The following is a 57671-nucleotide window of genomic DNA, read 5'->3' on the forward strand; positions in this document are numbered from 1 at the left end:
TCGATTACAGGCGCTTCCTCTACTACCGGTACTTCCTCTACTGCTGGAGCTTCCTCTACTGCAGGTATCTCCTCAGGCATTGCAATTTCTTCTACCGCAGGGGCTGCTTCTGCAGCCGCCTGATTTTCTTCGATAATAATTGTACTGTCTGCAACCGAAAGAATCTCTTCAACACTCGGGATATCTTCTGCAGCAGGTGCTGTCTCCTCCGGTATTGTAACCTCTTCGACCGCAGGAGTATCTTCCATCACAGGCGTCTCTTCTGCTACTGGCGCTTCCTCTATTACCGGTGTTGCCTCTTCTGCTACCGGCGCCTCCTCTATCACAGGCGTTGCTTCTTCTGCTACCGGCGCTTCTTCCACAGCCGGTACTTCCTCTACTGCTGGAGCTTCCTCTATCACAGGCGCTGTTTCCTCAGCTACAGGAATTTCCTCTACTACTGGTGCTTCTTCTACCGCAGGCGTTGCCTCTGCAGCCGCAGCCATTTCTTCTAATTTTTTATCAACATCCCCGGCACTTTCAGCCGAAGCCATTGCTGCTATCATATCATCTGTCGAAACAGCTGCCTTTTCTGTTTTACCTGCTTTCGCTGCAGCCGATTTCGTTGTCCTTGTTCTAGTAGTCTTCTTTACTACTTCCTGCTCACTTGATTTTTCCATGCTATATCTCCTCATTTTGAGACAAACTGATAAAATCCTACATATATATTATCTTTTATAAGCAGGACAAATCACAGTAAACTTTCTATAAAAAAGACTAAATTTAGTGTTAACTTTCTACTATTTTCCGCACTAAACAAAATGCCTCTTCTTACTAATCCTGATACAGCACTTATTTGAGACACCTTTTTATGGCAAACACCCCAAGTTGCCTTGAAATCACGGGTACTTGGGGCTTTTGATGAGTTCGGAGATACGATGACTGGACGAATTCTTCTTGTAACAAGAGCTAAAAGCCCCAAGTATATAGGAAATTAGACAGACTTGTTGCTTTTGCTCTTTTGGCCACAGCGTCTCGGAGCGCGAAAAGCCACAAGTTGCCTTGAAATCATGGGTACTTGTTGCTTTTGAGGAATTCGGAGATGCGGTGACAGGACGAATTCTTCTTCTGACAAGGGCGAAATACCCCAAGACCATATGAAAACAGCGGGACTTGTTGCTTTTACTCTTTCTGCGCTAACGTCCTGGAACGAGAAAAGCCACAAGTTGCCTTGAAATCACGGGTACTTGGGGCTTTTGAGGAATTCGAAGATGCGATGACTGAACGAATTCTTCCTGTGACAAGAGCGAAATACCCCAAGATCCTATGAAAACAGCAGGACTTGTTGCTTTTGCTCTTTTGGCTCTAGAGTCGCGAAGTGACAAAAGCCACAAGTTGCCTTGAAATCATGGAACTTGTTGCTTTTGAAGAATTCGGAGATGCGATGACTGGACGAATTCTTCCTGTGACAAGAGTGAAATACCCCAAGACCATATGAAAACAGCAGAACTTGTTGCTTTTTCACTTTTTGCTCTAGCGTCACGGAGCAGCAAAAAACCCAAGTTGCCTTGAAAACAACGGAACTTGGGGCTTTTGCTCTTTTGGCGCAACTCTTAGTCCTCTGCTTTCTTATTTCTTGCCTTGTAATAGATAACACATCTTATAGCAATGATAAGTCCCACAACAATTAAGATGAACGGAAGAATCATCATAAAAAGTGGGACTATAACATACGGGATTAAAAGCTGAAAAAATTTGATTCTTGTTTGCTCATGCTATCATCCACCGCCAAAATCATAGTGTTTGTTCGATTTCCTTTAGACCATTTCCCATCTCTTTATCGTTGTGATCCATTACATTATCGTAGAATTCATGAAAAGGCATTATTTTAACATCATTTACCTCATAATGATCAAATAAAAATCCGCCTTCAGGGACTTCTACACGTATCATGAATACTGATACCAGTAGACCGGTTCCATCATCCCAGTCTTTTATGTAGTCAAAAGCGAGTTTCAGATCCTTTGGATTGACAACAATCCCCAATTCTTCAGAAAGTTCTCTCACTGCAGCTTCATCCGGTGCTTCCCCTGAGCGAACCCCGCCACCGGTCATGTCCCATTTTCCGGCGTAATATCTGGCTTTAAGTGAGCGCTGCTGTACTACATACATACCTTCACCTTCTCCGGGTGTAGGAGAATCTGCAGTTTTCATTATAATAAGTACATGCCTGTAATACTCTCCGGGATACTTATTTTCATGTTTTTCTTTAATTTTTCCTGTAGGGATCCCATCCCTTGTGTATACATCTATATATTCCATAATATGATCACAGCCCCAGTTCCTTGCAGAGATTGTCATATCTCCTCTGCTCTTTTTCTTTTACTGGCTTCGATGAGTCTTTAAAACAGTGGTCGATTATATCTGCATCCTTTAATAGCTCATCCATAGGAGAATCTGTCACAAGTTTGTCATCGTGAAGCATTCATGAAGCATTCCTGTCATGACAGCTAATTCCTCATTTGTGCCTCCGAATGTTATAATTATAAAAATTACAAACTAAGTAGTAGCTTGTACTGTTAACTCTTTTCTATCCATTATAAATCATATGGGGAGTTTGGCGCTATGAAACTTCCAGCTAACGGCCTGTTTTCTTCCACTGACAAAGTTCCTGTATATTCCGTCCTGCTCCATCAGCTCATCATGCTTGCCCTGTTGAACAATTTTCCCTTTATCAATAACAACTATCTGGTCTGCATGTCTGACTGTCTTAAGCCTGTGAGCTATCATGATAATGGTCTTTTCCTTAGTCAGGTTCTCTATGGCCTGCGTAAGCTCTTTTTCATTCTCAGGATCAACATTGTTAATGGTCTGTTTATTGACTCATTTTAGTTTTTTAATACCCAGCACTGCCCACCTGAAAAACGGAATGTGTGAAATAATGGCATATAGCCCGTATCCGAAAATAAATCCAGCCACCAGGCTTAACATGTAGCACGCAGGCGCAGGTAGGAGTCCCGGCTTTGCAAAGATCAGAGCAACGGAAGATATTCCAAGATAATGAAATACATATAGTCCAAAGCTATGAGATGACATCCATTTGGATATAGAACCTGAAACATCCCCGAAACGTGCCATTCCCGAAAGCATGGCAAGTGATCCCACATACGCATCAAGCGAGTATAAAAAGCCCCTGTTGATAGGCTTGTCTGCATAGTTATCGCCGAAATATAAGACAGCGAAAATCACACATATAACAGCAGCTACCGCTATCAAAGGTACTGCTATCTTCTTCAGCCTTTCGATTACCTCATCATTTGAGAACACGAAATAGCCAAGCATGAAAAACACGAAATAAAATGCGATTCTGTAAACTGAAATTATAGGTGTATTAAGAATCTGCGCTGCGCCCCAGATTGGAAAAACAAATAAAGCAACCAGCCACAGAGGAGTCCCCGCTCCGGCTGCCAATACCTTTCCCTTTTCAATCTTTCTGATCAGCACAAGCACCACGCAGTAAACCCACAGAAGATGCATATACCAAAGTACTCCGCTTCCGGATGCAACCATTATCAAATAGATAACCGGCTTCGGAACTCCCGCTGACGCAAGTCCTTCAAATCCTCCACCAAGTGACATGCTCACATACCCTTGAATAAACTGAAATGCAAAGAGACCTATAGTCGATGGTACCAGAAGTTTTAAAGTTCTGGACTTTATGAACTCATTATCCGAATGTGAATCCAGGGATAATCTGGCACTTATTCCGGAAACCACGAAAAGAACCGGCATAAACCAAGGATAGACCAGATACTGAAAAATATCGTAGTACTGAACCGACAAATCTGTGATTTTTCCAATACCGCCAAGAATGCCTTCCGCATTATACATATAAAACACATGATAAATAACAACGATGATAACTGTAATCCAGCGAATGTTGTCCAAATAGTGTTTTCTCATACTTATTCCACCTCGAATATTATGTATTGGCACGATTGCTCCGCAATCCTGCCCTATCGGTCGGAACCATTCCAAATCATGACTTCGTCATGATGGTTCCTCCCTCGCAATTTTTTAACATTATTTTATTGCACTAATCAGTATGAGTCCACCAATTGATGGTTTTAGTCAAAAACTGAATTTATTTCAAAAATCCTACCCGCGCTTTGTCTGTTTTTGTCATCGTTTTTCTCATACCAGAAATTTGTTGCGTAACAACTCAAGTTCTCTGTCATTACATCCGGTTGCTTCAAATATGAACGAGTCATTTGAAAAGTAATTATTTTCTATATAATATAATCCTGATCTAAGAACCTCCGGAACTACGCTTATACTTGTCTGAAGACCACGTTTCAGGTTTTCTTTGCCATTATCACGAACACCCAGATCAGCCTTTATACTCTCGGTTTTAGTAAATAAGGTTACAGCAGATGCATTGTAATCGTTGATAATGTATTTTTTATCGCACCCAAGAACTAAGAGAAGAAGTGCCGCAATGATACCGGTTCGATCCTTTCCGCTGGTACAATGAAAAAGAATTGTTCCGGGGGATTCTCTAAGAAGTTGAAAAATGCGATGAATCGAATCCAATGAACGTGCATCCATGGAAATGTTTCTGTACATTTTTATCACTTCGTCTATGCGGGCATATTGCTCAACATACCAAGCTCTATCAGTTTCAGACAGACTTTGCATATAACGCTGTGTAAGGTAATCCATCCTGCTTGTATCTATATTCTCAACCAAAGGAATGTTCTCATACCGCACTCCTGCAATGCTTTTATCCGGGGCTTGCGCTACTTCCATTGGCGTGCGAAGATCGATCACTAGAGAAAGACCAAGCGTATTCAAATAATCCGCTTCTTCATCTGTTAACTGATGAAGGTTTCCACTTCTAATTAGAAGTCCATCTTTAATCTTTCTTCCGGAATTAGTCGGTAAATCTTTTATCCACCTGGCATTTTCAACAGATTTCAGTTTTATTTGATTGCAGCGAATCAGTTCAAACGCTTCGTCAAACTCCTCATCGGAAAGTATGTCATTGTTCTCAGGAGATTGATCATATATCTGGTCTGTTTTGCAATAATCTTCAAGCAAATAGTCATATGCCTCAGAGGTGATATCACAAACATACTTTGGTATGCTATTGCTAACCTGATACTCAATTACAACTCGCAGCATTCTAAGGATTGACAGATTGATATCAGTTTTAGCGATTTCAATAAGAGTCCTTAGCATTGGTTGATTTGGTCTTTGGGGTTCGGCATGGTCAGAAAGGAATATAATTTTTTCAAGTAATGACATATCCGGACGCGCACAGACATGAAACCGAATTGCGTTCAAAGCATCTTTATCAGAAAGTCCGAATTCATGTTCTGCAATGAGCGCTCCAATTTCTGCATGCAGATTAGCTTCATATTGCAGGCTGATATCTTGTATCTGATGTCCATATTTTCCTGCAATATTGGCCATTTCATCCGGGGACATATCTTTTGCTATATCATGAAGCAGGGCAGTTTTCCGCACAAGGTCCTTGTCTACATCGTAAAATTCTGATAAATAGACGGCTACAGTGGTCACTCCCAGCGTATGTTCAAACCTGGAATCGCTCATATATGTTTTAATATGAGATATCCATTCATCTTCAAGCTTAATCTGTCCGAATTTTCTTATTTCTTCAAGCATCTCGTTATCCTTATCCTTCCATTGGTGAAACGGTTCTAGCTGCAAAAAGACCTGAGACAAGCGGATCCTCTGAATAGTACTCAAAATTTCTTCCGCAGAGAATGCTGCGATGAATGTTGAGTGCCGGGGCAATTCCTTTTTCCCTGTCTTTTGAAATAAAGTGCAGATGCCATCATAATCGGTGCTAAAACCAGTTTCTTTCTCATTTTTGCCCCCTTATATTCGCAAAAGCCTTTAAATTGTTCCTCATGGTTGTGTCATAAGTATCTTTATCAGTTCTGTGAAGTCTGCTATTTCCTGGACAGTTGTGTATTCTTCAGTTGTATGTATGTTATGCATGGGACCGTATATATTTAGTCCGTCCATTCCGTGTTTTATCAAAGAATTTATATCACTTCCTCCAAAGGATTTCTTTGCCACGGCTCTCCTTCCCTGTTTCTCTAATGCTCTCTTATATCTATTCAAAGCACTTCCTTCTGCGGCTTCGGGATCTATCCTGTAAACGGTGATTCTTTCTTTTTTATCTATGCAAAGCTCTGCACCTGCTCTATTCGCTTCTTCTGAAAAAATGCTTTCTACTAAGTCTATTGTCCGATGTGCATCTTCATGGACACCGCTTCTTATCTCACCTTTTATAAAACAGTTTTCCGGAACAGCGTTGGTAACACTTCCGCCTTCTATTATTCCGATATTCAGCGTGGTGTGATCATCAGCCCACCCCTGCTTTATTCTGCTGATTGCAGCAGCTGCTACTGCTATTGCATTTATTCCCTTTTCAGGCTCATAACCAGCGTGGGAAGCCTTACCCTTTATATGTACTTCGAATGAAATGAGTGTCGGCTCGCAGGATGAATAGACTCCATATTCTCCGCTGCAGTCGGGAGCAAAGGCTATCCTGGAGCGAATCCTTGAATAATCAAGAGCCGCGCTTCCAAGGCCGTAAACCTCTTCTGCCACCGTAAACAGAAACTCTATTGGCGGATGATCCAGATTTTTCTCGATTACTCTGGTGTACGCCTCGATAATTCCTGCTATGCCAACCCTGTCATCTGCTCCCAGGACAGTCGTATGATCGCTTGTGATTGTTCCGCCGTCATTTAATATGATCTTCTTATTGTTTCCCGGAGATACGGTGTCCATATGTGCACAGAACAGAATAGGCTCAGAGTCTGCATACTTTCCCCGCCCCTCTGCAAAGCCATACAGATTCCCACAGTTACCACCGATCTTACCGGCAATATCATCCTCGATAAGCTTTATTCCCAGCTTTTGGAACTCTGCTATAAGATAATCAGCGACAAGCCTCTCATTAAAGGATTCACCGTCTACCAGCGCAAGCTCTGTAAATCTGTCTACTACTCTCTTGTCATTTTCTCTCATAGATAATTGCTCCTGCTTCTTCACAGTCATCTATCAAAATAATAGCCTCAATTCTATAAGCATTTTCCCATATCCTACTGTGCATTTAGCTGCAAATTAAACATCTTTAGCCATATAAAGTAAAAGGTCATCATCGTTGAAACAGGGTGCATACTGTTCTAATTGTTTCCCTTTATACCAGACTCCGCTGCCATCAAAATTGTAACCTCTTTTTACATACATCCTCTGAGCCGGTCCATATCCTAAATGAACTCCAACTGCCAAGTAAACTTTATCGGAAACTTTTGACGCCTCTTTTTCAACAGCATCCAAAAGCCTATTTCCAATACCTTTATTATGAACATCAAAAAAAACTGTCAGATCTTCAATTTCAGGATAGCCTTGATTTCCCCAAGGACCTTCTGTAGGATTCAGAACCAGAGTACATTGCCCGGAGACTCTGCCATCATACTCTGCGATAAAAACAAATCTTTTAACATCCTCCTGTTCTTTAAAATACTTTTCGTATGTTGCTAAAGAAGGATGCCAACCATACGAAAAATATGTATCATAAAGGATTTTTGCATCTTCAGGAATCATGCTCCTAATTCTTATAGTTCCGTCATCATAATACGTAATCATCTACAACCACCCATCCGAAACGAAGTATTTTATTATCTCACTATCATACTTCGGCGAGTTTATTTATATATCCTCGCCTATTTCTGCTCCATGTTCTTTTTTCTATCAATTATGGCTCCGATTATCATACCTGCGGACATTCCGAGAGCTGTTCCAAGGCACATACCTGTTGATATTCTGCCAGATAACAGATAACTTGCGATACATCCAACTACAAGTCCTATGCCCATTCCCCAGCTCTGGCCGAGTACCAATCCAACAGGTGGCGCATCATCTGGCTCATTGATTTCTTCTGCAAAATACCCCATGTACATGTTCATCTGGCCAATATCATCATACTCAACATTGCTCATACTGTCCATTCTGTCCATTCACATTCCATTTTTTACAAAATAATACCGGAGACTATAAAGTCCCCGGCATTAGCATAAGTTATTTTATCTCTTGTATGTTTTCACATGAACTGCGCAAATTTAGACATGCTCTTTGTATCATCTGTCTTCAAAAGAAACTCGGATATTTTCTTCAGTGTCTTTCTTCCAAGAAAACAGGCAATTCCTGTTAATTCAGACACATCTCCTTTTTCTATAGCCTTATCTACAATGTTTTCAAGAGACTTTTTTGATAAGAACGGAGCAAGTGCTTTTATCCCATCGAAGCTGTCGCCTTCTATTCTTGAAACAACATCATCAAGTGCTTCCTCTGACATAAACGGAGCCAGGGCAACCAGATCTCTAACATTAGATGAGGTAATCTTCTTTGAGATATTGGTCAATGCTTCTTCTGATAAGAAAGGCGCAAGAGCTACAAGGTCTTTTAAATTTGCTTCATCAACCCTGGAGGCAATTTCATCAAGGTATTCATCATCCAGGAAAGGCGCGAGTTCTACAAGGGCTTTGATATTAAGCTGATCATTCTCAGATGTCTTCCTGACTTCCTCTGTAAGTTCCATTGGTGGAAGCATCGGAGCCACATCTGTTAGTTCTTCTGATGTAAGTGGCTCAGAGCTTTTTTCCAGAACTTTCTTTACTGCAGTTGATCCATTATCATTTCCAAGTAGTTCTGTCACATCAAGATCAAGAGCCTTTGCTATATCAGAAATCTTTCCGATATCGGGCATGGAATTTCCGCGCTCCCAATTTGATACTGCCTGATAACTTACTCCGACGATATCAGCAAGTTCAAGCTGTGTCATATTCTTCTTTGTCCGGGCATTCTTGATATTTTTAGCAACTTTATTCATATCTAACATTTTATCTCTCCTTAATCTGTATTGGATACTGGCCGGTACCTTTTGTCTGATACAAGAATACCTCTCTGAGCAAAAGCTGTACATCAATTTGTAATTGAGTCCGAATTTCTGCTTAAATACTGAGACTCAAGCAGCAGTTGAGAAGCATATATCAAAGCTTTATCTCATTAACCAATTAGTTAAATCTAGTACTTTTATTCCTTCAATGTCATAATCATCATGCTTTGTATTCGCTATCAAAATCTTAGGATATGCATCTTTTATCGCTCTTAGTGGAGACAACTCTCTTTCCAATGTATCTGAATCAGAAATATTATCTGACTTAAACTTCGCACATGAAAATGTGCTCTAGAACCTTGATAATTCAATAAAAACTGGCATTTAAAAAGACGTGAAGCCTCTATATTTGGTATAATTTAAGTACCACCAAAAAAAACACCATAAGGAGACTCACGCCTTGTCTACGATTATATCACAGAATGACTTCGATACTATGCAGAATGTGGATTCAATTAAAATCTTTTTGAAAGATTCCACATTTCCTCTATCCTCAAATCATCCAATGTCAGGAAAACAAAGGGCGTAGCTCCTGTTCATATCCTAATGTATGCTTTTGCACTTTCACTTTCTCAATGTCATTACTCTTAATTGCTTTTCGCATTTCTTTAATCAATTCTTTTTCCATAATAAGTAAGCTTTATTTCATATATATTCTCATTTGGTTACAAAAATAAAACTCAGGCCATTTTCTTTTACCCATGAATCTATCTTTTTCAGCCATAAGACGAATCCTTCGCTTGGCTGACATGGCATAATAAGCTTGATATTTACATTATCTTTTACAACTGTTGGAAATTCTTTTTTAAACTCTACTCCCCCAACATACCCCATGTAATTTTCTATCTTATCTAACAATATCTCTTGATCTTCCGGAGAATCATCAATCATTTTATCCATTACAATGACTAAATCTAATCCTCCATCTGATCTTTTCCCTATAATATCTATTGTATTAGCATCCACTGTATCTATATCCCTTTCAAAGCCAGAAAACTATTATAACTCTTTTAAATAATTAGCAATTTCTGTCTGGCCATACTGTCTTGCAAACTCATAAGCATCACAGGATTCCAGTTCTCCAATAGGATAAGCAGCAGTTATATCAATACCATTTTCAACAAGTAGTTTTACAACATCAAAATGTCCATTATAAATTGCAGCAAATAAAGGATTTTTTTCAGCAGTGCTTACATCCAATACAGCACCATTTTGAATCAATAACTTTACTATATCCAAATGTCCCTTAAACGCAGCATCCTTTATAGCGCCACCATCAGTTACTCCAGTACACTTATTCACATCTATTCCACGCTCAAGCAAATACTTAACTATATCTATTTTTCCCTGTGCAGATGCCATTTGTAACCATGTTCCAAAAGGTGTTTCTACATCAAGCATATCTGGATTTTCTTCTAGAATACTCTTAACTGCATCGATATTCCCTTGTTTTATCGCTTGTCTAATTTCCCTGATCAATTCTTTATCCATAATACATAAGCTTTATTCAATAGATATTGTCATTTGGTTGCAAAAACAAAGTTCATGCCATTATCCTTTACCCATGAATCTATCTTTTTCAGCCATAAGACAAATCCTTCACTTGGCTGACATGGCATAATAAGCTTGATATTTACATTGTCTTTTACAACTGATGGAAATTCCTTTTTAAACTCTGCTCCACCAACATATCCCATGTAATTTTCTATTTTATCTAACAAAATCTCTTGATCTTCCGGAGAATCGTCAATCATTTTATCCATTACAATGACTAAATCTAATCCTCCATCTGATCTTTTCCCTATAATATCTATTGTATTAGCATCCACTGTATCTATTCCAATTAAAAGCTTTCTTTTCATATATCGCTCTGCATTGTTTATTAAACATGCGCCAAAGTGTATAAAAATGCGATCACTACAGATGCAACAATATGCCACATCTTTCTATTGGCCATCGGCTTCTTTCCTTTTTCAACCATTGATAAAACTAAATGCACTAATAAAAGTGCAATCAAAAAACTCATAAAAAAGTATCCTGCAAAATAAGCCATTGTTAATTCCTCTTCTTTCTTTTTATTCTTCTATGCTTTTATTTTTTTGCATTTATCTGCTTTTCTTTAGCTTGCTTCAAAAGCACTTCTAGTTCTTCTTTATCAAAATACCCCTGATTTTCGGGCACAGTCAGCAAAAGCACTGGATGTTTTCTGATGAAGTTTTTTGTATTTTCTAGTTCCTCATCTTCACTCAATGGCCACTCTCCATTCTTACAGAAAAACAGTACATCATTTGCATCTTTCTCAGATTTTTTCAGTTTTTCAAAATTTTCCTCTGAAATATCATAATAAGCAATTTTTCCTGATAATCCTTCTGCCCAAGATACTTTCTTTTGACCATCTATTTCTAATACTGCAAATCCTTTACCTTGATACATAGTTTTCATATGCATGCTCACATCCTGTTCTAAACTATTTCCAACGGAAGCTCTTATCAGTTATAGAAAAACTTAATCTCACTAACCGTAGATCTGCTGTCAAAATTTGATACTATTTTTCCCCAATCAAACTCTTCTTTCTCACCAATCCCATATTCGGCTAAAATAGCATCGTGAAGCATTTTTCTTTCTTTTTCAGTTTCCCATGTGAATTCTTTTTCACAGTTCATAAGTGACAAACAATAAATCCTGCCTTCACTAAAGAAAAGATCTACCAAATACTGACGCCCATCGATTACCTGTGCACCATCCAAAGTGATAATTCTAATTCCATCCTGATCAGTATAAAACTCTGTATTTTTAAACTCATCAAAAGTGTATCCTGGACGTACAACTAATTTATCTGAAATATTCACATTTCCATTTTTCCAATTGCTCATAATTATTCTCCCTGCCTGCGAGCTTGCCTGAATAACTCCGATTTTCATAAAGCTCCTACATCGCATCTTATCGATTTCTAATCTTCTTAACATTGCGATTCATCAAATGTCTACCAAGATTCTTATAAGCAAATGCTTTTATGGCAGACATCTCCTGATGATGTTCCTTAAGCAAATCATCAGGGCAATCATACACGCCAAAGTCCTGATTGATGCCCTCACTCTGGATATATGTATTGTTCCTGTCAAAATCAATTACAGGGTTCTTGAAATCTTTTACCGCTACACCGTAGCCACAAAATGCTTCGGTGCATTCAGGATTCTGCTCCTGCAACTTGTTAAGATAAGCCTTGTCTAAAATAAATGCTTCAAGCTCATACCACTTCTCTTCAAAATAAACTTCTACCCAACTATGAAAAACATTCTGCGGAGCTCTTTTATAAACAAAACCTGTCATAGCTCCTTCTTGAAGCTTCTTATCAATTGTAAATCCATGAACCCTGCAGGGAATACCGCAGCTTCTGAGCAATGCCATAAAAAGAGTTCCTTTTGTGTTGCACTGACCATAGCCATCAGCCAGCACCTTTGATGCAGGAACACTATCATCTACATTGTAACCAAAGAGGATTTCATCTCTTACAAAATTATAAATAGCCTTGATACGCTCAAACTCATCCAGTTTTTTCCAACCTCGTTCTTCAACAAGATTCTGAATTGATGCATCGGAGAAATTAAGCATAGGCGTTTCATTTAGATATCTTTCCATTATGTCACCACCTCGTCTAGTATTATCATATGTGCCCCTACAAACTGCGATTTATCGATTGCATATGCAAATAATCATACTACAATCCTTGGTACAATCACAAACTGATATTTACAACTTATATCTTTATATCTTTAATAAATGCATAGTCAGAAAAAGGAAGCAACCAGTCTGATTGCTCCCTCATAAATCTAAATTATCATAGAATACCCATATTCCCTCTATTATTCTTTTTCATATCTTTTTTACCGTTCTTTCAGGAATCATCATCAATTCCTAGAAATATATGTATTCATTACACTTTTTATTCATTCCTCGCCCGTATATGTTCTAGTATAGTATGCCATGCTTACTATCTTGGCAATCCCCAGTATAAACAATGCTGCCATAATAGCAATTGCTGCTTCAAAACTGAAAAAGCTTACTACTATTGCAAATAATAATAGGAAAATAGCTGCAAACTTTACTGTAAACTTCCCAGATAGTGCTTCGATATGACACATACGCTCATCATGCATTTCGTTATAGATTTGTGTAAGTTTCTTATCATCCTTAAGAGCATTTGAATACTTTACAAGATGATAAATACTTATGATGTCCAATACGATTACCATTCCTATTACAAATCCCTGCATGAAATCAGCATAATTAGATGTTGCATACCTTGCAGTTATAGTTGGTCTCTGTGACACAAAATACAATGCTGCACTAAGTAGTATAATTCCAACATATGCAAAATTCTGTTTTTTAATTGATTCTCTCATCTGATTCATTTTTTTGTTATTCATTAGTCTTCTTCCTCCAAGCTCTCAAAATCAAATACTTCCTCGATGTTCATATTGAAGTGATGTGCAATCTTATACGCTAATATCAGAGACGCTGTATATTTTCCTACCTCTATAGAGGTAATTGTCTGACGCGTAGTTCCAACAATATCAGCAAGTTCAGATTGCGAAAGTTTATTCACTTTCCTTAACTCCTTTATTTTGTTTTTCATGACAGCCTCCAATTTTTTGCTAAGTTTGCTTTGCAAATTTAGTATAGTTTACTTTGCATATTATGTCAAGCTAACTTTGCATTATTTTTTATGCTTTTTTCATTTTTAATATAGAGTTAATTTGTTGCGTCCTCATTGGCTCATGCGTGATAATTATATAAATTCACGAAAAGAAAGGAATATCGCATGAAGGAATATGTATTTAAAAGTGACAGAGAAAACATACCTGAGGCGCTTGATTTTATAAAGAATTGTCTTGCAGAGGGAGGGATTACCAGGGGAAAAGCAGTAGAACCAATCCTCACTGCAGAAGAGATACTTGTTAAAATATGTGACGTCTCCGAAGATGGAAGCGACGTACATATCGAAGCTGGGGGACTTCTGAGCAGTTTTACCATTAAATACAGCGGCAAAGGCGGTGAATTTAGCATTGCTGATATCCAGAATAAATTCCTTTTTAATGGTGATAATTCCATGGGTGATGATGCTGATGAAGTCATGAAATCACTGATGGAAAAGCTCTTTGGCGATAACCTGAGCGTGAAATGTAACAAGGGAAAAATATATGTTAAGCAGGTTGTAGAAAAATCCCCCTATGCTCCTCTTATAATGACGGTGTCCTCACTAATTCTGGGTATAATTGCAGGTACTATCCTTCATTTGTTCATTCCGGAGAGTGTTTCCGGCATGATTATAGGCAATATTCTTGCGCCTTTGGAAAAGGTAATAATGAATGCGATAAAGCTCTTAGTTGGACCCCTCGTATTCTTCTCTATTGCAAGCAGCATAGCTGAATTTTCAGATTTTAAAGCCCTTGGAAAAATAGCGATGAGGATCATTGTGATGTATATGTTAACCTCTATAGCTGCTATATTTATAGGATTATTGACTTACCATATTTTCCCGATTGGACAGCCTGAACTTATGTTGGCTGTAGACTCTAATAATTCCATGCAGATTGTCAATCAGGCAGAGCTTGGCAATTTTTCAGTAATAGATACACTAGTTAGCATCGTACCGACAGATATCATCACCCCTTTTCAAAAGGCTGATATGCTTGAAATAATCTTCATGGCGGTCTGCCTGGGGATGGCCTCTGCAGAAATGTCAAAAACTGCACCAATTGTAAAAGAATTTATATCATCCATGAATGGCGTTTTCTCCAGGATTACAGGAGCTGTTATACGTTTTATGCCTATTATGATATTCTGCTCTATGGCTAAAATGATGGCAAATATGAATTTCTCATCTTTCATGGAAGTCTTTGCTATAATCCCTGAAATTTATCTGGGCGATGTGTTCATGATAGCATTATATATGGTATTACTTATGGTATTTGCAGGGCTTAACCCGCTTAAGTATATCAGCAAGTACTATCCTGCTATGCTAACAGCATTTACAACTTCTTCCAGCAATGCGACTCTGCCATCATCTATTCGCCAGTGTAAAAAGCTCGGCATATCAGAAAAAATCTATTCATTTTCGCTTCCGCTTGGTGCCAGTATAAATATGGATGGAAACTGTATCACTCTTATAATAAGCGCTCTGTTTTTTGCCAGAATTTATGGCATTCCCTTTTCAGGGTCTATGTTTATGCAGCTGTTCATATCAATTATTGTTTTGTCCATAGGAGCCCCCGGGATTCCAAATGGAAATCTGGTATGTCTTACGCTGCTCATCCCACAGATTGGCATCCCCCCGGAGGCAATAAGCCTTGTTGTAGGGCTATATCCTATAATATCCATGATGCAGACTCTTACCAACGTCACAGGAGACGCTGTGGTTACTACAATTGTGGCAAAGAGAGAAAACATGATGGATATTAAGACATACAATGAATAGGAGTCAAATGACCTTCTTGGTCTTCCATGTGTTTTTCGCAAATATAGCAAGAGCAGAAAAGGTAAAGGAAAACAATACCGAAGACTGATAATACTTCGGCACTTACAGGAGATTACCATGACATATTTGGCTGATTATGAGGTAAATCGTGGTAGGCAGCCCGAAATTGACTGTATGAAGGCATTAGTCATTATTATTATGATCTTTCTGCATGTCTTCGAGGGATGCACTACGAGAACTTCCGTTACCTACTACGTTCTCACTTATCTTGAATGTCTGACCGGAGCAGGAACCTTTATGTTATGCATGGGCATAGGAGCACGCTATTCCCGACATCAGATGCCCAAGGACTATCTGCGCCGTGGTTTCGAATTGTTGACTGTCGGGCAGGCATTAAACTTGGTAAGGGTTTCACTGCCCTACCTGATCATCTGGTGGATTAACGGTGACAGTGCTTATCTGTCCAATGCTTTATTAATCATACAGGCAGATATATTGAGCTTCGCAGGCTTTGCATTTATGTTGCTGGCGTTACTCAAACGGATGAGGTTCTCTGATGGTGCCATTGTGCTGACAGGTATCATCATGAACGCTTTTGCCTATGTGCTTTTCCGCTACTTCCACACCACCGGCAATTTTCTGGTGAATCAGTTGCTGGCTTATTTCATTGTCACTGATGCGGAGGCATATTTTCCTCTGTGCTCTTATTTCGTGTATGTTGCATTTGGTTATGCCCTCGGCAGGATATACCTGAGGATCAGGAATAAAGATGCCCTTTCCGTCCGGGTATTGCTCTTGTGCGGACCAATCGCCATCGGCTATTATCTGCTGCGAGCCTTCGTGCCTATTTCCGTGCTGCCGGAGTTTAACAGCATAGAGATGTATATTATGAAACCCGGGTCCGATGCTTTGGCAAATATATTGATGTCGGTGTTTCTGCTGGCAGTGTTCCACATACTGCTTCGTCACAAAGAATCACCGATGCTGGTTAATCACTTGTCCGGACACATCAATCAATACTATTGCCTTAGTTTTATTCTGATAGTACCGATGAGCATACTGCTCGTGGCTGTCCTGGGAGAACGTATGGAAGGTAATATTATGCCGATGCTCTATAGTCTGATAGTGTTAACAGCCTGCTATTTCATTATAAGCTGGGTGGATAAGCGGAAGTTGCCGAACAGCATCATTAAACTGAAGAGTCCGTGGTATGTGGTGGCAGTTACAACAGTATGGCTGCTGACTTTCGCTATCGTGGCCTACGTCTATCCCAGAATTACAGAGTATGCAACAATATGGAACAATTATTTGGATTATTGATTCGTCGAAGACTGTTTTTCTTTACATATCTGTCAGTATGTGTATAATCCCATCTTTGACAGTCTAAATGCGAGGAAGCCTGTAAATAGGGGAAATCCTCGCATGCCGGGTTATGTATGCCGGGGAAAATACAAGACAGCCATCCTTACGAATCAGATATGCAGGATAAAGGAAGATTCCTTTATACGTTTCCCCGGGACAGCTAAGACTTTAATACTTGGCAGGGACTTTCCCCGGGGAAAACTTAAGGAAGTGCGGATAAAACCACATGGTAAGGACTTTGTAATGGATGTGGTGATTGATGTCTTAACAGTGGGAATAGAGCCTTTGGATGACCGGGAAGTTCTTAAATTTCTTTCATCAAAAGATGACATTTCCGATATAAGGGTCATGTCGATAGATCCGGGTACGAATAATATAGTAGCTGTAGCGAACAACTTTGGGGCAGCCCCGTTTGTGGTAAAGGGCGGACTGATAAAGTCAGTAAACCAGTTCTACAATAAGGAAATGGGGCGGCTTTCTTCATGTGCCATGAAGTGCAATAACAGATACCGGACCAGGAAAATGAGTATACTCACTGAAAAGCGCAACAGGCGCATAAAGGATGAGTTCCATAAGATAAGCAGAAAGCTTGCAGACTATGCGAGGGATAACCATGTGGATGTCGTAGTGATGGGGCATAATGTATTCCAGAAGCAGGAAGCGGGTATGGGGCATATCAATAACCAGAATTTTGTGCAGATACCAATGCTGATATTTGCAGATATGCTAAGATATAAGCTTGCTGAATATGGGATAAGGTTTGCGCTTACGGAAGAGAACTATACATCCAAAGCGGATTTTCTTGCGATGGATGAGATCCCTGTGTATAAAAAGGGAAGTAAGGCTGAATATGTTTTTTCGGGAAAAAGGATAAAGCGCGGACTCTACAGGCACTACGATGGGACAATAACAAATGCAGACATAAACGGAGCTGCAAACATCTTAAGAAAAGTATTCCCAAAGGTAACCCAATGGGATAGGGGCATAGTGGACATGCCCTGTTCTTTGGGATGCACTAAGCATCCCAAAGGTTCATGCCGCTCTGCGGCATAACAGAAACATCTTCCGACGCAGAGTCGGTGGAGGTAGTTCATGGTTTTCAGCAAAAGACACAACTGCATCCGGCATTCCACCAACTACCAAATATTGTCAAAAATGCAACGAATTTTGAACTTATTTTGTCAAAAATACAACACATATTTAAGCGATTTTGTCAAAAATACAACATGTTACCTTTTTCGACCATGCTCAGTTGAACGATAGTCACATTTGTGCCCCCTGTATTTGACAACAAGATTATCTGCTTGCGCCGCCTCCGTCTGAATAACCACCACCGACGGAATCACTTGAATCAGAATAACTACTATTGTCATACACTTTTCCTCCATAAAAACAGCCACCTGTTTTACGGCAAAGGAAAATGCGCGTTGTCTGCAGGGATATGTTTGTGTACTTTGTAGGAGATACCATTTCTTTTAAGCTCATCAAGCAGACTCTGAATTATGATATCTTCCTCAAATCTTTGATGTACAGTTAGGAAAATCCTTCCTCCGACTGCGGCAACTTCAGTAAGCAAGGCATTGGCGCTTGGTACGTGAGTCCAGAATTCAGAGATATACTCTTCAACAGCTTTATACTTCCATTTTCCAACATAGCTTACCATATATGTGAAAAGCAAACGTCCTCCTGAGAGAGACCTTGCAAATACATCATATTTTTCAGCAAGAGTTGGAGCTGAATCAAGCATTAGACGGTTTCGGTTAGCAGAAAAAGTCATAGCTCCGGCTACCCGTTCAGAATCGCTCTGAATAAACGTCTTTCCACGGTAAACTGTGCATTGCCTGTCGAATGGCATGTTTCTTATTTTGTCGCTGTAATCAAGAAAAACCGTACTAACACAGTTGTGATGTGTGATTGAAGCTCCAAGCATAGGTCGTGCATTTATTATATATGAGCCCATGATTTTCTTATCCCGGTCAGGGTAAAGCGAATCTATCACTCTGGCATTTAAAAGAGCTATCATCGTTCCCGGGCTCGCATCGTTTGCGGATGTATACTTGAGAAAATCAGCTTCTGAGATCTCAATATCTATAAGGTTAAGATCTGCTGTATGAAACCCTGCATCTTTCTCCAGGGAGAATGCGGGCGTATATGAAGGTGTGGCAACATTTGACAGATCTATCTCGGGAAGGTAATCCAAAGGGTCTATTGCCTCTTCAGGACGCACTTCATCCTCAAGTGTGCGAACGCCCTTGTGATCCGTCACACCATACCTTCTTGAGCAATACTCATAAAGCAAGGTTGAAAGAACCATATACATACCAGTCCCGTCAAGAAGGCCGTGATATATGTCAAGATAGATAAAATCGTCCCTGTAGCATACAGCCCATACATGATAATTGGTCTCTTCGCTGTTCAAGCTGATTCTTTTATTGTCATTTATAAGTGCAATTTCATTGGGGTTATCCTCATAATATACCCGTTTTTCGTCCCTCTTCATCTGCACGGATAGATAAGGATAGCGCTTTGAAGTATTTCTCACCGCTTCTGAAAGCATCTCACCGTTTATCTCATCTTTCATTCGCACACACAGTCTTACAGTGTAATCCATATTTAGTCCAAAGCTTCCATATACATGCAATACATCGCCGCGCGTCAATTCTTTCAATCTTTTGTCCTCCTATTCTCGTATTTACAAACTGAAATATGCGTTGTTAGAAAGTACTATCCGGAAGTGTTTCAGCTACTTTATTGAATTTATCGATTTACAACATAGTCCTTAAGACTTATTATATCATGAGTGCTCTTTCATAATAGAAACAGATAGATTATGCAGAGATTAAGATAAATCAACAAAGGATATGTGATCTGATGGATAAAAATAAAATTAAAGGAATATTATTAACAACCATTGGTGCTGCCTGCTGGGGTCTTTCTGGCTCAGTTGGGCAGTATCTTTTTGACGTGCAAATGATGGACAGCAGATGGCTTGTGCCTATCAGGTTGGGACTTTCCGGAGTGCTAATTCTACTGTACTCACTTATCAAATATCCAGACTCTGTTTTTTTACCATGGAAAAGCAAAGAAAAGGCAGTAACTATGCTCATCTATGGACTGGCAGGTGTGTCAGCATGTCAGTTCCTGTACTTTCTCACAATAGAACTGTCCACTGCAGCTGTTGGAACAATCATGCAAGATTTGGCTCCAATATTCATCCTGGGATATACATGTATAACAACCAAGAGATTTCCCAAGTTTTTGGAAATATTGTCAATCATAATGGCTCTACTGGGTGTGTTCTTTCTTACAAGCCATGGCAATATCACCGCAATGACAGTACCGTCAGCGGCACTTTTTACAGGTGTCTTAAGCGCTGTTTGTGTTATGATTTATAACGTGCTTGCGCCAAAACTCACCAATGACATTCCGGTCATAGTTGCACAGGGGTGGTCGTTCCTGCTTGGAGGTATATGCATTGGTATCATTTTCAGAACCTGGACAATCCACTATATTCCGAATCTCTATGGAATAATAGGCATTTTATTCGTTATTGTAGTTGGCAACCTCTGCGCTTTCACTCTGTATATCAGTGGTGTGAAACTTATAGGACCATCTAAAGCAATTCTCTATAGTTTTGCTGAGCCTCTGACCGCAGCAGTCATTTCTACAGTTGTGCTCGGAAGTGCGTTTACGGCATTTGATGCACTGGGTTTTGCGATGATCTTTATCATGTTATGGCTGATTACACTTAGTAAGTAAAATGGTTATAAGTATATGAAGAAAGTATTTTTGTTTTGTTTCCCCAATATTTCTGTTTTATTAAAAAAACTATGATTCAAAAGAAACTATAGAAGTAGTTCCTTTTCCCAGAACACTTTTTACAGTAATTTCCGCACCGCAGATATCTATGACTCTTTTCACAAGGGCAAGACCAAGACCGTTGCCCTTTGTTACATGATAAGTAGTCTGGTGTATCCAACTCCGCGTATCCAATTTCATTCTATGGGTTATCTCATCCCTACAAATCCCTACAAATCTTCCTATTTGTCATTGACTATCGAATATATGTTTGATAAAATTTCTCTCGGTGTTACCAGTAATCACGGTAGGCGGTTAGTCCTTCAATCGGAGGACTGTGACCTCTGTTATCATAGAAATCTCTTTGAGAAATCTTTGTTGGAGGTATTTGCTTATGCTCACCATCAGTGACCTTATCGCAGTGCTTGCACTGTGTGCGACTTTTTTTAGTCTTGGTTACATGTTTGGCATGCATGATTCCAAGGCACAAAAATAACCGCCCTTTGTCCTGCCAGACTGAGCGGTTATTTCGATAACTAATCATAATTCAGGGCTAACCGTCTACCGGTAGCACCTTTAACTAATATAATAGTACCATCACCGCTCTTTATCGTCAAACACATATTCTTTTTTTCATAAATCTTTTCATAAATTTGGTGTACCCATGTTAATAATTAGTAATGGATAGTCCGAGGCTCTTCTCTTTGATTTTTCTATGGAGCTGCATTATAGTAAATATGAGACTATAAGGAGAAAAGATATGAAACTTTATGCAGTACTGTTTTCACTCTATATGCTGGAATTTCAGTTGTTCTTCTATCTCGAGGGGACGATTGATGGTGTTTTATCCCGTGACCACTATGCAATCTGAATTGTTGTGAGCGCGGGATTTCTTTTGTTTGGTGCATCGAGGGCGGCATTTAGCAGTTTGCGGATTCGTCAGTTCATTTTGATGTGTTCTAATATTGTCTATGCGTTATCCATGGTTTTCATTATGTTTTTTGGCACTGAGATGCCTTTTCTGTTCCTGCTTACCGCGGGGGTGTCATTAGGTTGCCTTGGCGGTGCAGTATATTATTTCATGGCTGTGGAATTCTACATGAAGAATAATGCGGGGCTTGTAATGGCTCTGGCAGCATCTGTTCCTTATATACTGCAACAGTTGCTGACTCCACTGATGGGAAATAAGTTAATTAATTTTGCGATTCTTGTTGTGCTGTTCTGTACAATCACTTTTTTTGCTATTGCTCATCCCAATGATTTTATACTGGACGATTCATTGCCCTTTGCCGAGGAGACTTCCGAATACAGGCGGAGTCTTGTCTCTGACAAACTCAGGGTCCTTATTATGTTCCCGGCAGCTCTGATCATTGCAATCTACATGGAGTACACATGGGGAGAGGCTCTTCGAGTTGAAGCGGTAAATATGTATGGATGGCAGAGATTTGCAGCTATACTGGGGTGTTTTTATATCGGCTGTCTTGCTGATTACAAGAAGCACAGATACATGGATGTTGCGCTGGTGGCAGCATTCCTCCTGTATACCTTTGGAACTTATATGTCAGGTGAAGCAGGTATGAGACTTGCTTTTTCCTATTTTCTTGCAGGTGTATACACAGGATACCTGAACATTGCCTTCTGGTTTCTTGCTCCCAAAACAAGGCATCCCGAATTATGGGCGTGTCTTGGAAGAGTCCTCTCTCTCTTCGAAGGATTTGCAGCTATGGTTATCGGAATAGTCGTGGGAGGGAGCATTGCTGTCCGGATTATAACAAACATTTCTCTTCTAACCATGGTTATGTGTCTGTATGCGTTAAAGGGTAGGGGTGTGACCGGAAAGATTACAACATCGTCAGACAAGACAAATGGTTCCGGATGGGTTGAGGGAACTTTAGATGTAAGTAAATTTAGCTTTGATACCAGTACCGGGACATTTTCTATGGGAGCAGATGTTGGTGCTGTTACTTTTAATGGAACTAAATTGGTAGTTATAGGCGAACGTACAGCAGGCTCTAGCAAAAATAATGGTGAACCTTCTATTAAATTCAATGGTTCAGGAAGTGCAACGATTATAATGAGCTCTGAAGCTAAACTGACACTTGTTGGTACAATTAGAATAAATGGAAATGATTATGCATCTTTCTCAGATGCGGAAAAAGCAGGGATGTTAACAGTAACTGGAGGAACAATAAATACCGATGGTAGCATAACATCCACCTCCACCCCCATCGAGGTCGGTTCTGTAGCCTACGAACAAAATAAAACACCTTCCACCAGCGCATCCTACAAAGTAACATCTACAGATGAAGGTAATCGCACGGTGACATATGACAAGCCTGCGGAGGGGGCAGAAGGAACAGAGCAGGTTAAGGCCACCGTTACCCTTACTGATGGCAATACATATACAGTAACAGCTATTTCTGAGAATGCATTTAATAACTTTGAAAACAAGAATAAGATAAAGAAGATTGAAATTGCAGATACAGTAAAAGAAATCGGCAATAACGCATGCAAAGACATGGCTGAACTCACTGATGTCACAGGTGGTAAAGGAGTGACATCCATTGGAAAAGGGGCATTTTCAAATTGCTCAAAGCTTAAGAACTTTTCAGGTTTTGATAACCTTGAGATAATCAATGAAGAAGCTTTCAACAAATGCAAGAAACTTACTAAAGTCACCATCGGTGTGAAAGTAAAAAAGATAGGTAAGAAGGCTTACTATAAATGCTCATCACTTAAAAATATAACAGTGAAATCCACCAAGCTTACCAAGAAATCCAAGGTTGGTGCAAAGGCATTCGGGAAGATTCACAAAAAAGCAAAGTTCAAAATGAAGATGAGTAAGAAGGATGCCAAGAAATATAAAACAAAAACAATCAAGGTATTTAAGAATAAATCAATCGGATATGTAAATACATGGAAAGTTAGCTGATATCTTTTCATAAAATATCGAAAAGGCGGGGAAATTGATATTTCCCCGCCTTCTCACATCACCGTGCGTACCGTTCGGTACACGACGGTTCAACCAACTTAACAAGTGACGCGCCTTTCGGCGTAGTAGTCAGCCATGGAGACTAATCCAAAACTGGTTCCTTAATTGCATCCGATCATAACCTCTGAAAAAGCCAGATGTTTTATCTTCTCATAATCTGCAGGACAGATGTGCTTTATCTCTTTATCCGGGACAAGCTTAAATCCATCATAAGTAAACTTCGGAGTAGTTGCACAGGACATAAAACAGAAACTACCCTTATCAAGGTTTTCTGCCGCAAAAATAGCTCCTTTAGGAATCACAGCCATTGCAAGCTGGTCTTCCCCAGAACCAATTACAACTTCAGACAAGATTCCATCTATTATCATGGTAATCTTCAGCCCACAGCCCTCATGGTGGTACCAAATCTCATCACAGTCGATCTGATGAAAATGCGAAATATCCTCTCCTTCAAGCAGAAAATAGATACTTCCCATAAGTGACCGGTCTGCATGTGAAAAAGGTGCTGTATAAACTTCTGCAAAACATCCACCTTCAGTATGCTGTTCTAAATGGTATTTTTGTCTTAAATACTCTGCTCTTGTCATGCCGGTACCTCTTATTTACATAATGTAAGTTATAGCCTGCAAAACTACTACATTTGTAATACTACTCATATCAGCCCTGCCCCAACTTAACAAAACCCTTCATCCTTAAGCTTTCTGTAAACAGCTTCCCCAAGGTACCTCTGATTCTTAACATCAAGATGCACCCCGTCTGCGCTGCTTACAGCACACACCTTTGCAGCATCAAGAAACATACAGCCATACATCTCAGCAAGCTGCTTGTACCAGGTAGATAATTCCGAAGAAACCTTAGAACACCTCTCAAAATCAAAGCAGTCAGAAAGCCATGAACCTTCACCGCAGGCACCTATTATCGGAGGAGAAATAAGTAAAACCTTCATAGAATCCCCCATCCTGAACCTGTTATGTGACTGTACCTTTTCAAGGAAAATCTGCATTTCCCCTGCTATATCCATACTTGTATACTGAAACTTCCTCTTTAAGTCATTAGCCCCAAGAAGGATGATCATAAGATCAAGAGGCGACTGACTCTCTATACAGGGAATGACATATTTTAAACCATTCTTTTCCCCTTCAGCAGGATCATCTGTCGCAATAGTCCTTCCGTTGTGGCCCTCTTCGATCACAACAAAGTCACTTCCAAGGTGCTTATGTAAAACACCGGTCCATCTGTCCTCATCTTCCATCCTCACCTTCTTATAGGGATCAAATCCCCAGGTAAGCGAATCCCCAAAACAAAGTACTCTCTTCTTTTCCATACAAAACTTCTCCCCTTGGATATTGAGATTTTATGATTTTAGCTTCCGAGGACTTCTCCATTTGTTGAAGAAATCCTGCCTCCTGAAAAGCTATCCGTTGACACTGGTCATTATAAGACTATTTCACATCGCTCCATGATAAGCCGCTTCAAGTCTTCCTTCATATCATAATCCGGTACATAGGACTGATCAACTTCAACAAGCATCTATATCACTCCTATCAATTGCTCCAACTAATACCTTATCTGAAAAGTACTCTCATCCTCCAGCGGTATCGTAGCTTTTGTCATATCCAGCACATCTATGTATCGTCCACTTTTTACCTTTTCTATGAACAGTTCGATTGTGTCACTGTCTCCTTGGGCCTCCACTGTTACTGAGCCATTCCACTCATTTTTAACCCAGCCTGTCAGCCCGTACATGGTTGCTGTATGATATGCAGTGTATCTAAATCCAACTCCCTGCACGTATCCTTTAAAATTTAAATGTACTCTGATGATTTCTTTCATATCCAATTGTAGTCTCCGCCTGTTACAGCCAGGGATAAAAGTGCATCAATTCGCTCAACCTCTTCTTTTCCCTCGACAACCTGAATTAGCTTGGCTGTTTCTTTTACTACGGGCATTTCCTCGTCGGGGCCTATTTCCATATCGGGCTGTTTACCGCAGTACGGGCATACTATACTCGGTCCTACTTTTGTGGACAAAAATCTGTTTGCACATTCACTGCATTCATAAAAGCCTGCAATTGTGGTTTCATCTGGTACGTAATACATACTATGTATCTCCTATTCAAATTATTCTACTCTTTTCAAGATAACACTCATGAAAATATGCTTCAAGCCGATTAATCACGCGCGACATCTGTATCGATAGTTTTGATTTAGTTTAATGCCTTAGATTCTTACCCTTTGAAGAAATTTCTCTTGCGCAAAATGCAATGCAATCCAGTTCATGTTCATCCATCTTTATTAGAAAATTTCCTCAGAAAATGATTTTTTTAGTTTTGATTTAGTTTAATGCCTTATCATCGAAATATCGAAACAAAAAGAATTTTATCCAGGAGGCATCAATGATCAAAAGGAAGATTATGTTAGCATTGGTTTTAGGCACTTCGATCGCTCTTACTGCATGTGGAAGCAAAGAAGCATCTGAATCATTAACAAGCACTGTGAGTGAATCAACAAGTGAATCAGCTAGTGCACAGGGCTCATCGACAAATACAGAAACTGAAGATGCAGAAGATGCAAATTCAGAGACAGAAGAAACATCAGAAATAACAACGAATCTGTCAAAGATTGATAATACAAAATGGCTGTATAACGAAGAGGACAATGTATATTATCAGCTCGGAATTCAGTATTGTGAGAACCCAGCAGATACTGAATATGAAGAACTTGCAGTAATAGTTCCCGCAGCTTATATGGATGCAACAGATAATGGTGACGGTACTTATACCTGTACACTTAACACAACTTCTGAAGTAAATGGTTATACTGCAGAGACAGCACCCATAGTATTCCCTGTAAATACACCCGGTTATGCGGCACAGTCTCCAATGACAGAATACAGCAGTGTTTCTGAATACACAGATGCCGGATTTATATATGTACATGCCGGCTGCAGAGGAAGAGATGCCGGAGCCCCTGCCGGAGTTACCGACTTAAAAGCGGCTATCAGATACATCAGATATAACGATGGAAATATTGCCGGAGATATGGATAGCATATTTACATTCGGAATGTCAGGTGGCGGTGCGCAGTCAGCTCTTTTAGGCGTAACAGGCGACTCTGAGCTGTATGATGATTATCTTGAGGCTATAGGTGCTGTGATGGGCGTCAGTGATGCTGTACTTGGCTCACAAGGTTGGTGCCCTATCACTTCGCTGGACTCTGCAGATGAAGCATATGAATGGATGATGGGAACAACGCGATCAGGGCTTACGGATGAGGAGCAGAGCATTTCAGATGGATTAACTGAAGCTTATGCCGAGTATATAAATAGTCTTGGCCTTACCGATGCAGAAGGTAATGCATTGACACTTGAAGAGAGCGAAGACGGAAGATATCAATCAAGCAGTTACTATGAATATATGATCAGCGTCATTGAAGAATCATTAAATAATTTCCTTGCTGACACGCAGTTCCCGTATGATGCAGATTCCTCAAGCCAAGGGCATCAGGCAGGCATGGGACCTGATGGCGGAAATGGTGGTTTTGCCGGAGGACCTGATGGTAATAAAAAGGAATTTGGCGATGAAAAACCGGAAGCATCTCCAAACGATACAGATATAGAGGCTTCTGATGAAAAAGAAACAGAAGACAAAGAACAGGTCGACTTCACAGCTATAGATGATATCTCAAGAACAGAGAACAGCTCAGGAATTTCTATTTCCGGAACTTTTGAAACTGCGCAGGATTATATCGATGCTTTAAATGCCAACGGTACTTGGGTGACTTATGATGAAACAACCAATACAGCTTCGATCACAAGCATTTCAGATTTTGCTGAAGCTGTGAAAACAGCATCTAAAGGAATTGCGGCTTTTGATCAGCTTGACGAATCACAGGGAGAAAACACTCTTTTTGGCTACGGAGATGGCCAGGGTGCTCACTTCGACTCGATGTTGGCTGAAGTTCTAAGTGAACTTGGATCGGATTATGCAGCAGATTATGAGGAAGATCTTAATACAGAGGATGCAGTCGGGCACACTGTTGATTACAGACTTAATATGTATTCTCCATTGTATTATCTCCTCTCAAGTTCAGAAGGTTATCAGACTTCAAATGTTGCAAAATATTTTAGAATTAACACCGGTATATGGCAGAGCGATACTGCAGTTAACACAGAGGCAAATCTGGTTCTTGCACTGCAAAACTATGGATCTGATGTTGATTACAGCTTTGTTTGGGGCCAGGAACATACAATGGCCGAAAGAGAAGGTGATTCTACAACAAACTTCATCGAATGGGTCAATGAATGTGTAGCGGCTGAGCAATAAGTACCCTGCTGATGTACCCGGCAGGAACTTTGCCAAAGGGTAACAAGGGCGAAAAGCCCAAACACATAGTAAAACGGATAGACTGGTTGCTTTTGATGAATTCGAAAAAATAAGAAATAGTCCACTAGAAGTCATAGAGTCTTGTTTTTCTGAGGAAAAACGGGACTCTATGACTTTTTAAATAATCTATACTGGTATATACTATTTAGCACAAAGGATTACTCTAAAGGAGAAGGCATGAAAATAAAATGTGATTATTGTGGAAATACATATGAGGATACCGCCAGTCAATGTCCCAACTGCGGCGCTCCGAATCCTTCACACCAAAACAGCAATAACCCAAAAACTATTGAAGAATTAAAAATATGGTATCGTGACAGGAACCTTCCTGCGCCGGAAGTAACAAGATTCTTTATTGGTGTTGATTACAAGGAACCAAAAGCATTTGGTATTTTCAAAGATGCTAATGGTGAATTTGTTGTATACAAAAATAAGGCAGATGGCACTCGTGCAATCCGATATAAAGGAAAAGATGAAGAATATGCAGTTAATGAACTGTTACAGCGACTTAAGGATGAAATAGTCCATCAGAAGAATTTAAATTCAAATAAGGAAAGCGCCTCAAAGAATCATCCTGTTGGATTATTTTTTTACAAGTTCCACAGATTTTTTTTCAAAAGCTTTTTTGTAATTGGAATACTTTCCGTAATTTTATCTTTTATTATAGCCCCGATACAAAATCGACATAACGGATATTATCTTTATAACGGAAGCTATTACTATGATTATCAGGATAATTGGTACGTTTTTGACGATGACTGGTACGAAGTTCCACTCAGTGATAATGCTCCATCTGTAATCAGTACAAATTACGATGATTATTACGTTTCCGATAGCTGGAACAGTTCTATCGCAACAACTGACTGGAATAACACATCCTATTATGAGAATTTTCAATCTTCAGATTCCGACTACGATTGGGACTCTAACGACAGTTGGGATTCCAATGGAACTGACTGGGACTCAGATTGGTAATCTTTTTTCTTAACTTACTATAAACTATTACCCTAAGATTCAAATGAAAGAGTTGTTATATCGGATTTATCAAATACCGGAATATTATCATTAAGCGCAACTGAAGATGCTCCGGTATATTCGGGTATATCGATTGTAGCTTTTTCTTTTGCTACTACCTTTACCAGTGTTCCTGCAGCAAATGTCAGGAACACCAGCAAAGGAAGCAGGACAGAATATATAACCCTTATTCTTTTGTTTTTGGTTTGTTTTCCTGTCTTAATCATTCATCTTCATCCCAATCGCCCATGGCCCAGTTCCAAGCTTCCCTGTCTGCACGGTCTTTTTCCAGTTCTTCCTGCCTGCGGAAAAACTCCTTCTTTTCTGATCTGGACATGTTCTTTGTAAGTTTTTCTATTTCACTATCTGTTAATCTTACATCGTGTTCATCGTCACTTGAAAATAATCCGAATATTCCCATATGCTACCTCCTAGTCAGATTCTGTTTTCTTGTTTTTGTTACCTTAATTTCTTTTCCAATCATGTTTAGCAGATGCTGTATAGCTTCTTCTAATAAAATAAGTAAGATCAAAATCCCCGCGAGGATTATAGTAATCAGCTTTAGAGCCATCTGTTTTATTTTTGCAAGAACTTTTATGTTATTTTTCTTAATGTATTGATATGCCATGACTATTATTGTGATAAGAAATATAATTATGCTCTCCATAACATCACACCCTTTCTAACATGATGTTATCCGTCTATATCTCCATAATATCCAGACATTGTATATCCATCTTCACCTTCAGGAAGTCCAATTACATGCAGTTCATCAGAGTCGTATACCCAACCTTTTCCCTGTCCTGAATAACCTGATGGATAATAACTGTCTACATCGCCGTAATATCCGGGCTTTGTGTATTCATTTGAACCTTCAGGAAGTCCTATAACATGCAGTTCATCAGAAGAATAAACCCAGCCTTTGCCTTGAACCATCCCGGATTCACTACTTTGACTTTCGTTATTAGAAGTACTCGATTTGTGATTTGGTTTTCTGGTACTGTTTGGACCGTCCAGTGCATCAATAGCATCCTGAGTAAGATTTCCGGCAGCTTCTAGCTCATCAAGAAGTTTTTGGTTGTATTCCTCACTTAGCCTCCTGCTCTTTTCCATCCAAGTCTCTGCATGGGCTGTAGTTCCAAATATAGAGATAATTATCCCAAATACAAAAATAGTTGAAAATGCAATCATAGTCTTCTTAATCATAGTTAATACCTACCTTTCTATGAATCATATTTGCATCCCCAACAATTCTTTTTTCATGCCCCATTTGGTATTTAGTTGTTTTTCTATGATTACACCTTACTCCTTTTTCTGTCCAATAATCACACCTACACTACAGAACATTAGTTCTTGCGCTTGTAACAAAAAAATTCACCTTTCTCAGTCAGTAAATTAAGCCTGGAAACCATTTCGTTATGCCCATAATATACAAATTCACCCATATAGAGATTACCAATTAGTCCCTTTACCATTAGAAATATGAATTTCATGTGCATATAAACATATGTTATTCATCCAATTTAGTCATATCTTTCAAGACATAGTAATCACTATCTATTTCATCAATAAAGCGTGATTTTTTACTTTTTGTACATGTTATGGTCAAGTTTAGCCTTGCCCTAGTTATAGCAACATACGTCCGATTCCTTTCTCTCTCTAAAAATTTTATTTTTTCCTCATCTAATTTAGGCTGATATCCATATGGAAAATTACCCTCGTTAAATTGAGGAATGATTACCCTCGAAAATTCCATGCCTTTAGCACTGTGTGTAGTAACTATTTTTACTCCTGGTGTTGTAATGTCAAAGTCTCCATCACGCCTGATTATTTCTTTAGGGATTCCTGCGTCAGTCATCCATGATGCATATATGTCCAACTGCGATGTCTTAGATGCAAGAATTCCAATTGTTATATTACTGCTTTCTGAAAGCCATGCCTTAACTTCTCTAATCACATATTCTTTTTCTTCTTTCGCAGAATTGAGCATAGCTATAACTGGTAAATCTACTTTATTACTATTAGAGCCTAAATTACTCATATCTTCTTTTTCAGCTATACAATCCTCATTTTTTTTTCTGAATGATTCAGCAAAAATTCCTATTTGTTTTGTCGTTCTCATAAGTGAGTGAAGTACTTTTATATCAGTTTTAATCCCAAGTTCATCTATAGACCACTGTTTTAGATACAACCGTTGATTGAAATCTGATGCGATAACTATATCTTTTTTATATATTTTCATAGATGCTAGCATCTGCGCTAAAGATAAATCTTGAGCTTCGTCAATCAACACATGATCAAATTTAAAAGAATCAGGTATTCGTTCTGGATTCCTCACTATAAACAATGGTAAATCTTCCCAGTCAACCATTTTTTGATTCCTTAATATGCTCATATATTTACAGAATATATAAAATGCTTCATGCTTTTCTTCTTCAGTAAATTCAATATCTGTACCCCTTCCAGGCCTTTTCAATTCTAAATATTTAACTTTATCATTTGTTGTAATATTAGATTCTTTCATCCATCTAATTTCTTTATCCCAAAAGTCAGCACTTAAGCTGTTTAATCTACTTATTCCAACTTCTTCAATACATTCGCATAGAGCATCTCTTACATAATTGAGTTTTGTCATTTCATCACATATTCTGTTTCTATCTAGGTTCAGAGCAAGACATATTTTTTCAAAAAAAGCATTTGGTGTAGTAACAGTGATATATCCTCTCTTATCTCCTTTCTCTAGCAATTTTTGCTTAGTGGCTTTCACAAGAGATTTATTATATGTAATGATAATCACTCTTTTATACTTATTATTTTCATTTTCCTTTATATAGTTTAATGCCCTATATAGTAAGACTATGCTTTTACCTGTACCTGCAACACCATTAACTATCATCACTTCATTATCATGATAATCAACACATTCTTCTTGTTCTTTGGTTATCTCTATTGGTCTGTCATTCATATCTATGTTTCCCTATAATTCTTCATCCATATTATTTAAAAAGAAAGCTTTTTCTTGCTCTTCTAGTAATTGCAGTTCTTTATCTATTTCATCAGATGTTTTTCCTGTTCCTAAATGGTCTTTTATTCGCTTACTAATACCATCGTCTTTTGACATCCAGGAATCATTGACTTTTTTCCAAAACTCAGGCTTTACCATAGATTTTCTCCTTATCCCTTGGATACAGTGAGTGTTTACACCATTCTATATTAGGACAATACGAACATGGATGACTTTTGCTCATTCTTCCTTCAGATATATAACTGGCCGATGGTTTTTTGAAAGAAATTTCTTTTTCTCCCTCTTTAGTACCTATTTTTCCATATTCCTGTATAGCATTTTTTAAAGATTTCCAATCAGGAAAATGAACCCTTAATCGTTCTTCAGTAAAATATAAATCCCCTTCAAAATCCATTCCTGTTATATCATTATCCTCAAATGGTTTTCGCTCTGTTAAGCTCTTATATATTTCCTTCTTATCTGATTCTCTCATTCCGGGAAAAAGTCCAGATACATTCCTATATATTTCATCCAGCCCTATCCCCTTAACTCCAGGGAGGTTTGAAATTGCTACTACTAATGAATATATAGAACGTTTTTGGACAAATTCACTTTGGAATACTGGTCTGTCATTCAACAAATATCCATACAAATATCTGAGTGGACAGACTGCAAAATCCATTTTAGCTTCTTTAGGAACCTCTTGCCTTAAATCTTCTGTTTTATATTTACTAACCGGTTGTGCTACATAAGCAGGTGAAACCACTGCATAATCCTTTACCTTAATTCGTTTCGGATTCCATTCAGTTACCCCATTAGCGCTCCTTATCAGTCCTATGTAGGGGGATGGACTAACCTCTTTTCCATTTGGGTCTGAATACCATGACAGAATGACTTCCTTACATTTAAGTGCAGAATACATAAAATACCTATTAGCCAAAGGAAGATTACGTTTTACATCCATCATATTCTTAAGTAGTCTGTTCCCTGTAGCTGTATATAATTTTTCAATTAACTTAATGTCTAATGGCCAAGGAAACCCAGCTTTCCCGCCTGGCATGCTATCATTATCGCACAAACAGACGTGAGCTTTCCCATACAAATAATCCGCTGTCATTGTATGGTACATTGGAAATACTACGTCACCAGCTTCATTTACTACTTCTCCATCATCAAATACAGCATCAAGATATAATTCCAAGGCTCTTGCAGCATCTTCAGGGAAACATCTGACTTGGGACCTGGTATCATTTTGTATCTTTATAAGTATCCTTGACGCAATTTCTCTTTCCTCATCATAAATATCTCCAGATAGTTCATTTATGGATATAATAGTTTTTAATCGATTAATATGCTCTACCAGTTCAATCTCACTATTCTCTGAAAATAGGAACGTAGCTATTGATAATAGATGTTTTATGAGATCAATAACAATCTTAACCCGATCTACAGGTACAGAAAACTGACTGTATGAACCAAGCGGGTTACCCATGAGTTTCTGCCATCGTTCAATAGTCTGATTTTCATTTGTAATATTAGGTATGCACTGTTCATGTATCTCTCTTAGAATTTCTATGCGCTCTTCCCAGCTAGCAGCGCTTTCACAATCAATGAAAAACGGAAGAACATTCACTAAGTCTTCCATATAATTCTTTCCGTTCTTTCCATTATGAGAAAGCCATCCAGATGAAAAACATTCCATCAAATTTTTTTCTGAAAGTACTATCTCATTGTGCTCCTCATCATACATATCATTAATGCACCATATAAATCTTCCGATAGGATATGCAAGTAATTTTCTTTTACCATATTCTTCAGGATAGAACGCCCTTATTATGTCATTGGCTCCTGCATTATTAGCAGAATATATACCTGAACCAACCCCTCTGCTTTTCCTTATTCCATTAACAAAATCAAAAAGCGTATTATACTCAATGATCTGTATATTATTATTTAGTTCAACTTTCCTTCCCTCAAACAGTTCTCCATTAACGTCAGTTTTACAGGTAGTCTCACATACCCATTCACTATAGGAAGGATATACACTTTCTGAATAAGTTTCTCTCCAAATTTCATGCGCAAATGGATATCTTGAATCATAGGGTAATAAAAATATTAGCTCTATACCACATTTTTCCATAATCATCATAATCCGTTCCTGAATAGGTGTAATATAGAAGAAACCATGATATACAACTTTGTCAATCTTAACTGTTTCGGGAATCGCAAATAGCGCAGAAAGTATTTTCTGCATATATTCGGCTCTAGAAAGAACTTCCATCTTTCTCTTAAATTTCAGGATAGTCTCGTCATTTTCTATAAGATAGTTCCATACATCCCTTAATAGTTCCAACTTGTCATCAAGACACATATCCAGATTCTCCGGAGTAAGGTCTGCTTCCTCAAGCGTCTCGATGGACTCTATCATTTCACCTATGTTTTTCCTACAGCCTAAAAGCCATTGCCTTCTTTCTTCATTTTCGCTTTCACTTACCAGCTGTTTTATATATTTTGATGCTAAAACATACATGGTATATCTATTTTCCGGATCATTCCAATCTGAAAGGATTATTTTCTTAAAATCGTCAAATGATGCGACGTTAAAACTCTTATTGTTCTTAAAAATGCCTTGCATTTTTCCTCTTTTATCTTTTCCCTTTAGGCATCTTTTCATATCATTTGACACAACAATCTGAGGAATAGTTTCCAATTCCTTCCAAAAACCACACTCATAAAGTTTTTCTCTGTTATCGTAAGTATAGATTTTTCTTGCCATAACAAAACCCTTAATATCCTATGCAGCTTGCCCACGTATCGTCTTTTGGTTTCATTGGAATAATAATAACAAGCCTATTTATAGCTCTGGTCATTGCAACATACAGTATTCTTGTCTCTTCCCTTTTCTCTTTTAAAACCTGTGCTTCATGGAGTTCTTCATAAAATTCATTGCAAAAATCTTTGCCTTCTCCGTTCCAGCCTACCCTATTGTCCGTTGGCTCTATGATTATTTCTTTGTCCTTTTTGGTTCTGAATCTTTTCGTCGTATAAGGAATAATAATCGTATCAAATTCAAGTCCCTTTGATTTATGCGCCGTCATACACAAAACACTTCTGTAATCATCCTGGGTCCTGATACTAGGCTCCTCTTCCTCTCTATTAGTCGCGATTTGTATTTTCAAAAAGCGGTATACATCATATAAACTTGTCTTTGTCATACCAAAATTATCAAATAGAATCCTTACAAGTTTATAGATATCTGCTTTATACTGGGTTGCTCTTATAGAAATTATTGCCTTCGACGTTTTCTCATCCCATCCTTCCTCTCTTGCAGTTCTTTTTAGAGTCTTTATATATGTGTATATATAATCCGTCTCCAACAAATTTTCCATTTTGAATTTTTTCTTTGTTTCCTCATTCTCCAAATTCTCCCTCAGGAAAGAAAAATCTGTATCCCCTTTTTTTATACGTTCCATCTGCATGGTTTTATCTTCCAAAATACACTTGATAACAGATATAACCGGTTTTAGCCTTAGGTCTTTGTGATATTTCTCCCACGGTGTGCCATCAAGATATTTTTTTAGGCAACCAAAGATCTTACTTTTATCTCCATTTTGTTTTTCCAACTCTTTAAGATCTATTGTCCCTAAAAATCCTGAAAATGGGGTCATAAGATAATTGAAAACATACTTAGGTTCACTCTCAAAAACATATGAACATATAAGAGAAAAGAAATCTCTGACTGCTTCGCTTGTATAAAATGAACCTTCCCTCTTTACCATACAAGGTATTTTATTCTTCCTAAGAAGCATAGACAGTTCATCAAGCTGACTGTTAGTTCTTGTAAGAAGGACTACCCTGTCTTTTTCATCAGGCTTTTTTTCAGCTTCTTCTACTCTCTTAATCAAATCCTCTAATGATTTTTTTGTAACACTTGCTATTTCTTCTCCGGATGGCTGAGATTGATCATCATTGTTTGATTTACCCTTCATTGATTCAATTACCTGGGTATCCTCTTCGTTTTCTTCATAAATTATGCTGGATAAACTCTTTGGTTTTGAACATTTGTAAATAACAGTTTTTTCACCTAGGCCATCTTTAAGCGGAACAACAGGATTATCATATTTAAGAAGATCTGCTTTACCCCACTTTTTAAAATATTCATCCATAGAATCCATCAGCACTTTGGATGTTCTATAATTATTTTTTAAAGAAAAGTCTTTATGATCCTCATTATTGATCAATCGTAGCTTATCTGAAAAAATGTTAAATGCTTCATCATTTGCTCCTCTAAAAGCATATATACTCTGTTTTACATCTCCTACGACAAACAATCTTGCTCTTGTAAGCCGCACTAATAACATGGCAACATCAATCTGAGAAAGATCCGTATCCTGGAATTCATCTATGAAAAGATATTTCATATCCAGCCTAAGGTTATCAGTTGATTCTCCATCCAGTTCGGATTCAGTAACCTTTCTTACATAATCCTCCAAAACAACCTGCAGATCCCTGATAATATCATTTAACGATATTTCATCACGCTTCCTCTTTAGTTCAAAAAACTCATCATCAACTTCCGGTATAACTTCTTTGATAAAATCATTAAACTTCCTCGCCTCATCATTCCTAAAGTTTTCCCCCCATTGCATGTTATGAATATCTTTATGTGAAACGCCTATCTTTGCAAATGTATCCCAATATTTTTCGATTAGAGTCTTAGTCTGATAGAGTTTCTCGCCAACCACTTCGTCTATTGTAGCGGCTTCTGATGTTCTTCTATCAATAACATCAGAGATGATCTTATGTTTTTCATTGGCTAAACCTTTTATAGCAAGCTTTTCAGAAAAGCCCATATTAAAGCCATTTGTTCGCAACATTAAGTAACAGAAGCTATGTATTGTACTAATCTGCATCTGAGATTGTTCTTCTACCCATCGAAAATACTTTATATTACCAGTGAGATGATATCTGGTTAGAAGTGTCTTCTGAAGCCTACGGTTCATTTCTTCCGTTGCATCATTTGTAAATGTAATCATATATATGTCATACATATGAATGCCAGGCACCGTATGCATAAGAAACATGATTCTATCAATCATGACAGTAGTTTTACCAGTACCTGCACTAGCCTGAACAACTACATGTTCATCTGCCTTGCAATGCTCAACTCTATACTGCGCCGCATTAAAAAATGGGCATGCTGATTCAAGCTTGTCTACCAAGCCCGAATCATCACACCCATCAACAGCAATTCCACGTATATTTGGATCGCATTCATGTATTTGCAGCAGATATTCATCTGCATATACTCCGAATTTGCTCTTCAGTTGTTTACAAGATTCAGCATCGCCAAACCATAAGACCTTTATTCCATATTCAAGCCAACGCTGAATCCTATCGGCAAATTCAACAAGTCTCTTGCCGCATATAAGAACTGAATATTTTGCGCCTAGTTCGTGTACAATACCATCATCATATTTGATTGTTCCACCAATTGGGAGAATATCCGTCTTTCTATCCACATCACTATTTTGGAGCTGTTCCAAAACCTCAGTATCTTTCTTTTCCAAATTCCACGCCTTTCATGTTTTTCACACAAATAAATATCATGAAATATTGTTAAATAGAGTGCATAAAAAATAAAAGGGAGACATCGTCTCCCCACTTAATTATACTTCACTTTCTACTATGTATATCTGAAAATACTAGAACATAGATAAAATAATTCTAAACTTTACTTTTCTAGTTCTTCGATACAAATTGTATATAATTGCAGAAATTTCTTTGGTCATTTGATAGAACAATCCAAAAATTCAAGTTTCTCATCATTCTCCTGCTTTTTTGAGGCATGGCTTCTGATGCTCTCCTTGATCTTATTCTTTAAACGTTTTTTCGTCTTCTTTTTAATGATATGGATAATTATTCCTATGATAAAAGGTGCCAAAACTATGGCACCGATTTCTATACCAAGCTTTATCTTAAGCCACATGAGTTCTTTCTTTTTCTTTTCGATAGCTTTGCTGATTCTTCCCATATTTACCCCCCTCTATGCCAAAGATTTTGATTTTTTCTTTACCATCATATGAAACAAGAGTTATCTCAATCAAATGTAAATCTATCAAAAGTGAATTCTCTTTCTGTGTCTTCAGAAACAAATTCAAAATATATTGCATGCTTTCCTATTACACCGCATGTGAGCTCAGATGTCTTTTCATTTTCAGAGCCGTCAAAAACTACAGTAGAAATCACACGTCCATTATATGAATCCAATCGGACATTTATCTTTACAGGCTTTGCTTCTTCCAGGATTATGGTTACCTTTTTGGCTGATGTATTTCCAAACTGAAGGTATCTGAATCCCACAGTAGTTCCTGAGGTAATGTTTACAACAGGTGCAGAAATATCGTCTTTTTCCTCATAGACAGGTCTTATGTATGCATTTTTGCTGCTTCCAAAGATATGGCAGGCATAGCCGGCAGATATCCACTTGTATGCATCAAGGCCGTTTATATGCGGTCCCTGAGAAGTCATTTCCACAGGTTTTGATGATACAGGCTCTCCTGCGATATACTTTATGTCTCCAATATAAAGCTTTCCGTCTTTACCAAGAGCAACATCAACCGGTTCCATCATGGCCTGACGCGAGTATTCGTCAGTACCTGTCTGCCTATGGTAAAAGACATACCACTGTCCTTCTATTTCCATGATCGAGCCATGATTATTACCCCATTTGTAGGTCATGGTTCCGAGTCCCTGGCTGTCATGAAGTATTTCTCCACCATTAAAACTGAAATCACCGCCATCATGAAAAGGTCCAAACGGAGTGTCACTTATACGATATGAGAGGAATCCATTACAGGGTTCAAATACACCGAGTTCTGGAACGGGAACTTCATATCGCTTGGAATAGATATATACATACTTCCCAAGAACTTTTCTGGGACTTGAAGCCTCAAAAAAGCCATCTGTGAGAGATATATGACCATCATCTTTTGGATCCCATGGGCAGGTGGAATGTCCCAAAGGGTTTTCAACAAGAGTTCCTTCTTTAATGGTCGCCATATCATCTTCAAGTTCTGCAATATAGCATGGAGCAGCACATCCTCCCCAGTATGCATAGACTTTGCCATCATCATCGACAAGTACTCCCGGGTCAAAACCAACTTTGGTTTCTACAGGATTTTCAAAAGGACCCCAGGGGGTCTTGGATGAAGCAACCACAACGAGACTTCCGCATCTTTCAGCAGCATAGAGATAGTAAGTATCTCCTTTTTTTACTACATCAGGGGCATACAGCACCGAATCATAATGTGTCTCATATGACACTCCGTGATATGTCCAATCTGTCAGGTCATTAACAGGTGCAGACCATACAACGTAGTTCCTTCCGCAGTATTTATCTCTTTCAATGTCATGCGAGCCATAAACGTATACCCGCTTTTCTCCATTATATTCAAAAACCCTGGGTTCGCCATCCGGTACATGCTCCCACAATGGAAGATACGGATTTGCGCCCTTTATAAGCTCTTTCATACTATGAATTCCTCCTAACAGCTTATTTTTCCCTAATACTGTACTCTTCTCCCATGCTTTGAAGCATAATCTGCCCATTTTTTCGCTTTAATATGGTTCTCATCACCATATTTGCCTGTAAAATATGCCTCTGCCAGTTCAGCAGCTGCATCAATATCACCTCTAGCTGCTCTGTCTATCAGCTTAAGCATTGAGAGCTTATCAAGTCTTTTTCCTAGCCTTTCCTTCAAAACAAGATATCGCTGATGCTTCTCTTCTTTTTCAAAATGAATTTCGCGTAACTGAATGGGATTGTTCTCGTAATCAAGTTCTTCGTCGCCAAACTGTTCACTGGTAAGGTCAAATGTCCTTCCATCTATGACGTTATAGCAGTGGTAGTTTCCGCCTTCACGCTCAATTCCGTAAACTCCGCCTCCGAAAATATCCTGAATAAGAAAAGCTGTTATAGAGCACTGTCCTAGTGTCATATTCGTTGGCGTCCAATCATCCTGCATCCTGGGAGCACAGGTTTCTTTTGACCATATCTCTGTAAGCAGATCATACATATCCCTCATATCACGAATATTCTCAAATCCGGGTGTCACCGGAGATACTTTGTCCGCATCTTCCCATCCATAAAATCTATATACGCGCTTAAACTCTTTTTCCATCACATTCTCCTAAATTATAATCTAACTGCATTTCATTTCGCATAACAAGTCACTTTATCATCTCAACCAGACTGTTCATTGCCTTATTCTGATGCTTGTCTTTATGGATTAGCACCTGCGAATAGATAGGAAAATCAGGCCCTTTCCATGTGAGGCGTTTGAGTTTGCTGCTCTTTGTTTCTGCTTCCGCAGTCATATCCGGGATGAAGGCTACTCCCAGTCCGTTTATTGCAAATTGTTTTAGAATTTCTTTACTGTCTGTTTCCAAAACAATCTTTGGCGAGATTCCAGCCGACTCAAGATGAGAAATCAGCATATGCCTAAAATTGCAGCCATGTCCGGTCAATAAAAGAGGCAACTCTTTTAGATCTTCCGCACAAATGGACTTTTTGGCAACAGGAAAATCGGGAGATGCATAGAAGCCAAGCTTTTCCCGTTTCTTGTGCAGGATCTTAATCCTCTCATCCTTGAAAAGCGGGTTCAGAGTATAAACAAGGTCGAGTTCTCCCTTCTGCAAAAGATCAGGGATGATCTCATGGGTAACAAACTGTATTCTAATCTCAGTCCTGGGATTATTCATATTATATTCCATCAAGATCCGCGGAAGGCGGTTTATGCAAAGAGACTCAGAAACACCCAAATTCAATACTCCTGCCGGGTTTTCTTCATCTGTCACATCAAGACGGATATCTCGCTCCAACTGAAGCATTTTCTCTGCAAAGGGTATGAGCCGCTCTCCCGATGCGGTTAGTGAAATTGTTTTCCCCAGGCGCTCAAACAATACGCATCCCAGCTCATCTTCCAACTGTTTGATCTGAGTTGTTACTGTAGACTGCGCATAGCCAAGACTATTGGCAGCTGAAGAAAAGCTTCTCATTTCCACAATCTTCAAGAAGGTACTTAATTGTGTGATTGTCATAACCGCTCTCCTTTTTCAGTAATACTGTTTAAACCATGACTTCTTGAACGCAAAGATGAAAAAGCGTTCAAAAATCCTGGCTTTTGCCGGAGATATTATTCAAAAAAATTGAATGATATACTCATATATTTCAATTATACCGATACTATACTTGATGGTATTATACAATTGTATTCCATCAAAAACAAGGAGGGAGTGCTTTCCATGAACGAGCTGCAGACCAGGATTGTTGAAGTCTTTGAAGATTCGCCGGACATGATTTTTGGATTTACAGATATATCCTATAGTGATTTTGGAGAAGAATTCAAATCCGGCCTTGTGTTTGCAGTGCCATATACACAGCAGTTATCACTGAATAATTACAATGAGAAGGCCTTTCATGAAGGTATACTCGGCGCAAAAGACAGACTGGAAGTTAAGGTTGGAGAAATAGAGAATGTCTTGAAAAAAGATGGTATCCGCTATTATGTTCCGGAAGTTGCTCAGAAGGACGATGGTCGTTTCAGGGCAGAGTTTTCATTTAAGGATGCGGCAGCATCTGCCGGCGTTGGGTGGTTTGGGAAAAATGATGTCATAATCACGGAAAAATATGGTCCAAGGGTAAGATTATCCGCAATTCTTATAGATCATGATTTTGAATATGGACAGGCATATGAAAAATGCATGTGTCCGTCTGACTGTGATAAATGTGTTGAAGTCTGCCCTGCCCATGCGCTATTAAATGTCCGTTGGAAATTAGGAATGGGCAGGGACGATATTATCGACATATCCCGCTGCAATAAGATCAGGAGTGCCTTTATGGACAAGCTTGGACGATGGGGAGCATGTGCATTATGCCTTGCCAACTGTCCGTACGGGAAAGGGTAACATAATACAGGCCTATGGAAAAATCAATAAGATAATCAGTATTTTCCATAGTTTGCGGCATTTTATTTTCCATAATGGGTAGTATCTATCAATGAAGAATAATGTATTCTTCGTTGCGCTATTTAAGGAGCCTGACCTACGAAGGTTATTACGTTTGTCGTCAAGCGACTTATGACAGAGCCTCGTTTGAGCTTTTTAAAGGTCTTACATTTATAAATACTTTGGATAACTATACAATACTTATTTATTGTAACTCATAAGTTTTTCTAATAATCCATTAGGCTTGTCTGCAGAAATACCATATTTGTCTTCGCAGTCTTTAAAATTCGCATGATAAGTGATGGAACCGTTGTCGTCAATTCTGTCACCAAAACGTAGATAAACTGCATTGCCCTCATAGGCTTTTTCAATCTTCTTCATGTTTCCAACAGCCGTATTGATATCCTCCATTATGCTGCTGACCCATTTGCTATCTCCGTTTGCAATGATACTAAGGGCATCATTGGATATAAGCACATTAAATTTTGTGGAGAAACGCCACATACTTGCACCTGTATATATATTATGAGGATGTTCGTCAAGGCCTTTCCCATAAAAGTTGAAACTGGTCTGATGTTTATCATCGGAGTGAAGAGCTTCAAGGAAGTCAAGCGCTGTAAACTGTTTGGAAACAGGATTATTGAATCTGCTTGCTACCTTGTCTGTATTGTCTAAGCGCCATTGTCTTTTTAACTGAAATGCTTCATTATACAATTCATTTGCTCTTTTTCTGGCTGATTCTGACCAGTCAAATGAGTATCCACCAAATACTTTTCCTTGTTTTTTGAGTTCATCAAACTCTTTTTGTTTATCCCATAAACTCTAAATTTTGAGGATAAACAAGACTGCCAGTTTTTTATCTTTCTATTAAATGCGTGTTTTGTTAAAAGATATCCACATCTACAATATTATTCACTAATCCTATAACGAGCAATTATATCAACATTTTCAGCTAAAGTATCCCATTCACACACTGTATCAGCTGCCTTTGGCAGATAAATTACACTTAAAATACCATTTTCATCGCGGTTATATGATAGGATACCAATTTCATCAGAAAAGAATACTATGTCTCCGGGTTGCCAATCTTCATATTCTAAAAGATCTGTTGTCCTTTTGATAGCATTTCTCGAAAAAAATATATTTAGGACATCGATATCACGAAAATCCATATCTATGTTTGGCGTATCTACAGAATAAGCCTCCGGATGAGCGATTATGTCTTCATTTACCTGTTTACGTATATCATATCCTGCATCGCGCAACGATATGGTTACAACATCTGCACTTGTACCTATCCATTCAGTCGGATATCCTCCATCATATTGATGTACACCGTAGGACCAGTCTTCCATAAGCATTCGCTCTGCATTGTCAACAATATCCGTCAAATCATCTATGCCATCCTCATCCTTATCTACTGAACTGGACTTTATCTCTACATAAGCCTTACCCATAACCTCCTTTAGGCTTTCTTCCAGTTCTTTCTCCTTTTCAACCTTATATTTACTCGCTACCGGAAAAAAATATAGTGAAAAATAAAGACCTAATATCAGAGGAGTTACAAGTAAGACACATATGCCTCGTTTAATAAGTAAAGACTTCTTCTGCTCTGGCTTTTTTTTCATCAGTTTTCGGAACATATGCATAATAACTGATTCAAGTAAAAAAATAATTACGAAAACCAGGAATCCTGGCAAGAAATATCCTGTGTTATTTTTTGATATCATTCCTAAAATAATGGCAAACCATAGAAAAACCACTATTGCCACAATCATTGTTAACATGCTTTTTTTCTTTGGCTGGGGTTCATCATCAAAGAGTGTTCTTAATAGACCTTTTTCACTCCATCCATATGATGATAGGAAGAAATTCTTTTCATACTCAAGGCTGTCTCGTATGATATCTTCAAATTTGATTCCGGATTGCTCCTTATTGTTAATTTCATCCCAATAATAATCAATACTCATATTGGAATAGTTCTCATTTCTTGTCTGCATATCCTTGCATAGTAATAACGAGCCATTTAATTCCTGCATTTTTTCATTAATCAAGTTCAGGTTGTTTTCTACAAGTCCCTGAAGATCCGATTTGCCATTCTGCAATTCGGATATATCATCAATAGAAAGTCCCATTTTCCGTAAAATAATCACTTTTTTTAGTGTCTCGATATCTTCATTAGAGTAATTTCTATATCCATTCCTTTCTCTTGCAGGTTTAATCAGTCCCTTAGATTCATAAAACCTGATGTTAGCGCGATCAATTCCAAGCTGTTCCTCAACGTCTTTAATTGTCATGATTTAGCGCTCCTTTCTGTTTCTTTATCGCTATTATAGGGGTATAAACCTACTTTATAGTCAATATTTTTTTATCATATAGTGAATAAAATTTTTGCAGACTGGCATTTATAGAATGGGGCTATGTGAAAGAGTATAAAAATCCCATAGTCGTCAGGCTGTGGGAAGTATTAAATATTGTATTAACCCTTTATCAGATCAGGATCGTTCAGAGCATCTTCTATGATCTGAGCAAGAATCTTGGTATAACCTTTACCAAGTGATTTTGCTTTTCTAACTGTATTGGGTGAAAGTCTTAATGTCACGTTCTCTTTGCGCTTGCTTTCACGCTCCTTCTGGATGCGCTCTGAAACTCTACTGAACTTTGCAAGTTCCTCTTTTGTAAGAAGCGGGTTATCCTCATCATAGGAATAAGGGGTATTCTCAGCTTCTTTAAGCATTTTTAGCTGTTCTTTTGTAAGTTTTGAAGTAATATCTATTGTTTTTTTAATAGTAGCCATAATACTCTTCCCTCTCTTCCTTTTCTGGCGGATATCATCCGTATTACCTTACCATTATTTCTCATTGTGTATGAAACAACTATTACCATCAAGTGTCCATTGATAGCACCAATAACCTTGTACCTATCCTCGTTTTCACTATGTTTGCCATCATATTTCTCAATACGACATTCATCAGCAAATACGTGGGCTGCAGTAGAAAAATCAATCTTGTGCTTACTTATATTCTTTTTTTCCTTAACGTCGTCCCATTCAAATTCCATATTGTTCATAATAATATTATAGTATTTGCAATACAAATTTGCAATGCATACTCGTAATGCATAATTGAATATAATCACATATTCTGCTTTTTACAAAAATAACTTAAATTTGTTCGGCTTTTTATTGATTTATCTTAAAAGGATCGCCTTTTTACAATTTCTTGCTTTATTTTTTTTAATAAAAAAGTATAAAAAGCCGAACGTTTGACTTTTTACACTTCTATCTTTAAATATTTTACAGGTTTAGCTTAATCCGACAAATACTTTAGCGCACAAAGGACAAAATATAATGTTGATGATAAGGAAATTCCTGCATTCACAACTATTAAGGGTGAACGCCTTGGAGTCCGTGCTGTAGAAAACCTTGTGAAAAAATATGCTGAGTTTAGCCTTGGCTCAGCTAAAGGAAAAACTATAACACCACATAAACTGCGCTCCAGTTTTGCCATGAGCTTTTATCAAGAAAGTGACAAGGACATATTATTACTGAAAGAAATGCTTCACCATTCCAGTATTAACACAACGAATATATATGCTAAAGCCTCACCCGGACAGAAAAAAGAGGCGAGAAATCTGCTCTGAGATTTACGGAATCCAGGACCCTAATATGACAGATCGTTTTAATCTGGCGGCGGAAGATTCTGTGAAAGCTATAAAAGAAGAAAGGGTAAAAGAGATTTTTCTTAATCGGATATGTCCAACAATAACCAAGTTCGATAAGAAAGATATGCCTGTTGTAGACGATCTTCTCAGAGATTTTTATCAGCTTCCGGACACAGAACGTGCTGAAATGATTGAACATATTGCGGTTTCGCTGAAATATCATGCAGATCCAGAGCGTGTAAAAGAGACACATTCTGTCAATTAATGTGCTATCATAATATAGCGACTACGGGAGAAAAGAGGAATAAGTTTTGTCAAAAGTAAACATGCTAGATTTACCTGCAGAAGAATTTGCACGGAAGCTGGATAAAAGGAGCAAAGCCTCCGCCACCTTTTTTGTTGTTTCAATATTGGTATTCATCCTTATTTATTTTGGAACCTATATATCCAATATGATGGTTATCTTCTCAGATCTCGATGATAACATTTCAAAAATTCATTATATTATCTCTGCGCTTGTGCGTAATTTAGCTGGATGGGTTGTAATTGTCGGCATTATTGTCATTCTTTTCAGGAGCGCAAGAGAAGTCGTGTGGACGCAGAGCATATTTGTAGAACAATGCAATCCACGGAAATATGTAGATGTAGCTGACTGGAGGGTAAAACTTAATCGGCATATGTATAAGAACACTTACCTTGGAAGGTATTGCTTCAACTATGTATCAGCTCTGGGATATCTGAAAGAATATGAGCAGGCCTTTGCAAGACTTGATGAAATCAGCCAAAAGAAATTAAAGCCCATGAGAGCAATCTATTACAATTTTAAAAGAGGGAATCTTTACGCAGATCTGAGTAAAATTGATGAAAGCAAAAAGTGTTTGGAGTCATTAGATAGTCTGCTTGCCAGCGGAAAATATAAAGGTATGAAGCTTTCAAGTGCTATTCGTTATAGAGACAACCTCGAAGGAATCATTGCTTTAGCTGAAGGGAATTATAACAGAGCGGCGGAAATATATAGAAAGTTACTCGAAAAGAAGGAAAATCGCCTTAATACCATTATCTATAACCATCGTCTCGGTATGGCTGAGTATAATGCAGGCAATTACATGGATGCATACATGGCGCTGTCAAAAGCCTATGACCAGGGCAAAGATACTAAGCTGCCAATCATGGCGGAGGTTAACGAGAAATACTTTGAATTAAAAGATAAAGTGAACAGCTTATTTGGAAAAACGATAGCATAATACGAGCCGCTACAATAACTGAAGACGATTATTATAGCGGCTTTTGATGTTTACAGATATAATTTACGCTATCAAAAAGTAAGCCTCATTTGATTCCAGGAAACACCGCCATGCTGGGACTTGTCGCTTCGACATTCATTCATGAAGCCAAACTTTGTATAATAACTTACCAGCTCATCCTCACAGGTCAGGACAAGGCCGGCACGTTTCTGCTCCCTTGCAGTATCTATTGCTCTTTGGATAAGCTCACCGGCATATCCGTGTTTACGATAACCGGGAAGCGTGTTCACTCCGAATATCATCTGCCAGCGTCCGGAAGCATCGTGCATATCAGCTTTTGCATACATTTCATCCTTCAAATCCGGCTCATTGGTTACAAAACCATCCACCTGATTTCATCATCATCAACATCATTGCCTTCAATGAATCTTTCCGAGTATCTCTCTGCATTATCCGTATAGTATTGTCTTGGATTGTCTATCATTCCCTGCTTCTCTGCCGGGATTCCAAGAATATCTGCTATCTCCCTGTAAACGGTCAAATTGTTTTCTGCTTCATTAGCTTTACTATTTTTCTTCCCAAATAAAATCATGTGTCTTATCTACTCTCCTTCATGAACAATCTAGAACATACTGCATTCTGTCAAATCTGAGCGCTTTAAGGTCATCTTTTCTAATGTAGAAATGAATGAATCCATCTACAAACAGTACATTGAACGCATCAGCACTCGGATCAATCTGTAAGAGCTGTACCCAGTTTTCAATTTCAGCAGTTACCGTTTCCTGGGTCTCTTCACTTATTGCCACATCATAGAAACCTCTATGCTTCTTTTCACAGGTATATTCCACACAATGCTGAACATAATCTGCGTGCCCTAAAACTTTATGCTTTTCAAATGCGCTGTCATCCTCATGCCCCAGTTCCCTGATGCTGTCATTATATAAATCACAGTCAAAGCCGCCACATAAATCATATAAAAACTCAAATGTAGGAAGGCTTTCTGAGGATGTAAAAGAAACTTCTTTTTCAGCTACTTCTTCATAATCAGGGTACTTTTCCGTAGCATCAGCGGGTTCCAGGCTATATACATCTTCAAAATAGAATACTTTGGCCGCATTCTTTTCAAATGGAGCTTCTCCAAAAAACACTTCATCCGTCACACAATAGAAAAAGCTGAGCATTCCTTTCTTTGGCAGAACTCCTTCTTTATCGTATAGAGACAACTCCTCCAGATTGTACTGGCAAAGAAAAGTAAGCGGAATGCCTTCTTCCTCTTTATCTTCTTCATGATAGCGGAACACAGGCCACTCAAACCCTCTCGGCACAGAAGGCTTTCCACCTATTTTGCTGGAGGTTGCAGAAATGCTATTGTTGTTATCATGGATATCAATTACTATCTCGTTTCTGACCTTTTCAAGTATTACCGGTGTTAATTCTTCTCTAGTTTTGATTTTTCCCATATGTTTTTATCCTTTATTTTATTTTTGTCCATCCAAATTTCTGATATGCTTCCTCTGTCTTTTCCACAAGCCTGTTTCCGAATACCCAGATTTCCTGCCTCCAGGGATGCCCCAGATATCCAAAAGCAAAGTTTTCTTCGATAAAAAAGTGGTAATCTCCATCCGGAATAAAACTCAGAAAATAGGCTATGCTGTAACCTCGCGTGCTGTTATCTTTGTTTTGTACCGACCTTTGCTCATCAGGATTTCTTGGATCACCTGGCCGAATACACCCTTTCCCTTCTTTTTTCCCAATATTGTGGTTTAATACGAATACATATACTGTGGACTTATACTTTTCTATGTAGCATTGGCTACCCGACTTGCGTGTATTGCTGCTACCATTACCTATATACCGCGCAATAAAGTTCTTCCACTCCAAAACTGCTTACTGGTCTGTCTCCGCCGCGTATTTCAACCTTTGTGCAACGATTCTCAACCTTATGAATAAAAGCCGCTTTCTTTTCGGTGCTTTCTCGTTCAGCTAAGTCCTGGTCTTCATTTGCCCCCATGTAAACAGTCCATACGGTTAAGCTTCTTGTATATGGAAGATAAGCTACGACTTTGTGCCGGAGAAATGAAGAAAGCATTTCGCCCTCCTGATACTCTAAGACCATGGCTTTCTGATCATCGTCTCCATTGCATATGCTCTCTCTGGTTGCATATATAATCATGTGTCGAACCTCATATCCTCTTGTAATAGTCATTTCATGTGTATGATAAAGTGTTTAAATCAATGTCACTTAATCACAGTACCCCTGCCAGCAGTGCCAAATACCCAACAACATTAATCGATGAATGCAGCAATATGGAAGCAAAAATGTTTTTATTCCAGTCATAGAACAGCGTTAAGATAACTGCCGGAGCCAGATAATAGAAGAATTCCAATGGAGCTACGATATGTATGCAGTCAAATAAAACAATGGAAACCATTGTAAGAACAATCCACATGCATTTTCTTTTCGGTCTGCCAATAACGCTATAGCGAAACACCATTTCTTCAATTATGGGAGCAAATACGCATCCCTGTATCACGCCAAATGCCAAAGGAACTGCATTCAGCTGATTCTTTACGTTCTCATTATTAACCGGCAGAATAGCATTACAATAGGTATTAGCTATCCAGAGAACAAACATAGTCAGAGCTAAATCAATTACCAAAACAATCAGCCATCTCAGATAAAATCTCCCGTCCTTCAATTTTCTAGTAGCAATCTCAAGCAATTCATCTTTAAGCTCCTTGTGAAACATCAATAATACAATCACAAAGAGTAACACGTATACCATGAATGATGCCCATTCACCAGAAATAATTGGTGCGATAAGTTCCCATAGCCCAAAATTTATAAGATAGAATAGGGCTATCATGCACATTCTTTTACCATATAATTCAAGATATTTTTTCATATCAGTACTCATACTTATTAGCTTTTTTATGATGCTTCTCAAAAGTGCTCTTGATGATGAGTCCAGTGCCAACTACTACCGGAACGAATACAAGCAGGATGTCTGTAAGCGATGAATATGCAAAATATTGCTCTGTTCCAAGAACGAGCGCTACAACTAATAGGCACAGCGACATCACAAAACATCCCCATGTAAATTTGTTTTTATTAACTACTACTGCTATTGCTGAAATTATAAGAAGAACCAGAACTATTGCAGAAGTGCTTACCCTGCCGATCTTGTAGAATCCGAATGATGATACGCGTACCATCTTGAACAGCATAAATAAGCCGATGATAACAAGAACCCATCCAACATTTCTTTTTGTCATACTTGTTTCCCTCCAAATGATAAAATTCCCCCAAGCTTCAATTATATGGTAAAAATCTCAGTAATAGAAGTAATCTTTCAATATATGTTATTTCACACAGAAAAGTCTTTCCAATATTCTTTTTACATATGTTTGAAAATATCGTTCTTACAGGAGCAATGATCTATCCATTCAGTGATGTTTACAAAACACTGGTTAATCCGGTTTCAATTGTACTTGATATAGTATTTTTTGTAATCATTACCAGAACAAGATTATATAAAGATAGTCTTGAAGCCATGAATTAAATTACAATAAATGCGCCCTCGCAGTAATGCGGGGGGCGTACCTGTGTATTCCAGCGGTTCGTAGAGACAAAGTAAAAAAGAATCTGTTTATCTTTGTCACAGCCATGCTGTGCCTTTTATTTGTGCCTAAAGGGACAAGTATCGTATCCCATGCAGCTACAAGGGATTTAGTCGACGGAAGTACATTCAACCAGAGAATCAAATCTTTTACAAATAGCAATGTTACATGGACTACTGAGGACAAGACTATCAAGAAGATAATTTTTGCAAAGGAGCCCGGAAAGCCTGCAAATAAGCTTAGCCAAAAGTCTGTCGGAGATGGAGTTATGGCATACTATGACGAAAGTAAAGATTACCGCAAACAAGTCCCTCAAGGTGGGCAAAAATGCATTTATAAAGCTTCACAAGAATGCCAAGATCACGGTTAAAGGAGTAAAAGAAAAATCCAAACAAAAGCTCATTAAAAAGCTTAAGAAACAGACTAATGCTGTGGTAAAGTAATATATTTCATTAGTGTTCCTCATTTTACAATAATGGTGCTGCAACTCTAAGGAAATTATTTATGGTATTGTGGATAAAGCCTCGGTTTATATCCTCTAAATGCCTTTCTCTGCAGTCTTTTAAAGTATTTAAATAGACAATTATAAATGGTATGATGTCTGTAGAAAACCTTGTGTCCTTTTTTTCGTATAGGAGGCTGATACCATGAAAATTGCAATGGCAAACGATCATGCTGGAACTGCTATGAAAAACGAGATCAAGAAATATCTGTTAGATAACGGCTACGAAGTCGAGGACTTCGGGACCTATGATGAAGAAAGCTGTGACCTTTCCGATTTTGTATACCCTGCTGCGCTCTCAGTTGCAAAGGGCGAATGCGAAAGGGGGATCTTTTGTGATGGCGTTGGATATGGCAGCGCACTTATAGCAAACAAGATAAATGGCTGTTATGCGGCTGTCTGCCAGGATCCTCTCTGTGCCGCCCTTGCCCGTCAGCACACAGATTCCAATATACTCTGCCTTGGCGCAAAGATAATAGGCACCCTCATTTCCATGGAGATAGTAAAGACCTGGCTTAATACCGATCCTCTTATGGATGAAAAATACAGAAGAAGAGTAAAGAAGGTATGCGATATTAACGATAAATGCTGCGTACCAGTTGATGAACTCAAATGAGATTTAGAGAAAAACGCTGAAGCTTTCACTTTGCTTCAGCGTTTTTTGATAAGGCACAATGGTTTTTTTGTGATAATTTATTAAGGTCTTTCAATATTCTATCTGCTTGCGCCGCCTCCGTCTGAGTAACCACCACCGAAGGAATCACTTGAATCAGAATAACTATATTTCAAGTTAAACTGACGCTATTCTATAATCAATGAGTCAATCTGAAACATCTCCGATGAATCATTTAATTGAACAGTGTATACTCTCCTATATACGGAAGAGGTTCCTCGCTCATTTTTGCAGCTCTTACAATTCCCATGATGGAAAGTACAAGACATGCAATTCCGAGTATATTTCCTGCAAGTGCCAGGATACCGCCAAGCCTTGTAAGGAATGTTCCAACAGTTCCAATCAGGTTGATGATAAGTGCCTGGTTAAGATGCCTTCTGACAAGTGTATCTTCTCTGTCTCTCATCAGAAACGATACTACAAATCCAACCCATGTGATGTAGCTTAGTACTGCGAATAATTTTGAATGCTTATTCATGTTTAATCTCTCCTCATCTATAACTTTTTTCAGTTTGCAGTTCCTACCTCTCCGTTTTCCCGGAAAGATATCCTCTTTATGTTTGAAGTATAAAGCTTGCCAAGAACATATTATATATCTAATTTTTCAAAAAACTACGCTCTATTTTGCCTTTTTATTGTAATAGAGAAATGCAGCATCGATTATAGCCAGCACTGTAAAGAAAACAAATCCGGCAGTTGATGTTCCTTTGGCATACTCAGCTGAAGTATACCATTGAGGATCACTGCCTTTTGCATTTGCAGAATTCGGATTCTGATATACAGTCACAGTATCTCCGATATCATATATATCTCCCGGAATTTTGTATTCCCCGTTCTCATTAATTCCTTTCATATAATAGGAATTTCCGGTTTTTCCACCATTTCCGGTTTCATACTTGTCAATAATAACCACTTCCTGCGAAATGATCTTTGTATTTCCAAAGGCTTCCTTACTATAAGTGATCATGCCAAATATACAAAAAATTAAAAGCACAGAAAGAACTATTTTTCTGATATTGCTTGTCCTTGTTTTTTTCATATTTATTTACCCGGTGACTCATTTAGTGATCGTAAACTGATATGCGGTGTTGTATGTTGCAACATATAAAGTGTCACCAACAACCTCAAACTGGGCCGGGGCTGAGTTAACCTTGATCTGATCAACCTTGTCACCGGTATATTTATCGAGAAGATAGATGTAATCAGGTTCTGCCGTAAATCCATAGCCGCAGATAAGTGTATCATCCACGATCACAAAATTGTCAGCATTTGCTACTAGTGGCTCGCTCTTCCAGAGAAGCTCATTTGTCTCAAGAGATATAGCAGCAATATATCCGGACCAGGGATTTTCGGAAGCATACCCTGGATATTTGATTGATATATACAGTACATTATCCTCAATAACAGCCCAATTTACATATTCTCCCGCTGAAGCATATCTGTTTTCTTCCTGATCGGGGCCGTAGCAGAAAGGCTCAAAGTCAAATTCATACAGACGAGTGCTCTGATCTGCATCGTATATATCAAGTCCGCTATAATCATAGAAGTAATCCACGGTATTGGTGCCTTCATAATAGTAGTTTCCATCATTGTAGGGGAAATATTTCCTGGTAAATCCGTTCTTGTCACACCAAACCTCTGTATCCAGCCAGTCTGTTTTATCCTCAACTGTTTTGGTCAGTGATACATGGCTTTCTGAAGGCGCTTTGGCGCTATCGGATACATATTTTTTCCAGGTTGGATTCTCTACTTTTATACTTGAAATATATTCTTCTGCGTCATATCCATAATCAGCATATCCTTCAGGCGCAGCCGCCTCGACTTCGACTATATCACCTTCCTGGGTTAAAACTGATTTGGAAAGGTCTGTTGCCGGATCCATTTTGTACTGTTCAAGTAAAAGACCTGGATAATCCTCTGTTGAGAGCAAAATCTCCAGATAACCTGTTGCATAAGAAGCTATCTCATAAGGAGAAAAGATGATATTAAGTCCTTTCTCATCCACATACCATGTGTAGTTGTTATCAGCAAGTTTTTGTTTGAACTGGTCCGGGTCATCCCCTTCACTGGGGAAATAGTAGTTATCAACTTCTTCAAGTACCCCCGGATAGTTTTTGTCCAGCTCATCTCTGATAGCAGTAGTTAAAATGGTATCGTCTTTCAAAATGCTTGAAAGCTTCAGATCTTCTCCGGTTACAGGATCAATAACGATTGAAGATGAGTAATGGCTTGGATGTGCCCCACCCATATCATCATAAGATCCAAGCATCATACTAAAAATCCTGTCATCAAATCTGTTGATATTAGCTTCGATTTCAGAACAAAAGACCGGATCCTCGATATAGTCACAATCGGCTGCCATTGTGGCATATTCTGCAACATTCTGCTGTATGCTATCACTCCATGACCTGTTTATTTCCTCAATTCTTCCTTGCAGTTTTGGATATTTTTCTTTGCATTCATCTGAAAGAATTATCTCCGGAAATGAACCAGTGGCCTTTTCTTTGCCATCAATCTTACAGGATACTTTGCGTGATATAACAGTGATCGCAGTGCCATTTTCATCACTATTATTTGGTTCAGTTGATTCAGGTGTCTCTACCTCTTCAGGTGTCTCTGTTGACTCAGTTGGTTCAATTGTCTCTGCCTCTTCACTGTGAGGCGCTTGTTCAGATTGATTTTCATCAATTGTGTTTGCAATTTCAGTTTCCTCTGCCGGCTCTGTTTTGGCACAAGCAGTAAGCATCATTACAGATGATAAAATTATTGCGGTTTTTCTAAAAAATTTTTTCTTCATAACTTTTTTCACTCCAATGTTTTCCATTGTACCACAGAATAAGTCAATCTGTTACGTCCCCCGGTAACTCTTTTGCTCTTTCTTATCTTTGCATTTTCTGTTATATATATCTTAATTAGGTAAGTTTATTAAGAGGTGAATGTATGCAGGCAAAAATGACAAAAGGAAAACCGATCGTACTGTTACTGCAATTCGTAGTACCGATATTGCTCGGTTTTATTTTTCAGCAGTTCTATAACATGGTAGATACTATTATCGTTGGTCGTTTTGTATCACCCGGAGCCCTCGCTGCAGTTGGCTCAACAGGCACAATCATGTTCATGGTAATGGGTCTTGCCAACGGTATGACAACAGGTTACACCGTTTTGATCAGTCACAAATTCGGCGCAGGCGATACGGAAGGCACTAGAAAAGCCTTTGTAAACGCTATCCTTTTGGGTATCATAAGCACCCTGTTTATTACTGTTATTGCTCTCGCAGCAATGCGTCCGCTTCTTACTATAATGAACACTCCTGCTGATATTTTTGACGATGCCTACTCATACATATTTACTATCTGCGCAGGTAGCATCGCTCTGATCGGATATAATCTTCTTGCAGCATCACTAAGAGCCATCGGAAACAGCCGAACACCTCTGTATTTTCTGATATTTTCCGCGCTCCTTAATATATTGCTGGATCTTGTATTCATAGTAGTATTTCACCTGGGAACCTTCGGCGCTGCACTCGCAACCGATCTCTCGCAGGGTATTTCCGCTGTTTTGTGCATGATCTATATTGTAAAAAAAGTAAAAATCCTGTGCCCCAAGGCAACCGACTGGCACCTTAACAAGGATTATTCTTTAAAGCAGCTCAATATCGGAATTCCCATGGCTCTGCAGTTTGGAATAACATCCTCAGGCACTATGGTCATGCAGTCTTCCATAAATATATATGGTTCAACCGCTGTTACCGGCTTTACTTCAGCGGGAAAAGTAGTCAATCTCATGACTGCGGGAATGCCTTCAATCGGTCAGACTCTGGCAGCTTACGCAGGTCAGAACTATGGCTACGGCAATCTGGACAGAGTCCATCAGGGAACAAAGGATGCACTTAAGTTATCATGCATTTATTCGGTCATCACAGGATTTTTAAGTGTTCTCCTGATGCCTGTTATAATCGGATTTTTCTTTGATTCGGGAGTGGATATGGCATCATATCTTCCTTATGCAAGAGCCTACATCATGGAATGTGTACCCTTCTATATTCCGTTGTCTATGATTTTCATCTATAGAAATACCATGCAGGCATGCGGATATGGAAAAACCGCGTTGATGCTGGGAATTGTAGAGCTTGTATCAAGACTTGCCACCGCATTTTTGTCTATAAAAATGCATAGCTATAAAATGGCAGTTGCAGGTGATGCAACCGCTTGGTTTATCACCGGAATAATATCCTTCATCCTGTACCTTGGTGTGATGAAACAGTTAAGAAAAAGAATGGCCCTGCGAAAAGATAAAAGTGCAACTATAGCTTAGATATCACGCTTTTCTCCATATCGCCGGCCAGTTAGATAAAACTCAGATCTCATCCTCTCTTTCATCGGAAATAGCTGAAAGAGTAGCGCGGATCTTCTGTGTTTTAAGCCATACATCATTAGCAAAATAATAAGAATACAGAATGTCTATCATGATCAAAATAGGAAACTGCGGTGATATTCTCATCCCTGTATCCATATTTTTCATGGAAGATAACGGAACAAGTACGTCATAGCAACCTGAAAGTGACTTTTGTTTTCCGGCTGAAAACAAAGCAGTCTTTGCTCCCTGCTTTTTTGCAAGTAAGAGGCTCTCTATAATAACTTTAGATCTTCCGGATAATGAAAAACCGATCATCAAAGTATCGGGTGACGAGAGCGACGCTGTCATCTGTATTATCTGGCTGTCTGTTATTGCTTCAACATCAAGTCCCACCCGCATGAATCGCATCTGGAACTCTCTTGCTGCAAACCCGGAGCTACCAAGTCCCAACACCTTGACTCTTCCTGAACTGTTAAGCATGGAAGCGACACGCATAAGCGCTCCGGTGTCTATATTTTCAAAGCTTTCCCCAAGGAGGCTGTAGTAGCTTGCCTCAACCTTTTTGGCGATGGTTGGAATATTCTGCTCCTCATCACTGACGTACAATGCCTGTTCCATCTGAAGGCTGGTCTCATAGGAATAGATGAATTCTCGATAGCCCTTATAGCCGCATTTTTGTGCAAACCTCGACAAGGTTGCCTCGGAAACATAGAGTTCCTTGGATATTTTTTTAGATGAAAAGTCTGTTACAACCCGGGTGTTTAAAAAATATTCAGCCACGGTTTTCTCCGCCGCTGTCAGCTCCGGTAAGACTTTTTGTATCAATTTTTTTGTTGAATTTTCCATATATTCGTATTTTGACTTATCCATAGGGTTATCATAACATAGAGACATGAGAATTAAAAATGAAGAGAAAACTAACTTAATATCGCTTCTTAAAGAAATTCAGATGCCTGATGAGGTAATATAAACTTATAGATGATAAAGCTTTTGATTATCATTTGATCATCATTCAAGAATCCTGGCAAATTTGCGGGTTATAAGTTGCGGCCTTGTTATAGCGCCGCCGACAACTACTGCCAAAGAGCCGTAATCCATAACTTTTTTTGCTTTAACCGGCTCGTCGATATTGCCCTCAGCTATTACAGGATGACTGACGCTCTTTATTATTTCACGCAAAATTAAAAACGATCCTGCTTCAATGTGATCATCCCTCGTATAACTTGTATATCCCACAAGGGTCGTTCCTATGAGGTCAAATCCCAGTTCATCGGCATGGACCGCCTCTTCAAGATTTGAGCAATCAGCCATAAAAAGCTGATTGGGATATTTTTCCCTGACAGATGAAAAGAAATCATCAAGGGTTACGTTCCCAGGTCTTATCCTCTTTGTCGCATCTAAGGCAATTATGTCGGGCCTCTCATCTCCCATTCCCATAAGCGCATCTACTTCGGCCATAGTGGGTGTTATGTACACTTCCGAATCCTCATAATCCTTTTTTATAATTCCAATGATCGGAAGATCAACGTTATTTCGTATTTCTGCAATGTCCTCTACAGTGTTTGCTCTGATTCCGCCGGCTCCGCCTTCATAGG

The 57671-nt window shown here is 38.7% G+C and carries 65 protein-coding genes and 2 pseudogenes (1 of these 67 running past the window's edge); 14 read left to right on the forward strand and 53 right to left on the reverse strand.

The features are described from left to right. The 19 genes and pseudogenes from T543_RS15120 to T543_RS05825 all read right to left on the reverse strand — a co-directional run. Nucleotides 1-659, reverse strand: a pseudogene (locus T543_RS15120) (hypothetical protein); the annotation flags it as partial. Between the two features lie 1114 nt (nt 660-1773). Beyond that, nucleotides 1774-2340 carry an NUDIX domain-containing protein gene (locus T543_RS05750; protein ID WP_081829961.1) on the reverse strand — a complete coding sequence of 189 codons (567 nt, stop codon included), beginning with the start codon at nt 2338-2340 and terminating at the stop codon, nt 1774-1776. Beyond that, nucleotides 2309-2464: a hypothetical protein gene (locus tag T543_RS15835; protein ID WP_155843163.1), complete on the reverse strand. Its 156-nt coding sequence runs from the start codon at nt 2462-2464 to the stop codon at nt 2309-2311. Before T543_RS15835 ends, T543_RS05750 begins: the two co-directional genes overlap by 32 nt. A 119-nt stretch (nt 2465-2583) precedes the next feature. Next, a pseudogene (locus T543_RS16205) lies at nt 2584-2841 on the reverse strand (ABC transporter ATP-binding protein); the annotation flags it as partial. A 21-nt stretch (nt 2842-2862) separates the two neighbouring features. Next, on the reverse strand, nt 2863-3942 hold the full coding sequence (locus T543_RS05760) for an acyltransferase family protein (RefSeq protein ID WP_035766680.1): 1080 nt from the start codon (nt 3940-3942) through the stop codon (nt 2863-2865). A gap of 231 nt (nt 3943-4173) precedes the next feature. After that, complete coding sequence (gene yqeK, locus T543_RS05765) at nt 4174-5667, reverse strand: bis(5'-nucleosyl)-tetraphosphatase (symmetrical) YqeK (RefSeq protein WP_442856087.1); 1494 nt, start codon at nt 5665-5667, stop codon at nt 4174-4176. Between the two features lie 246 nt (nt 5668-5913). Continuing rightward, on the reverse strand, nt 5914-7047 hold the full coding sequence (locus tag T543_RS05770) for a M20/M25/M40 family metallo-hydrolase (protein WP_035766684.1): 1134 nt from the start codon (nt 7045-7047) through the stop codon (nt 5914-5916). A 96-nt stretch (nt 7048-7143) separates the two neighbouring features. Then, nucleotides 7144-7668 carry a GNAT family N-acetyltransferase gene (locus tag T543_RS05775; protein ID WP_051638576.1) on the reverse strand — a complete coding sequence of 175 codons (525 nt, stop codon included), beginning with the start codon at nt 7666-7668 and terminating at the stop codon, nt 7144-7146. A gap of 77 nt (nt 7669-7745) precedes the next feature. Continuing rightward, a complete protein-coding gene (locus tag T543_RS05780) occupies nt 7746-8039 on the reverse strand; it encodes a PDDEXK nuclease domain-containing protein (protein ID WP_035766685.1) in 294 nt (97 codons plus the stop codon). 83 nt (nt 8040-8122) lie between these two features. Next, entirely contained in the window at nt 8123-8920 is a 798-nt protein-coding gene (locus tag T543_RS05785; protein ID WP_035766686.1) for a helix-turn-helix domain-containing protein, read from the reverse strand. 714 nt (nt 8921-9634) lie between these two features. Beyond that, nucleotides 9635-9943: a DUF6572 domain-containing protein gene (locus T543_RS05790; RefSeq protein ID WP_035766687.1), complete on the reverse strand. Its 309-nt coding sequence runs from the start codon at nt 9941-9943 to the stop codon at nt 9635-9637. 33 nt (nt 9944-9976) lie between these two features. Further along, nucleotides 9977-10468, reverse strand: coding sequence for an ankyrin repeat domain-containing protein (locus T543_RS05795; protein WP_035766697.1), 492 nt, complete (start codon nt 10466-10468; stop codon nt 9977-9979). Nucleotides 10469-10497: 29 nt separating this feature from the next. After that, on the reverse strand, nt 10498-10839 hold the full coding sequence (locus T543_RS05800; protein WP_035766700.1) for a DUF6572 domain-containing protein: 342 nt from the start codon (nt 10837-10839) through the stop codon (nt 10498-10500). 20 nt (nt 10840-10859) lie between these two features. After that, nucleotides 10860-11030, reverse strand: coding sequence for a hypothetical protein (locus T543_RS15840; RefSeq protein ID WP_155843169.1), 171 nt, complete (start codon nt 11028-11030; stop codon nt 10860-10862). 38 nt (nt 11031-11068) lie between these two features. Further along, a complete protein-coding gene (locus T543_RS15125) occupies nt 11069-11419 on the reverse strand; it encodes a hypothetical protein (protein WP_155843171.1) in 351 nt (116 codons plus the stop codon). Nucleotides 11420-11466: 47 nt separating this feature from the next. Next, entirely contained in the window at nt 11467-11898 is a 432-nt protein-coding gene (locus T543_RS05810) for a hypothetical protein (protein ID WP_242839482.1), read from the reverse strand. A gap of 19 nt (nt 11899-11917) precedes the next feature. Further along, nucleotides 11918-12616: a transglutaminase-like domain-containing protein gene (locus T543_RS05815; protein ID WP_035766708.1), complete on the reverse strand. Its 699-nt coding sequence runs from the start codon at nt 12614-12616 to the stop codon at nt 11918-11920. Nucleotides 12617-12924: 308 nt separating this feature from the next. Next, nucleotides 12925-13404, reverse strand: a complete 480-nt coding sequence (locus tag T543_RS05820) for a hypothetical protein (RefSeq protein WP_035766716.1) — start codon at nt 13402-13404, stop codon at nt 12925-12927. Beyond that, a complete protein-coding gene (locus T543_RS05825) occupies nt 13404-13613 on the reverse strand; it encodes a helix-turn-helix transcriptional regulator (protein WP_026490098.1) in 210 nt (69 codons plus the stop codon). Before T543_RS05825 ends, T543_RS05820 begins: the two co-directional genes overlap by 1 nt. Before the next feature lie 186 nt (nt 13614-13799). On the opposite strand from T543_RS05825, the gene T543_RS05830 reads away from it, so the two are divergent. The 3 genes from T543_RS05830 to T543_RS05840 all read left to right on the forward strand — a co-directional run bounded on the left by T543_RS05830 (nt 13800) and on the right by T543_RS05840 (nt 17870). After that, on the forward strand, nt 13800-15455 hold the full coding sequence (locus T543_RS05830; RefSeq protein ID WP_035766719.1) for a dicarboxylate/amino acid:cation symporter: 1656 nt from the start codon (nt 13800-13802) through the stop codon (nt 15453-15455). A 126-nt stretch (nt 15456-15581) separates the two neighbouring features. Continuing rightward, nucleotides 15582-16775, forward strand: a complete 1194-nt coding sequence (locus T543_RS05835; RefSeq protein ID WP_155843173.1) for an acetyltransferase domain-containing protein — start codon at nt 15582-15584, stop codon at nt 16773-16775. A gap of 102 nt (nt 16776-16877) precedes the next feature. Next, complete coding sequence (locus T543_RS05840) at nt 16878-17870, forward strand: RNA-guided endonuclease InsQ/TnpB family protein (protein WP_051638579.1); 993 nt, start codon at nt 16878-16880, stop codon at nt 17868-17870. A 352-nt stretch (nt 17871-18222) separates the two neighbouring features. Here T543_RS05840 and T543_RS05845 read toward each other — a convergent pair whose 3' ends face one another. Beyond that, a complete protein-coding gene (locus T543_RS05845; RefSeq protein WP_035766723.1) occupies nt 18223-19485 on the reverse strand; it encodes a hypothetical protein in 1263 nt (420 codons plus the stop codon). Nucleotides 19486-19688: 203 nt separating this feature from the next. On the opposite strand from T543_RS05845, the gene T543_RS05850 reads away from it, so the two are divergent. Further along, complete coding sequence (locus T543_RS05850) at nt 19689-20576, forward strand: DMT family transporter (RefSeq protein WP_035766724.1); 888 nt, start codon at nt 19689-19691, stop codon at nt 20574-20576. A gap of 69 nt (nt 20577-20645) precedes the next feature. Here the strand turns inward: T543_RS05850 and T543_RS15845 are convergent, their stop codons facing one another. Next, the gene (locus T543_RS15845) at nt 20646-20816 is read right to left on the reverse strand and encodes an ATP-binding protein (protein WP_155843175.1); all 171 of its coding nucleotides are present in this window, start codon (nt 20814-20816) and stop codon (nt 20646-20648) included. Nucleotides 20817-21597: 781 nt separating this feature from the next. Here T543_RS15845 and T543_RS05855 point away from each other — a divergent pair. After that, entirely contained in the window at nt 21598-23547 is a 1950-nt protein-coding gene (locus T543_RS05855) for a leucine-rich repeat protein (RefSeq protein ID WP_035766725.1), read from the forward strand. A 161-nt stretch (nt 23548-23708) separates the two neighbouring features. Here T543_RS05855 and T543_RS05860 read toward each other — a convergent pair whose 3' ends face one another. The 4 genes from T543_RS05860 to T543_RS05875 form a co-directional block, all read right to left on the reverse strand. Then, on the reverse strand, nt 23709-24194 hold the full coding sequence (locus T543_RS05860; protein ID WP_051638580.1) for a cupin domain-containing protein: 486 nt from the start codon (nt 24192-24194) through the stop codon (nt 23709-23711). Between the two features lie 86 nt (nt 24195-24280). Beyond that, nucleotides 24281-24931 (reverse strand): SGNH/GDSL hydrolase family protein, encoded by a 651-nt coding sequence (locus T543_RS05865; RefSeq protein WP_035766727.1) that lies wholly within the window; start codon nt 24929-24931, stop codon nt 24281-24283. A gap of 233 nt (nt 24932-25164) precedes the next feature. Continuing rightward, on the reverse strand, nt 25165-25440 hold the full coding sequence (locus T543_RS05870) for an acylphosphatase (protein ID WP_035766728.1): 276 nt from the start codon (nt 25438-25440) through the stop codon (nt 25165-25167). Continuing rightward, the gene (locus T543_RS05875) at nt 25437-25706 is read right to left on the reverse strand and encodes a hypothetical protein (protein WP_035766730.1); all 270 of its coding nucleotides are present in this window, start codon (nt 25704-25706) and stop codon (nt 25437-25439) included. The genes T543_RS05870 and T543_RS05875 overlap by 4 nt, the downstream gene beginning before the upstream one ends. 296 nt (nt 25707-26002) lie before the next feature. On the opposite strand from T543_RS05875, the gene T543_RS05880 reads away from it, so the two are divergent. Together T543_RS05880 and T543_RS05885 are read left to right on the forward strand one after the other, a co-directional pair. Further along, a complete protein-coding gene (locus T543_RS05880; RefSeq protein ID WP_035766732.1) occupies nt 26003-27931 on the forward strand; it encodes a subtype A tannase in 1929 nt (642 codons plus the stop codon). A 237-nt stretch (nt 27932-28168) separates the two neighbouring features. Further along, nucleotides 28169-28966 carry a zinc ribbon domain-containing protein gene (locus tag T543_RS05885; RefSeq protein ID WP_035766734.1) on the forward strand — a complete coding sequence of 266 codons (798 nt, stop codon included), beginning with the start codon at nt 28169-28171 and terminating at the stop codon, nt 28964-28966. Between the two features lie 32 nt (nt 28967-28998). Here T543_RS05885 and T543_RS05890 read toward each other — a convergent pair whose 3' ends face one another. The 12 genes from T543_RS05890 to T543_RS05945 all read right to left on the reverse strand — a co-directional run bounded on the left by T543_RS05890 (nt 28999) and on the right by T543_RS05945 (nt 41111). Next, nucleotides 28999-29232 (reverse strand): hypothetical protein, encoded by a 234-nt coding sequence (locus T543_RS05890; RefSeq protein WP_035766741.1) that lies wholly within the window; start codon nt 29230-29232, stop codon nt 28999-29001. Beyond that, the gene (locus T543_RS05895) at nt 29229-29426 is read right to left on the reverse strand and encodes a hypothetical protein (RefSeq protein ID WP_035766743.1); all 198 of its coding nucleotides are present in this window, start codon (nt 29424-29426) and stop codon (nt 29229-29231) included. The genes T543_RS05890 and T543_RS05895 overlap by 4 nt, the downstream gene beginning before the upstream one ends. A gap of 3 nt (nt 29427-29429) precedes the next feature. After that, the gene (locus T543_RS05900; RefSeq protein WP_035766745.1) at nt 29430-29672 is read right to left on the reverse strand and encodes a hypothetical protein; all 243 of its coding nucleotides are present in this window, start codon (nt 29670-29672) and stop codon (nt 29430-29432) included. A 26-nt stretch (nt 29673-29698) separates the two neighbouring features. After that, entirely contained in the window at nt 29699-30211 is a 513-nt protein-coding gene (locus T543_RS05905) for a hypothetical protein (protein ID WP_035766747.1), read from the reverse strand. 304 nt (nt 30212-30515) lie between these two features. Continuing rightward, nucleotides 30516-31970: a 3'-5' exonuclease gene (locus T543_RS05910; RefSeq protein WP_035766749.1), complete on the reverse strand. Its 1455-nt coding sequence runs from the start codon at nt 31968-31970 to the stop codon at nt 30516-30518. 12 nt (nt 31971-31982) lie between these two features. Next, entirely contained in the window at nt 31983-32168 is a 186-nt protein-coding gene (locus T543_RS05915; protein ID WP_035766751.1) for a hypothetical protein, read from the reverse strand. Further along, nucleotides 32155-34785, reverse strand: coding sequence for a PD-(D/E)XK nuclease family protein (locus T543_RS05920; protein ID WP_035766755.1), 2631 nt, complete (start codon nt 34783-34785; stop codon nt 32155-32157). Before T543_RS05920 ends, T543_RS05915 begins: the two co-directional genes overlap by 14 nt. Before the next feature lie 10 nt (nt 34786-34795). Beyond that, nucleotides 34796-37579 (reverse strand): UvrD-helicase domain-containing protein, encoded by a 2784-nt coding sequence (locus T543_RS05925; RefSeq protein WP_035766760.1) that lies wholly within the window; start codon nt 37577-37579, stop codon nt 34796-34798. Nucleotides 37580-37797: 218 nt separating this feature from the next. Further along, complete coding sequence (locus tag T543_RS05930; RefSeq protein ID WP_035766762.1) at nt 37798-38043, reverse strand: hypothetical protein; 246 nt, start codon at nt 38041-38043, stop codon at nt 37798-37800. Nucleotides 38044-38108: 65 nt separating this feature from the next. Beyond that, nucleotides 38109-39542: a family 43 glycosylhydrolase gene (locus T543_RS05935; RefSeq protein WP_035766763.1), complete on the reverse strand. Its 1434-nt coding sequence runs from the start codon at nt 39540-39542 to the stop codon at nt 38109-38111. 32 nt (nt 39543-39574) lie between these two features. After that, nucleotides 39575-40192, reverse strand: coding sequence for a YunG family protein (locus T543_RS05940; protein WP_242839483.1), 618 nt, complete (start codon nt 40190-40192; stop codon nt 39575-39577). Between the two features lie 49 nt (nt 40193-40241). Further along, entirely contained in the window at nt 40242-41111 is an 870-nt protein-coding gene (locus T543_RS05945; protein ID WP_035766765.1) for a LysR family transcriptional regulator, read from the reverse strand. A gap of 204 nt (nt 41112-41315) precedes the next feature. Here T543_RS05945 and T543_RS05950 point away from each other — a divergent pair, with 204 nt between their 5' ends. Next, nucleotides 41316-41978 carry an epoxyqueuosine reductase gene (locus T543_RS05950; RefSeq protein ID WP_035766767.1) on the forward strand — a complete coding sequence of 221 codons (663 nt, stop codon included), beginning with the start codon at nt 41316-41318 and terminating at the stop codon, nt 41976-41978. Nucleotides 41979-42218: 240 nt separating this feature from the next. On the opposite strand, the gene T543_RS05955 is transcribed toward T543_RS05950, so the two are convergent. From T543_RS05955 to T543_RS05970, 4 genes are all read right to left on the reverse strand, one after another. Further along, on the reverse strand, nt 42219-42731 hold the full coding sequence (locus tag T543_RS05955) for a DUF6033 family protein (RefSeq protein ID WP_035766769.1): 513 nt from the start codon (nt 42729-42731) through the stop codon (nt 42219-42221). A 194-nt stretch (nt 42732-42925) separates the two neighbouring features. Then, nucleotides 42926-44314, reverse strand: coding sequence for a DUF1287 domain-containing protein (locus T543_RS15130; protein ID WP_051638581.1), 1389 nt, complete (start codon nt 44312-44314; stop codon nt 42926-42928). Nucleotides 44315-44496: 182 nt separating this feature from the next. Further along, on the reverse strand, nt 44497-44814 hold the full coding sequence (locus T543_RS05965) for a BrnA antitoxin family protein (RefSeq protein ID WP_026660017.1): 318 nt from the start codon (nt 44812-44814) through the stop codon (nt 44497-44499). Further along, complete coding sequence (locus T543_RS05970) at nt 44790-45086, reverse strand: BrnT family toxin (protein WP_242839484.1); 297 nt, start codon at nt 45084-45086, stop codon at nt 44790-44792. The genes T543_RS05965 and T543_RS05970 overlap by 25 nt, the downstream gene beginning before the upstream one ends. A gap of 315 nt (nt 45087-45401) precedes the next feature. Between T543_RS05970 and T543_RS16655 the strand changes: the two genes are divergently transcribed. From T543_RS16655 to T543_RS05980, 3 genes are read left to right on the forward strand one after another with little or no spacing between them, the layout of a single operon-like run. Further along, the gene (locus tag T543_RS16655; RefSeq protein ID WP_442856088.1) at nt 45402-45659 is read left to right on the forward strand and encodes a tyrosine-type recombinase/integrase; all 258 of its coding nucleotides are present in this window, start codon (nt 45402-45404) and stop codon (nt 45657-45659) included. Between the two features lie 25 nt (nt 45660-45684). After that, the gene (locus tag T543_RS15135) at nt 45685-45945 is read left to right on the forward strand and encodes a hypothetical protein (RefSeq protein WP_081829967.1); all 261 of its coding nucleotides are present in this window, start codon (nt 45685-45687) and stop codon (nt 45943-45945) included. Nucleotides 45946-45991: 46 nt separating this feature from the next. Next, on the forward strand, nt 45992-46924 hold the full coding sequence (locus T543_RS05980) for a tetratricopeptide repeat protein (protein WP_035766771.1): 933 nt from the start codon (nt 45992-45994) through the stop codon (nt 46922-46924). Nucleotides 46925-46995: 71 nt separating this feature from the next. On the opposite strand, the gene T543_RS05985 is transcribed toward T543_RS05980, so the two are convergent. The 7 genes from T543_RS05985 to T543_RS06015 all read right to left on the reverse strand — a co-directional run bounded on the left by T543_RS05985 (nt 46996) and on the right by T543_RS06015 (nt 50200). Beyond that, nucleotides 46996-47313, reverse strand: a complete 318-nt coding sequence (locus tag T543_RS05985) for a GNAT family N-acetyltransferase (protein ID WP_330369972.1) — start codon at nt 47311-47313, stop codon at nt 46996-46998. Beyond that, a complete protein-coding gene (locus tag T543_RS05990) occupies nt 47298-47516 on the reverse strand; it encodes a hypothetical protein (RefSeq protein WP_035766774.1) in 219 nt (72 codons plus the stop codon). The genes T543_RS05985 and T543_RS05990 overlap by 16 nt, the downstream gene beginning before the upstream one ends. 19 nt (nt 47517-47535) lie before the next feature. After that, on the reverse strand, nt 47536-48384 hold the full coding sequence (locus tag T543_RS15140; protein ID WP_051638583.1) for a YwqG family protein: 849 nt from the start codon (nt 48382-48384) through the stop codon (nt 47536-47538). A gap of 13 nt (nt 48385-48397) precedes the next feature. Further along, complete coding sequence (locus T543_RS16660; RefSeq protein WP_051638584.1) at nt 48398-48805, reverse strand: DUF2716 domain-containing protein; 408 nt, start codon at nt 48803-48805, stop codon at nt 48398-48400. Beyond that, nucleotides 48768-49097: a hypothetical protein gene (locus T543_RS06005; RefSeq protein WP_035766775.1), complete on the reverse strand. Its 330-nt coding sequence runs from the start codon at nt 49095-49097 to the stop codon at nt 48768-48770. The genes T543_RS16660 and T543_RS06005 overlap by 38 nt, the downstream gene beginning before the upstream one ends. Before the next feature lie 73 nt (nt 49098-49170). Next, nucleotides 49171-49830, reverse strand: a complete 660-nt coding sequence (locus T543_RS06010; protein WP_035766776.1) for a CPBP family intramembrane glutamic endopeptidase — start codon at nt 49828-49830, stop codon at nt 49171-49173. Nucleotide 49831: 1 nt separating this feature from the next. Continuing rightward, nucleotides 49832-50200, reverse strand: coding sequence for a hypothetical protein (locus tag T543_RS06015; protein WP_035766777.1), 369 nt, complete (start codon nt 50198-50200; stop codon nt 49832-49834). A 623-nt stretch (nt 50201-50823) separates the two neighbouring features. Here T543_RS06015 and T543_RS06020 point away from each other — a divergent pair. Together T543_RS06020 and T543_RS06025 are read left to right on the forward strand one after the other, a co-directional pair. Beyond that, nucleotides 50824-50988 carry a hypothetical protein gene (locus T543_RS06020; RefSeq protein WP_155843179.1) on the forward strand — a complete coding sequence of 55 codons (165 nt, stop codon included), beginning with the start codon at nt 50824-50826 and terminating at the stop codon, nt 50986-50988. Between the two features lie 204 nt (nt 50989-51192). Next, a complete protein-coding gene (locus T543_RS06025) occupies nt 51193-51663 on the forward strand; it encodes an RpiB/LacA/LacB family sugar-phosphate isomerase (RefSeq protein WP_035766779.1) in 471 nt (156 codons plus the stop codon). 232 nt (nt 51664-51895) lie between these two features. On the opposite strand, the gene T543_RS06030 is transcribed toward T543_RS06025, so the two are convergent. The 3 genes from T543_RS06030 to T543_RS06040 form a co-directional block, all read right to left on the reverse strand. Beyond that, nucleotides 51896-52198: a magnetosome magnetite crystal formation protein family gene (locus T543_RS06030; RefSeq protein ID WP_035766780.1), complete on the reverse strand. Its 303-nt coding sequence runs from the start codon at nt 52196-52198 to the stop codon at nt 51896-51898. A gap of 141 nt (nt 52199-52339) precedes the next feature. After that, nucleotides 52340-52759, reverse strand: coding sequence for a hypothetical protein (locus T543_RS06035; RefSeq protein WP_035766781.1), 420 nt, complete (start codon nt 52757-52759; stop codon nt 52340-52342). A gap of 18 nt (nt 52760-52777) precedes the next feature. After that, nucleotides 52778-54517 carry an RsiV family protein gene (locus tag T543_RS06040; RefSeq protein ID WP_197023938.1) on the reverse strand — a complete coding sequence of 580 codons (1740 nt, stop codon included), beginning with the start codon at nt 54515-54517 and terminating at the stop codon, nt 52778-52780. 143 nt (nt 54518-54660) lie between these two features. On the opposite strand from T543_RS06040, the gene T543_RS06045 reads away from it, so the two are divergent. Beyond that, a complete protein-coding gene (locus T543_RS06045; protein ID WP_035766787.1) occupies nt 54661-56034 on the forward strand; it encodes an MATE family efflux transporter in 1374 nt (457 codons plus the stop codon). Nucleotides 56035-56076: 42 nt separating this feature from the next. On the opposite strand, the gene T543_RS06050 is transcribed toward T543_RS06045, so the two are convergent. Both T543_RS06050 and T543_RS06055 read right to left on the reverse strand, forming a co-directional pair. Next, nucleotides 56077-56970 (reverse strand): MurR/RpiR family transcriptional regulator, encoded by an 894-nt coding sequence (locus T543_RS06050; protein ID WP_081829969.1) that lies wholly within the window; start codon nt 56968-56970, stop codon nt 56077-56079. 114 nt (nt 56971-57084) lie between these two features. Beyond that, nucleotides 57085-57671, reverse strand: the 3' portion of a protein-coding gene (locus T543_RS06055; protein WP_035766790.1) for an N-acetylmannosamine-6-phosphate 2-epimerase. The gene runs 124 nt beyond the window's last position; the window shows 587 of its 711 coding nt (coding positions 125-711); its start codon lies beyond the right edge, outside the window; its stop codon occupies nt 57085-57087.

The sequence above is a fragment of the Butyrivibrio sp. NC2002 genome (assembly GCF_000702265.1).
GTDB lineage: Bacteria > Bacillota > Clostridia > Lachnospirales > Lachnospiraceae > Butyrivibrio.

Excerpts from the sequence above, each read along its gene's own strand:
- T543_RS06045 (WP_035766787.1), top strand. The coding sequence starts at position 54,661 with ATGCAGGCAAAAATGACAAAAGGAAAACCGATCGTACTGTTACTGCAA.
- T543_RS05800 (WP_035766700.1), bottom strand. The coding sequence starts at position 10,839 with ATGAAAAGAAAGCTTTTAATTGGAATAGATACAGTGGATGCTAATACA.
- T543_RS05870 (WP_035766728.1), bottom strand. The coding sequence starts at position 25,440 with ATGAAAGAAATCATCAGAGTACATTTAAATTTTAAAGGATACGTGCAG.
- T543_RS06015 (WP_035766777.1), bottom strand. The coding sequence starts at position 50,200 with ATGACAAAAAGAAATGTTGGATGGGTTCTTGTTATCATCGGCTTATTT.
- T543_RS15840 (WP_155843169.1), bottom strand. The coding sequence starts at position 11,030 with ATGGCTTATTTTGCAGGATACTTTTTTATGAGTTTTTTGATTGCACTT.
- T543_RS06010 (WP_035766776.1), bottom strand. The coding sequence starts at position 49,830 with ATGAAAAAATATCTTGAATTATATGGTAAAAGAATGTGCATGATAGCC.
- T543_RS05820 (WP_035766716.1), bottom strand. The coding sequence starts at position 13,404 with ATGAATAACAAAAAAATGAATCAGATGAGAGAATCAATTAAAAAACAG.
- T543_RS15845 (WP_155843175.1), bottom strand. The coding sequence starts at position 20,816 with ATGAAATTGGATACGCGGAGTTGGATACACCAGACTACTTATCATGTA.
- T543_RS05950 (WP_035766767.1), top strand. The coding sequence starts at position 41,316 with ATGAACGAGCTGCAGACCAGGATTGTTGAAGTCTTTGAAGATTCGCCG.
- T543_RS05970 (WP_242839484.1), bottom strand. The coding sequence starts at position 45,086 with ATGAACAATATGGAATTTGAATGGGACGACGTTAAGGAAAAAAAGAAT.
- T543_RS15125 (WP_155843171.1), bottom strand. The coding sequence starts at position 11,419 with ATGAAAACTATGTATCAAGGTAAAGGATTTGCAGTATTAGAAATAGAT.
- T543_RS05785 (WP_035766686.1), bottom strand. The coding sequence starts at position 8,920 with ATGTTAGATATGAATAAAGTTGCTAAAAATATCAAGAATGCCCGGACA.
- T543_RS05920 (WP_035766755.1), bottom strand. The coding sequence starts at position 34,785 with ATGGCAAGAAAAATCTATACTTACGATAACAGAGAAAAACTTTATGAG.
- T543_RS05760 (WP_035766680.1), bottom strand. The coding sequence starts at position 3,942 with ATGAGAAAACACTATTTGGACAACATTCGCTGGATTACAGTTATCATC.
- T543_RS06025 (WP_035766779.1), top strand. The coding sequence starts at position 51,193 with ATGAAAATTGCAATGGCAAACGATCATGCTGGAACTGCTATGAAAAAC.
- T543_RS05780 (WP_035766685.1), bottom strand. The coding sequence starts at position 8,039 with ATGGACAGAATGGACAGTATGAGCAATGTTGAGTATGATGATATTGGC.
- T543_RS05770 (WP_035766684.1), bottom strand. The coding sequence starts at position 7,047 with ATGAGAGAAAATGACAAGAGAGTAGTAGACAGATTTACAGAGCTTGCG.
- T543_RS06035 (WP_035766781.1), bottom strand. The coding sequence starts at position 52,759 with ATGAAAAAAACAAGGACAAGCAATATCAGAAAAATAGTTCTTTCTGTG.
- T543_RS05900 (WP_035766745.1), bottom strand. The coding sequence starts at position 29,672 with ATGGAGAGCATAATTATATTTCTTATCACAATAATAGTCATGGCATAT.
- T543_RS05930 (WP_035766762.1), bottom strand. The coding sequence starts at position 38,043 with ATGGGAAGAATCAGCAAAGCTATCGAAAAGAAAAAGAAAGAACTCATG.
- T543_RS05940 (WP_242839483.1), bottom strand. The coding sequence starts at position 40,192 with ATGGAAAAAGAGTTTAAGCGCGTATATAGATTTTATGGATGGGAAGAT.
- T543_RS05775 (WP_051638576.1), bottom strand. The coding sequence starts at position 7,668 with ATGATTACGTATTATGATGACGGAACTATAAGAATTAGGAGCATGATT.
- T543_RS05915 (WP_035766751.1), bottom strand. The coding sequence starts at position 32,168 with ATGGTAAAGCCTGAGTTTTGGAAAAAAGTCAATGATTCCTGGATGTCA.
- T543_RS05860 (WP_051638580.1), bottom strand. The coding sequence starts at position 24,194 with ATGACAAGAGCAGAGTATTTAAGACAAAAATACCATTTAGAACAGCAT.
- T543_RS15835 (WP_155843163.1), bottom strand. The coding sequence starts at position 2,464 with ATGCTTCACGATGACAAACTTGTGACAGATTCTCCTATGGATGAGCTA.
- T543_RS05945 (WP_035766765.1), bottom strand. The coding sequence starts at position 41,111 with ATGACAATCACACAATTAAGTACCTTCTTGAAGATTGTGGAAATGAGA.
- T543_RS05935 (WP_035766763.1), bottom strand. The coding sequence starts at position 39,542 with ATGAAAGAGCTTATAAAGGGCGCAAATCCGTATCTTCCATTGTGGGAG.
- T543_RS06030 (WP_035766780.1), bottom strand. The coding sequence starts at position 52,198 with ATGAATAAGCATTCAAAATTATTCGCAGTACTAAGCTACATCACATGG.
- T543_RS05880 (WP_035766732.1), top strand. The coding sequence starts at position 26,003 with ATGATCAAAAGGAAGATTATGTTAGCATTGGTTTTAGGCACTTCGATC.
- T543_RS06040 (WP_197023938.1), bottom strand. The coding sequence starts at position 54,517 with ATGAAGAAAAAATTTTTTAGAAAAACCGCAATAATTTTATCATCTGTA.
- T543_RS05850 (WP_035766724.1), top strand. The coding sequence starts at position 19,689 with ATGGATAAAAATAAAATTAAAGGAATATTATTAACAACCATTGGTGCT.
- T543_RS05750 (WP_081829961.1), bottom strand. The coding sequence starts at position 2,340 with ATGACAATCTCTGCAAGGAACTGGGGCTGTGATCATATTATGGAATAT.
- T543_RS05875 (WP_035766730.1), bottom strand. The coding sequence starts at position 25,706 with ATGTATTACGTACCAGATGAAACCACAATTGCAGGCTTTTATGAATGC.
- T543_RS05795 (WP_035766697.1), bottom strand. The coding sequence starts at position 10,468 with ATGGATAAAGAATTGATCAGGGAAATTAGACAAGCGATAAAACAAGGG.
- T543_RS05855 (WP_035766725.1), top strand. The coding sequence starts at position 21,598 with ATGGTTTTCATTATGTTTTTTGGCACTGAGATGCCTTTTCTGTTCCTG.
- T543_RS05840 (WP_051638579.1), top strand. The coding sequence starts at position 16,878 with ATGCCGGGTTATGTATGCCGGGGAAAATACAAGACAGCCATCCTTACG.
- T543_RS05895 (WP_035766743.1), bottom strand. The coding sequence starts at position 29,426 with ATGGGAATATTCGGATTATTTTCAAGTGACGATGAACACGATGTAAGA.
- T543_RS15140 (WP_051638583.1), bottom strand. The coding sequence starts at position 48,384 with ATGGGAAAAATCAAAACTAGAGAAGAATTAACACCGGTAATACTTGAA.
- T543_RS05965 (WP_026660017.1), bottom strand. The coding sequence starts at position 44,814 with ATGGCTACTATTAAAAAAACAATAGATATTACTTCAAAACTTACAAAA.
- T543_RS05830 (WP_035766719.1), top strand. The coding sequence starts at position 13,800 with ATGAAGGAATATGTATTTAAAAGTGACAGAGAAAACATACCTGAGGCG.
- T543_RS15135 (WP_081829967.1), top strand. The coding sequence starts at position 45,685 with ATGACAGATCGTTTTAATCTGGCGGCGGAAGATTCTGTGAAAGCTATA.
- T543_RS06050 (WP_081829969.1), bottom strand. The coding sequence starts at position 56,970 with ATGTCTCTATGTTATGATAACCCTATGGATAAGTCAAAATACGAATAT.
- T543_RS05990 (WP_035766774.1), bottom strand. The coding sequence starts at position 47,516 with ATGATTTTATTTGGGAAGAAAAATAGTAAAGCTAATGAAGCAGAAAAC.
- T543_RS05905 (WP_035766747.1), bottom strand. The coding sequence starts at position 30,211 with ATGATTAAGAAGACTATGATTGCATTTTCAACTATTTTTGTATTTGGG.
- T543_RS06005 (WP_035766775.1), bottom strand. The coding sequence starts at position 49,097 with ATGATTATATATGCAACCAGAGAGAGCATATGCAATGGAGACGATGAT.
- T543_RS05810 (WP_242839482.1), bottom strand. The coding sequence starts at position 11,898 with ATGAAAATCGGAGTTATTCAGGCAAGCTCGCAGGCAGGGAGAATAATT.
- T543_RS05865 (WP_035766727.1), bottom strand. The coding sequence starts at position 24,931 with ATGGAAAAGAAGAGAGTACTTTGTTTTGGGGATTCGCTTACCTGGGGA.
- yqeK (WP_442856087.1), bottom strand. The coding sequence starts at position 5,667 with ATGCTTGAAGAAATAAGAAAATTCGGACAGATTAAGCTTGAAGATGAA.
- T543_RS05815 (WP_035766708.1), bottom strand. The coding sequence starts at position 12,616 with ATGGAAAGATATCTAAATGAAACGCCTATGCTTAATTTCTCCGATGCA.
- T543_RS15130 (WP_051638581.1), bottom strand. The coding sequence starts at position 44,314 with ATGACAATTAAAGACGTTGAGGAACAGCTTGGAATTGATCGCGCTAAC.
- T543_RS05885 (WP_035766734.1), top strand. The coding sequence starts at position 28,169 with ATGAAAATAAAATGTGATTATTGTGGAAATACATATGAGGATACCGCC.
- T543_RS06020 (WP_155843179.1), top strand. The coding sequence starts at position 50,824 with ATGACGAAAGTAAAGATTACCGCAAACAAGTCCCTCAAGGTGGGCAAA.
- T543_RS05825 (WP_026490098.1), bottom strand. The coding sequence starts at position 13,613 with ATGAAAAACAAAATAAAGGAGTTAAGGAAAGTGAATAAACTTTCGCAA.
- T543_RS05890 (WP_035766741.1), bottom strand. The coding sequence starts at position 29,232 with ATGATTAAGACAGGAAAACAAACCAAAAACAAAAGAATAAGGGTTATA.
- T543_RS05910 (WP_035766749.1), bottom strand. The coding sequence starts at position 31,970 with ATGAATGACAGACCAATAGAGATAACCAAAGAACAAGAAGAATGTGTT.